The organism is Corynebacterium sp. H130 (assembly GCF_037572395.1).
Classification (GTDB): Bacteria; Actinomycetota; Actinomycetes; order Mycobacteriales; family Mycobacteriaceae; genus Corynebacterium.
This window is the reverse complement of the sequence record NZ_JBBHLA010000002.1, coordinates 114878-171443: the sequence shown is the minus strand read 5'-3', so window position 1 is coordinate 171443 and position 56566 is coordinate 114878. Positions and strand designations below refer to the sequence as shown.

The following is a 56566-nucleotide window of genomic DNA, read 5'->3' as shown; positions in this document are numbered from 1 at the left end:
CATGGCGCACGGACTTGGCTCTCAATATTGGCATCGCCTGTGTAGTAGTCGCGGGATCCTCAGTAGTAGGTGTGCTGCTGGTGGTCGGATTTCTAGTGGTGCCTGCGGTAGGGGCCCGTGCCCTGGCGCGGGGCGCGACAGACATGGCAGTGTGGTCAGTCCTATGTGCACTGTTCGGCAGCGCCCTCGGTTTTTTCGCGATGCTCCAACCCACCTCGCATCCTGTTTCCCCTCAGGCCGCAATCTGTTTGTCTTTGCTCGCAGTCTGCGCGGTCATGCTGGGCGTAGGTGCAATAAGGCGGGGGAGAGCATGATCCCTACCTTGCCACTCATTGAGGTCATCGTACTCGGGGCAGCTACCGCTGCCATCGGGGCGCTTGCCGCACTGCATCGCAAGATCTTCTTTGCCGAGGCCATTACCCATGCGTCCTTCCCAGGTGCTGTGCTTGGCGTGGTGCTAAGCAGTGCGCTGGCTCCCGGGCTGTCGACTCAAGCACGCTCACTGTGGCTGTTTACCGGCAGTTTTGTTATGTGTCTTGCGCTTTCATTGGCGATGAGATGGATAGCTCAGATACCCGGTATTTCTCCTCCCGCAGCAGCAGGAGTGGTGCTGACCTTCGCGTTTTCCAGTGGCTACTTCCTGGCCAAGTGGTTCCAGCCCCTCCCGATTCGGGTGGATACTTTCCTCACCGGGTCCGTGTTAACGGTGAACAAGATAGATGTGCTGTGTGCCTGCAGTTTGTTGTTACTGGTAGTAGCAGTTTTCGGACGATGGTGGTGGCCGCTTGTCTTTCGGGCATTTGACCCGGGGATGCTTGCTCACAAGAGCAGGCTTATCGACGCCACCGTCCTCATTCTCATCTGCGCCGCCGTCACCGTTGCCATCCCAGCTGTAGGGGCAATTGTCCCGATCTCGCTCTTGGCAGCACCTGCAGGTGTTGCCTGGGCCCTCGCTCGCACTCCCGGCAGGTTTCTGTTTGTTTCCGTTACTACTGGAGTAGTGATGGGCAGTGGTGGTCTACTACTCGGTGTGGTGGCTGATCTGTCGACAGGCGGGTGTATCGCACTCCTAGGCGGTCTAAGCTACGTGCTCGCTTTATTATTGAGGAATGCACGTGTCTGAGTTACCGGCGAAAACACAGGATTACCTGAAACTTGTTTGGGATATTTCCGAGCGCACCGGATCGCACGCCACCATGCGTGACATTGCTGCTGCGTTGGATCAACGCGCATCAACTACCTCGGAAGCGATAAAGCGGTTGGTGGAAAAAGACTTGGTGGTTCACGAACCGTACGGTGGCATTGCCTTAACCGAAGCGGGGCGGCGATACGCCCTAGTCATGGTTCGAAGGCATCGGTTGATCGAGACATTCTTGGTGCATTCACTGGGCTACGCTTGGGATGAAATCCATGAGGAAGCGGATGCTCTGGAACACGCAGTGTCAGAGAAGTTTATCGAGCGCATCGATGAAATCCTCGGGTTTCCCACCCACGATCCTCACGGCGATCCCATCCCGTCAGCCTCCGGCGACATTGAGAATGTCGGCTCGCTTCATCTCGGCGAAGTGCCACCGGGAACCCTGGCGACAGTGGTACGCATCCATGACTGCGACGCTGAACTTTTGCGCTACTTGGCGCAAAACGGAATCACTCCGGGCACCGAAGTACGACTGGGCAAGGAAATCTTTGGCGGCATGTCCCTTGTTGTGGTCGGGGATAAGGAAGTTGCCCTAGCGGAAGCAGCCCTGGCGGCAATCAACGTCACCCTTTAAGGACGGCTCCCGGGAAACCTTGCTGGCGCCACGCTTCATAGCACGCGACAGCAGCGGCGTTAGACAGGTTCATTGAACGTCGGCCCGGCAGCATTGGGATTCGCACCAATTGTGTGACGCGAGGATGGTTCAAGGCATAGTCGGTGAGCCCGGTGGGTTCGGTGCCGAAGAGCAAAACATCGCCTGGCTGGTAGGAAACGTCGGCGAAATTGTTGTCGCAATGAGCGGTGAATGCGAAGACGCGGGCTTCGGGGATGGCGCCGAAGGCGTCGTCAAGGCTGTCATGCACCTGCACATCGGCGAGGTCGTGATAGTCCAGGCCCGCGCGACGCAGGTTCTTTTCCTCCAGGTTGAATCCCAACGGGCCAGCCAGGTGTAGACGTGCGCCGGTTCCCGCGCACATCCGAATCGCATTGCCCGTGTTCGGAGGGATGACGGGGCGTTCAAAAATGATGTGCGCGAATGGACTCTGCATGTCTGTTTAGGTTACTCGTGAGAAAATGAAGTGGTGAATTTCAAGTCCGGATGGCTAGCTCTCCTGCTGGTGACCGTGGGGCCCTTCCTCACCATTCGCCTTTATCCAATGATCGCTTCCCGTGGCACGACATCTTCGTAAAAGGGGAGTCGATGAATGGGCTCGTACTTATTCCGCTGTTCTTGATCGCGACGCTCATTGTTGGGACCACTACAACGGTCGCGGCTTCATTGGCCGGCCTGGCTGTGTACTTGGTGCCAAAGAGCCAGGACCATTCCAAGTTTGCCATCGTCAGCGCGGCGGGTTGTTTGGGAACACTCAGCACCTATGTTTCGATCGGATTCCTTGCCATCATCATTGGTTTCGTGACCCAAAAAGGTTCCCTCGTGATGGACATTCTGGGTTTTCTGACGAAAGCAGCCATGGCGGGAAACGTCCTCACCGTGGTGGCGTTGTGGGTGAGTGTCCTGCTTTGGCGTCCATCCATGAAATAATGGCCCCATGACTGCAGCAAAGCTTGATGGAAACCTATACCGCGATGAGATCTTCGCCGACCTGAAGGTGCGCGTCGAAAAGCTGAAGGAGAAGGGGATCACCCCAGGCCTGGCTACCGTGCTGGTGGGCGATGACCCGGCATCTCACTCATACGTGAAGATGAAGCACCGCGACTGCGAACAGATCGGCGTGAAGTCCATCCGCAAGGATCTGCCTGCAGATATCTCCCAGGAAGATCTGCTCAAGGTCATCGACGAGCTGAACAACGATCCGGAATGCACCGGCTACATCGTGCAGCTGCCACTGCCGAAGCACCTCGATGAAAATGCCGTGCTCGCTGCTATCGACCCAGCAAAGGATGCCGATGGCCTGCACCCAGTGAACCTGGGCAAGCTGGTGCTTAACGAGCCTGCTCCGCTGCCGTGCACCCCGAACGGTGCGATTTCCCTGCTCAAGCGATTCGGTGTTGAGCTGAATGGTGCGAAGGTCGTCGTCATCGGTCGTGGTGTGACCGTCGGTCGCCCGATTGGGCTCATGCTGACCCGTCGCTCCGAAAATGCTACCGTCACGCTGTGCCACACGGGCACCAAGGACCTGGTGGCAGAAACTAAGCAGGCAGATGTCATCGTTGCGGCTGCTGGCCAGCCACACATGCTCACGGCGGACATGGTTAAGCCAGGCGCTGCCATTTTGGATGTTGGAGTGTCCCGCAAGGACGGCAAGCTCCTCGGTGACGTTCACCCCGACGTCTGGGAAGTTGCCGGTTTCGTTTCACCTAACCCAGGTGGCGTTGGCCCGCTGACCCGTGCATTCCTGGTGCGAAACGTGGTCGAACGTGCAGAACAACAAGCTGGCTAATCCCCACGACGCGGAGCTGCCACCCTCCGCCATCCCTCGCCGACTCCAATGGCTTGGCATGGCGGGTTTCGGCCTGCTTATCGCATTCGCCGTGGTCCTGTCCATCACCGAGCACTGGCGCCGCTCCACCTTTGTGCTTGGGGTGGCGATGATGGCACTGGCGGTGCTGCGGGTCTACTGCGATTCCCAGGTCTTGGGCGTCTTTGCGGTTCGCTCGCGGCGTTTCGACGCCATCTTCTCCGCCACCCTAGGAACAATCATGCTCTTTCTGGCGCTTTCCGTTGACTCCCTGGGAAGTTAGAGGGCAGCAGCCAAGCGGAAGAATCTCCTAATCAACTGGTCAAGCTGGCGCGTTTCGGTAAGAAAAGCGTCGTGGCCCACGGGCGAGACGATTTTGCCCATGCCAAGCAAATTCCCGAGGTTCCGGGAAAGGTGTTCCTGCTGGTGGTAGGGGTACAGGATGTCCGTGTCCACGCCAATGACAAAAGTGGGGACTTTGATGTCGGCAAGACCTCGGTTGAGGCCGCCGCGCCCTCGGCCGATGTCGTGGCGGTTGAGCGCTTCGGTGAGCGCCACGTAGGACCCTGGGTCAAAGCGTTCCGCCAACTTTTCGGCTTGGTAATCCAAGTAGCTTTCTACTGCGAAGCGCTGGTCAGCAGAGCGGAAGGTTCCGCGCGGGTTTTCGCCCGGTTGGGCGTCGGTACCGAAGCGTTCATCGATTTCCAGCTCGCCGCGGTAAGTCAGATGCGCGAGCTTGCGGGCAACCCCCATGCCTTTAACAGGTGAGGAACCAGTTTCGTAGAAATCTCCGCCCTGCCAGGCAGGATCCTGTTCGATCGAGTTGATCTGCTGCATTTGCATGCCGATCTGCCAGGCGCTGGCTCGAGCGGAAACTGCCAGGACCAGTGCAGAAGCTACGGCTTCGGGGTACAAAGCGCACCATTCGAGCGCGCGGGCCCCTCCCATGGAACCACCGATGACTGCTGCAAAACGGTCGTAGCCCAGCGCTTGCAGGGCGGCATGCTCGGCTGCAACCTGGTCTCGGATCGAGATAGCTGGAAACCGAGAGCCCCAGAATCCGCCGTCGGGATGCGGTGATGACGGTCCGGTGCTGCCTTTGCACCCACCCAACACATTCGTGCACACGACGTGGAAGCGGTCGGTATCGATGGCAAGACCTGGTCCGATGAGTCCCCGCCACCAAGTCGCAGCATCCGCGTCCCCCGTCAGGGCATGCTCGACGAGTACGACATTGTCCTCCTGGCGTTCGCCCCAAGTTTGGTAGGCGATATCGACATCGCGGATTACGCCGCCGGCTTCGGTGGTGAAATCTCCAATGTTGATTGTCGGCATTAGACTGCCTCGAGGCCACGAGCCAGGTCGGCGAGAATATCCTCGATATCCTCGATGCCCACGGAAAGACGAACCGTCGCCTGCGTGATTCCAGCACGGGCAAGGCCGGCTTCGTCAGATTGGGAGTGCGTCGTAGATGCAGGGTGAACGACGAGGGAGCGGACGTCGCCGACGTTGGCCAAGTTGGAGTGCAACTTTAGGGCGTCGATAAAGCGCCATGCTTCCTCGCGGCCCCCCTTGACGTCAAAGGAGAGCACCGAGCCGGCGTGTGCAAAGCCGAGCTTTTCTTTCACGGAGAACCACGGCGAATCAGGCAGGCCGGCGTAGTTGACGGAAGCAACCTTGTCGTGGGAGGAGAGGAATTCTGCGACCTTTTGGGCGTTGCTGTTGTGGCGTTCGACGCGGAGGCTGAGGGTGTCCAGGCCCTGGGCGGTGATCCAGGCGTTGAGGGCGGATGGGGCGGCGCCGGTATCGCGAAGAATTCCAACGCGAGCCTTAAGCCCAAAGGCTGCTGCACCGAGGTCGGCGTAGCGCAGGCCATGGTACGCAGGATCCGGGGTGACAAACGCCGGGAACACTGGCTTACCATTTCGCTGGACGGTCCAGTCGAAGGAACCGCCGTCGATGAGCACGCCACCTAGTCCGGAACCGTTGCCGGTGTAGAACTTGGTCAGCGAGGCGACCACTATATCCGCACCGAGCTCCAGCGGACGGACGGACGCAGCGGTGGCGAGCGTGTTGTCGACGATCAGGGGAACGCCATTGCGGTGCGCGACCTCGGCGACGGCGGGAATATCGAGAACATCGGCGAGCGGATTGCCGAAGGTCTCGCCGTAGAAAGCAACGGTGTTGTCCTGTACCGCAGCTTGCCATGAATCTGGATCATCCGGGTTGTCCACAAAAGTGGTCTCGATCCCCAGTCGTTTGAGCGTCACCTGGAACAGCGTCTCGGTGCCACCGTAAATGCGTGGCGACGTCACGATGTGGCTGCCGGCCTCCGCGAGGTTCAGGAACGCCGCGGTCTCTGCTGCCATTCCGGAAGCGAACAGAACGGCGTGAACTCCGCCTTCCAGGTCTGCTAACCGGGACTCGACGGCAGCCACCGTTGGGTTGGTGAGGCGGGAGTAGACCGGGCCTTGATCAGAGAGGTCGAAGCGCTTGGAGGCATGCTCAGCGGAATCGAAGAGGAAGGAGGAGGTGAGGTAAATCGGCAGGTTGCGGGCGCCGGTGTCGGAGTCCACTGGCTGTGCTGCGTGAATGGCGCGGGTGGAAAAGCCCCACTGGGAAGTGTCGGAATTATCGTACTTTGACATGAGAAGTCCTTTCGCTGATTTGGTTTCACACCAACATAGCGGACAGCTTGGTCTATGTAAACCGCTTTGTCTATTTTTTGCTAAAGTCCCAGGTTGGAAAGGGGGTAAAAATAGACCCCTTAGTTTGTGGTGGGGGTAACTTTTCAAACTGATTGTGAGAGCGGCGCAAATGTAGTTCACTGAAAAATGTATGAACGTTTTGTGATCGAACACATCGAAAATCCCCGGAAAGGCCGCGTCATGAGTACTACGCTGCACGTCCCCGACAAGGTGTCACTGCGCAAATCCTCAGCCAGTGAACTGCCTGTCGCGGTAGAGGATCACCGCCCGCTCACCACGAAAAAGAAAATCATCCTCGGCTTCATCGCGCTGCTCGCAGCCGCTGGTTGGGCCGTCTTGGCATTCCACCGTGGCGAAACGATCAACGCCGTGTGGCTTGTTCTCGCCGCCGTCGGCTCCTACATCATCGCGTACCACTTCTACGCGCGATTCGTAGAAAAGAAGCTGGTCCAGCCCGACGACACCAGGGCCACCCCCGCCGAGCTGCTTAACGACGGCAAAGACTTCATGCCTACAGACCGTCGCGTGCTCTTTGGACACCACTTCGCCGCCATCGCAGGCGCGGGACCACTCGTGGGACCTGTCATGGCAGCGCAAATGGGCTACCTGCCGGGCACTCTTTGGATCGTCCTTGGCGTGATTCTTGCTGGTGCGGTGCAGGACTACCTCGTCCTGTGGGTGTCCACCCGTCGCAACGGTCGCTCTCTTGGCCAGATGGTGAAGGATGAGGTCGGCAAGGTTGGTGGTTTCGCGGGCATCATCGCCGTGATCACCATCATGATCATCATCATCGCGGTCCTGGCCCTCGTTGTGGTGAACGCCTTGGCGGAATCACCATGGGGCGTGTTCTCCATCGCAATGACCATCCCGATCGCCCTGTTCATGGGCATCTACCTGCGCTTCCTGCGCCCAGGTCGTGTGATGGAAGTGTCCATCATTGGTGTATTTCTACTGCTGCTGTCTATTGTTGCCGGCGGCTGGGTAGCGGATACCGAGTGGGGCGTCCAATGGTTCACCCTGTCCAAGATCACTCTCGCCTGGGCACTCATCATCTACGGCATCATCGCAGCAATCCTGCCGGTCTGGCTCCTGCTGGCACCTCGCGACTACCTGTCCACCTTCATGAAGATCGGCGTCATCGGCATGCTCGCGGTCGGTATCCTCATCGACCGCCCAGAGGTGCACATGCCAGCCATCACCGAGTTCGCTCGCAATGGCCAGGGCCCAGTATTTGCCGGTGATCTCTTCCCATTCCTGTTCATCACCATCGCCTGTGGCGCACTCTCCGGTTTCCACGCCCTGATTTCCTCGGGCACCACGCCAAAGCTGGTGGAGAAGGAATCCCAGATGCGCATGATCGGCTACGGTGGCATGCTCATGGAATCCTTCGTCGCCATCATGGCGCTGATCACCGCAGTGGTCATCGACCGACACATGTACTTCGCGATGAACGCCCCAGCAGCCGTTACCGGTGGCAAAGCTGAAACCGCCGCTAACTTTGTCAATGGCCTGGGACTTCCTGGCGCAGGCATCACCGCAGAGCAGCTGACGATGGCAGCGCAAGCCGTCGGTGAGCACAGCATCGTCTCCCGCACCGGTGGCGCGCCGACGCTGGCATTCGGCATGTCGCAAATCCTCACCGACATCTTTGGGCACCCAGAGATGCAGGCCTTCTGGTACCACTTCGCCATCATGTTTGAGGCGCTGTTCATCCTCACCACAGTCGATGCCGGCACCCGCGTGGCACGCTTCATGATGGAAGACACCCTGGCCAACGTCCCTGGCCTCGGCAAGTTCCGCGATCAGTCGTGGACCGTCGGCCACTGGATCTCCACCGTCGCCGTGTGCTCCCTGTGGGGCGCCATCCTGCTCATGGGCGTGACCGACCCACTCGGTGGTATCAACGTCCTCTTCCCGCTGTTCGGCATCGCAAACCAGCTGCTAGCAGCCATCGCGCTCAGCCTGATTCTGGTGATCGTGGTGAAGAAGGGCTTAAAGAAGTGGGCCTGGATCCCTGGCGTGCCACTGGCATGGGACTTGATCGTGACCATGACAGCGTCGTGGCAAAAGATCTTCTCCTCCGACTCCAAAGTCGGCTACTTCGCGCAGCACAACAAGTTCGCAGAAGCGAAAGCGCAAGGCCTCACAGAGTTCGGTAGCGCGAAATCCGTGGAAGCCATCGACGCAGTCATCCGCAACACCATGATTCAAGGCATACTGTCCGTCCTCTTTGCCGTCCTCACCCTCATCGTGGTGCTGTCCGCACTGTGGGTCTGCGCCCGAACCATCGCTGCGCAAGGCCGTGGCGAGGAAACCCCAACCAGTGAAGAGCCGGATCACCCATCCAACTACTTCGCTCCGAGCGGAATGGTGGCTACAGACGTCGAAAAGCAGGTAGCCAAGATGTGGGAGGACCATGCGCGCACTTAAAGCAGTGTGGTGGTGGCTGAGCGAGGTCATGGGCGAGCACGAATACGCAAAGTATGTCGCCCATGTCAAAGCTCATCACCCGGATCGACCCATTCCGAGCGAACGGGAATACTTCAAGCAGCGGTATGCCGAAAAGGATGCAAATCCTGGTGCTCGGTGTTGTTGATGCACAATAGAACTCGTGGATTTATATAAAAAGCTCGCCTCGGGGTCTGTCGCGCTACAGACCCCGCCGTTGGTTTGGTGTGCCTACCACCTGATGGGCCAGCGAGCTGATCCATTCATCCTGATTGCGCTGCCCGGACTATGGACGTTTCTGCTGGGCGCAGCCTGCGTTGGAGTGCTGTGGTGGCAACAGATTTTTGTGTTGCCAGCGCGCATTGTGGGACTGGGGCAAAGCATTGGGATGGCGGGGCAGATCGCTGCCACCGTGGGCTTCATCGTGGAATCAGTTCCGATGAAGCTGGAATACTCCATGTTCCCCATGTTCCTGGGACAGTTCATCGTCCTGGTAGGACTGCTGCTCCGGGAAAAGAAAACTAGCTGAACCGCATTCCGTGCTGCTGCAGAGCATCCAGGTAAGGAAGTCCCAAGCCGGTCGCAGGAGTGAGCACACCTGTTGCCTCAGGTAGTCCCTCCGGCTCCGTGGCCAGCACGACTGCAGCTTCAGACAGCATCATGGCTGTCACCTGGTAACCAGGGTCCCCATCCGCGCTCACGCGAGAGCTGGCGTAGGTGCCGTCCTCCAACTGTCCGTGATGCGTGATGACAAATCCGCCCTTATCGAGGTCCTTTGGTCCCTCGCCTGGCTCCGGCACAATTGCCGACAGTGGCCCGCGCAGCTTGTCCACCATAATCGCCGAGAAAGCCGCCGCGGTTGCCGAAAGAAGTGCCTTCGCCCGCGCCTTTCCGCCTAGCCCCTCACCGGTAGGCATCACTTCGCGATACCGCAGCTTGGGCCCGTACACATACCCGCTCAGGGCATTCGATCGGCGCACTACGCGCGTATTGAACATCGCCATGAAAAACGGCCCAGCCCACTGCTTCAAAAGCGGCACGTACTCCGCGACCATATCCGGCTGCGGCCCCAGATCCGGCTCCGCCTTGTGGTCAGGGGACAGCGAGTAAGGGCTGTGCAGAATCGCCCCGCCCTTAGGCATCCGCTTAGCATCACGACTCACTTCGCGCATCGAGTCAACGGTGCCACCCGAAATACCGCCCACGAGCTTGTCGACGGCCATGACCACCTCAAGCAGTGGCCTACCGCCAACTTTTTGACTTAGGTTAAACATGCCCATGTCGCTGGGAACAGAGTCGAAACCACAAGAGTGGACGATCTTTGCACTCGTCTTGCCATGCCAGCGGTCAATCGTGCGACGGATAAACAGCGCCTCACCGCACAGATCCACATAGTGGGTGCCATTTTCCGCGCAAGCATCCACCACGAAGTCTCCGTAGCGGGTGTAAGGGCCGACAGTAGAAATAATGACCTTGGTGCGCCCAGCCAGCTCATCCATGTCACTCTTCACTGAGGCGTCTGCCTTCGAGAGCTGGAAGGGGAGACGGAGCTCCTGCAGTTTGCCCCAATTGCGACCTGCGAGAGCGATACGCAGGTCGCTGTGGTTGTTGGCCAGGTATTCAGATACGAGTTTTCCCACGAAACTGGTGGCGCCGAAAACGATGATGTCAAATTCGCGATTCATGCCCGCCCAGTGTACCGGCGCTGGCTCGGAGGTGATCTGGGTGTCTAACGCCCCTGATCGCAATGGCTGGGAGCTCATGTATCTTCCGGTTGCGGTGGCGGTGGTGGCTGCGGGGCTAGGCCTCCGCAGGCCTGCGGCCAAGTCTTTGAATGCACCAATGGCGCCAGTTGTTTGGTGACAGCGTTTAGCCGGAAGGGTAATTGCTTCTTCAAAGTGTCGATGATCTTGCTGCAACCTCAGAGAATTTTGCGCCTTCACTAGAGATGCTCTTTGCTGATCATAAACAGATTTTTCACATCAATTTAGGGGGGGGAGCGGGTCAATGTTCCAATGCTCCGATACCGCGATGGGCATACCTGCCCCAGTGCCGGGACAACGGGGTCAAGACCTTCGCCGAGGCTGCGGCCGAATGGAATGTCACGCACGAAGGTGTGGAAGCAAACCTGTTGGTGGACGCCCGCCCGTGTGTGGGGATCCCGCCCTGGCATTCCTAATGCCTGATTGATGGTGTCGCCGGTTACTCCGCGGATCCGGTTGGAGTGTGAGCGGGGTGTACGTGAAATGGCTGTCCAATGGGGTGATTTTGTGGCCACCTAGACCCCGTGGGTTATCTCTGAGGTCAGATATTTGGGATACACCACGAACATGGCAGCCCTGCAATATGGGTGGGAGCATGGTTTTGGCAATCTTATTTTCCTAGACGGCGACCACGTCTTGGAAGATGCTACGTATGTGGTGGTTGTCTTTAAGGTGAAGGAGGGCGCACCTTGCCCCGGGCTCGATGTCTTGGCGAGCACTACGGTGGTATCCCTGTTTGCGACGTTCTCTGGAAAAGGTTCTCCTGTGAGGGGGAGTCGCTTGAACGTGACGACCTGAAGCATGCCGACTGGGTCTGGCTCGTCGTTTCCGCACGTGGACTAGTCCGTGTGATGGCGCTCGATGTATATGACCTCGGAGACTTGGGCAGCTATGACTTCGGAAAATGTGAAGAAGTCGGGATAGCAATCTGCTATCGACTAGTTATCAATAATTAAACTCGGGTTCATTTTCATTAATATATAGTTGAGCGACCGTTCCGTTCTTTCAAAAGGAGGAAACTTGTGAAACAGTCTCGCGTGTTAGTTTTTTTGGCATCACTTTCACTGATGCTGAGTCCGACAGTGGCGGATGCACAGGAAAGTCACAAAGTGGCACCTGAGCAAATTGCTGATTTGATTGGGGTCGAATATCGGCCACAAAATCATGAGGAAGACCGCGCTTCGACCCGTTCGACGGATGCGAGTGATGACCGAAACGTGAAACTGCGGACAACTGCAGGAGATATCGAGCTTTCAATTCCAACGGGAACTCAAAATGCTTCTAAAACCGCAACCAGCATTGGCGATCGGTCGGTGATGTTTGATCAGGGGGACGACACGGTTGCGACGGTAACGGCCTATCCAGATGAAAGCATGCAAATACACTCGGTCATTTTGTCTCCGACTGCACCGCACGAGTTCCGCTACGACATTTCGTTACCTGCTGAGGTTGCAATGTCAAAGAATGAGGATGGTGGCATTGATTTTGTTGACTCGAAGCAGAATTTTGTTGCGGGGATTGCGCCCGCATGGGCTCGAGATGCCGAAGGTAACAGGGTTTCCTCTGAGTACGACGTCGTTGGAGATTCGATCGTGCAAAAGGTAGCTCCGGTATCTGCCGATCAATACCCGGTGGTTGCGGATCCATTTCTTGGTAAGCATCTGTTTAACAACCTTTGGCAAGGTGAATGGAATGGTGACGCGACCTTCAATGGGACAGTTTCTCCCTGGGGAGCAGTAGTAATGACTGGCGGAGGCGGAGTTGGTGGCTACGTTGCCGGGCAAGCAATAATGCGCGATGCAGGGTGGAAAGAATGGGAAGCGGCATTCCCCGATATCAATTCCAAAGCATCTGTTCGCCAACAATATGAATGCCATGTTCTAGCTGGGACCCTCGGTCTGCCATTTACCGACGAATACAACCTTGAGCGGGCACGACCTGACAAGGGAGATTGGGCCTTGACGCCCCACCAACACCATTGCAATTGGGAATAACATTGAAAAAGATATCTACGTCGAACTTGCTTTGGCTTTGCGGGTTGATCGCTGGAGTACTGTCATTTGTTGTGTCGATCATTGCTAATGGCCTCCACTACCGGGCGCATGAGCATGATCCAGGGGCAAAAGCATCCTACACGCCCCAATGGATCCTAACCTGGCACTATTTTTCTTTGGCCTTCATCGTGATTTGCCTAATCGGACTGCTGTGGACCTGGCGGAGGAGGCGTCACCAATCCTAAAGCCACAGTTTTCATCTCAACAGGGGTTTATCAACCTGATGTAGGTCGGTAGTGATTGCAGGAGCTGTGCCGACTTAGATCGGTGAGATTTATCCCTGTCAGTGGCGTTGTGGTCTCAGTCCGGAGCGGTTTCCTAAACCGCTCCGGATATCGAGCTTGGTATCGATCCAGTTCATACTACCTTGTTATCCACTTGTTTTGCCAGTTTCGCCGAAGGCCTCGCTCGGAGCGAAATCTCCAGTTCTGGTGCGGACCTTTTGGTTTTGTGCCGGTCCCCAGCGCTTCATCCAGGCGCGTGCTGATTCAAGATCCCTAAAGATTCCGGGATGAGTGGGGGTTTTTTAATCGTTGCGAACACCGACTCCGAATGCCGATTATAGTTAGAATCCCTCGGCCTCGAATTCGATGGCTGTGCCCCGAACTGTCCAAACAACTCCTCGTCCTCACGAGGGATCATGGCAGCACCATTTTCGGCATGAATCACACCTGGTATAGATACATCAAAAGGGGCAAGTCCGGTGGAATAGGGGCTGGTGTAATGGTGTACGAATCCTTCTTGGTCTAACTGGGGTTATGCCATGAGCTTGGGTAGGAGTAGATACTACGCGGCGATCTCCTTTCCCGCCGAAAGTAAGATGCTTTCCAGACTCCGCCCAGACAATTTTGCGGTTGTGTGTCGAGGAAAGCTCGGGATCGGGCCGATCTGGGATGCTGCGACAGCATTTCGGCATCAGAAGCAAGAAACAAAGCGTACTCTGTTTGAAAGCGAAAAGCCGCTCCCCACCAACGACGTGGTGAGTGGCGGCTATCGGTGCAAATTAGAAGAAATTACTTCTTCAGGGAGTCGATAATCTCGTTGAACTTAGCGGAAGGACGCATAACTGCGGAGACCTTCTCTTCGTTCGGTGCGTAGTAACCGCCGAGCTCAACTGCGGAGCCCTGGTTGTCCAGCAGGTCCTTCTCGATCTCTGCAGAGGCAGCGACGAGGGAAGCTGCGACTGGCTTGAAGATCTCAGCCAGCTCAGCGTCAGCGGACTGTGCAGCCAGCTCTTCTGCCCAGAACTTGGTCAGGAAGAAGTGGGAGCCACGGTTGTCAATCTCGCCGGCCTTGCGGGATGGGGAGAGGTTCTCGTCGAGAAGCTTCTCGGTTGCCTTGTCGAGGGCGTCGGCAAGCACGGCAGCCTTCTCGATGCCAGCGGAGTTTGCGAAGTGGCGCAGGGACTCAGCCAGTGCCAGGAACTCGCCGAGGGAGTCCCAACGCAGGTGGTTCTCGTTAACGAGCTGCTCGACGTGCTTAGGAGCGGATCCGCCAGCGCCGGTCTCGAACAGGCCGCCGCCAGCCATCAGAGGAACGATGGACAGCATCTTTGCGGAGGTACCGAGCTCGAGGATTGGGAAGAGGTCGGTGTTGTAGTCACGCAGCACGTTGCCGGTGACGGAGATGGTGTCCTCGCCCTTGCGGATGCGGTCGATGGAGAACTGGGTTGCCTCGACAGGGGACATGATGCGGATGTCCAGACCTTCCGTGTCGTGGTCCTTCAGGTACTTCTCCACCAGGGTGATCAGGTTGCGGTCGTGCGCACGCTCGGTGTCCAGCCAGAACACTGCTGGCATGCCGGACAGGCGGGAGCGGGTGACAGCGAGCTTGACCCAGTCCTGGATTGGGGCATCCTTGGCCTGGCATGCGCGCCAGATGTCGCCCTCGGAAACCTCGTGCTCCATCAGGACCTCGCCAGCAGCGTTGACGACCTTTACCGTGCCACTGTGTGGCACCTTGAAGGTCTTGTCGTGGGAGCCGTACTCCTCAGCCTTCTGAGCCATCAGGCCAACGTTAGGGACGGTGCCCATGGTTGCAGGGTCGAAAGCGCCGTTCTTCTTGCAGTCGTCGATAACGACCTGGTAGATGCCAGCGTAGGAGGAATCTGGGAGCACTGCGAGGGTGTCCTGCTCCTCACCAGCGGCGTTCCACATGTGGCCGGAGGTGCGGATCATGGCAGGCATGGAAGCGTCGACGATGACGTCGGAAGGAACGTGCAAGTTGGTGATGCCCTTGTCGGAGTTCACCATGGCCACTGCTGGGCCCTCGGCCAGTGCCTTGTCGAAGGCAGCCTTGATCTCAGCGCCGTTGTCCAGGGACTCGAGGCCGGAGTAGATAGCAGCGAGGCCGTTCTCGCCGTTGAGGCCGGCAGCCAGGAGCTGCTCGCCGTATGCGTCGAAGACGTCCTTGAAGAAAGCGCGGACAACGTGGCCGAAGATGATTGGGTCGGAGACCTTCATCATGGTGGCCTTGAGGTGGGTGGAGAAGAGGACGCCCTCTTCCTTCGCGCGCTTGATTTGTGCGAGCAGGAACTCGTCCAGAGCAGCAACGCGCATGACGGTGGAGTCCACAACTTCACCCTCGAGGACCTTCAGGCCGTCCTTGAGGATGGTCTCATCGCCGTTGTCGGCGATGAGCTTGATGGTGAGGGTGTCAGCGGCAGGCATGATGACGGACTGCTCGTTGTGGCGGAAGTCGTCAGCATCCATGGTTGCGACGTTGGTCTTGGAATCAGCGGTCCAAGCGCCCATGCGGTGTGGGTTCTTCTTGGCGAAGTTCTTCACAGCAATAGGAGCGCGACGGTCGGAGTTGCCCTCACGTAGAACAGGGTTCACGGCGGAGCCCTTCACTGCGTCGTAGCGAGCGCGTGCGTCCTTCTCTTCGTCGGTCTCTGGTGCGTCTGGGTAGTCAGGAAGGTCGTAGCCCTGAGCCTGCAGTTCCTTGATGGCAGCCTTCAGCTGTGGCACGGAAGCAGAGATGTTTGGAAGCTTGATGATGTTTGCCTCAGGGGTCTTGGCCAGCTCGCCGAGCTCAGCAAGAGCGTCGTCGACCTTCTGCTCAGCGGTGAGGCGATCTGGGAACTGAGCCAGAATGCGACCAGCGAGGGAAATATCGCGGGTCTCAACCTCGATACCTGCGGTGGATGCGAATGCCTCAACAACTGGCTTCAGCGAGTAGGTCGCGAGCAGTGGGGCCTCGTCAGTGCGGGTGTAAATGATCTTTGCCAATGTAACTCCCTTAAAAAGTGTGCAGTACAGCATTCAAGGATACCCGTTTCTCTCCCCACTGATTAAGGTGAGGGCACCCCTGCACTAGTGCTCTAGCAAATTTCTCCCCTAAAGTTGAAGGGGATTTTCCTGTGAATAGAATTGAGAGCATCATGCTGACAGCTTCTGAAACTCGCCTTGCTCTGCTAGGTGCGTGCGCGCTCGTTATCCATACGTTCGCGACAGCGCTGGCTCTCGTACCGGACATTCACATTGTCGTGCACCTGTTTTCTGCGGTGCTGTACTTGGTCGGTTACTTGGCTTTCGCGGCTGCTTTTCGACGTCGCGCCAAGTGGCAGAGCATCCTTTTCGCACTGTGCATCTCAGTTGGAATCGTAGGTGGAATTCTCCTTGACGCCGTGCGATTCGGGGAGCAGCGCTATACCTCCCTCGACTACGTGCTTCCGGCGTCCTTCGTGTTGTTTGTGTTCGTGTTGTTCTGGCAGCAAAATCTCATTCTCAAGGTTGTTGGCGCACTCTATGCCGGTGGCGCGGCTTTATGGTTTATCGCAACCGTGTGGGAGGAGACGCAGCGGATCTATTCTCCTGCAACTTTCCTCGCTGAGTTCCTGGGAATGAACGCGACAATCATTCTCATCGTGTGGGCGTTTTGGCAAGCAAGTAGACTTCGGCTCCGTGAAAGTTCCGAAGAAGTCTCCTCTTAACTGGAATCGACGTCCGATACCGCGCCAAACTGAAATCTCGCAGCTTCAGCGCACCATCGTCACCATCGCGGTGGCCTTGGGCGGGTTTGGCATCGGAACCACAGAATTTGTTTCGATGGGCCTGCTCCCGCTCATTGCTGATGATTTCTCCATGACGGAAAATCACGCGGGACGCATCATTTCTGCCTATGCGCTCGGCGTGGTTGTCGGCGCTCCGCTCATCACCACGCTCACCGGGTTCATTCCTCGGCGCCGACTGTTGTTGCTGCTCATGGCGTTCTTTGTGGTGGGAAATTTCCTCACCATTTTGGCTCCCAGCTACATAGCGTTGCTTCTAGCCCGCTTCATTTCGGGCTTGCCACACGGGGCCTTCTTCTCGGTTTCGGGTCTTTGCGTGGCATCGATGGCTCCACCCGGGCAGCGTGGGCGCGCGTTGGCGCTGGTCGGCGTGGGATTTTCGGCCGCCACAATCGGTGGTGTGCCGCTAGCCCAGTGGCTCGGGCAAGTAGTTCATTGGAAGGCGGCCTACGGCGTTGTCGTGGTGGCTGGCGTTGCGACGATCGTGGCGCTCTGGCTGTTCATGCCACACATGACAAAGATGCCTGCGACCTCGCCAATGACAGAGCTCGGCGCGCTGGCACGTTCCCAGGTGTGGCTGACGCTCGCGATGGGTGCTGTCGGTTTCGGAGGAATGTTTGCTGTCTACACGTACATCGCCTGGACGATGACCGATCCGAGCCGAGCAGCAATGAACGCTGCGTACATTCCGCTCGTACTCGCAGCCTATGGCGCCGGGGGACTGGTGGGAAACCTGTTTGGCGGTTGGCTTGCTGACCGTAACCTTGAGTTGGGTATCGGCTTTACCCTCGGGTGTATTTTGGCCGTAATGCTGGGCTTTTACTTTGCCTCCGCCCACATCATCGCAGGAACCGTGGTCTTTGGCTTTATCGGTTTCTTCGGCTCGGCATTGGTGCCGCAGCTGCAGATTCGCCTCATGGATGTGGCGGGCAAAGCGCAAACTTTGGCGGCCGCCCTGAACCACTCAGCTCTCAATCTGGCTAACGCGGTCGGGGCAGCGGTCGGTGGAGCGGTCATCGCAGCCGGCTACTCCTACGCCTCGCCTGCTCTCGCAGGTGCAGCCATGGCGGTGTCGGCGATCGTGATTTGGGTGCCTACCGTCTTGCTGCGACGTACACGATAGAATCCTCATTCATGACCTTCACCGTATCCTCGATCAATGTCAACGGCATTCGTGCCGCAGTTAAAGAACGCAGTGAGACAAATCGGGGTTTCCTGCCGTGGTTGGATGACAGCGCAGCTGATGTGGTGTTGCTGCAGGAAGTGCGCGCCACAGATAAACAGACCCGTGACGCTCTTGCGTCTGCACTGGACAAGGGCTGGCACTATGAAGGCGCTGAAGCTGCAGCGAAGGGGCGTGCCGGCGTCGGCATTCTCTCCCGCACCCCGCTAAGCGACGTCAAAGTCGGCATCCCCGGATTCGAGGACTCTGGTCGCTTCATCCAGGCCAAAGTAGGTGCTGTCAACGTCGCGTCTTTGTACTTGCCTTCCGGTTCTGCTGATACCGAAAAGCAGGATGAAAAGTACGAATTCCTGGACTCCTTTGGCGAGGAATTGGTGCAGCTGGCGATGACGAATCCGCTGATGGTCATTGGTGGCGACTGGAACATTTGCCATCGCCGAGAAGACTTGAAGAACTGGAAGTCGAATCAGAAGAAGTCTGGCTTCCTCGCGGATGAGCGTGCGTTCATGGATTCTGTCTTCGGCTGTTTCCCGGACGAAATCTCCCAGGTAGAAGCTCATGGCGCATATCTCGGCGCGGTGAACTACGCTTCCGATCGGCCCCGCCGTCAGCCCGCAGTTCAGCCGTTGTGGTTCGACGTGGCGCGCAGGCTGCAACCAGAGGACGCACCTTACACGTGGTGGACCTATCGAGGCCAAGCCTTTGACACTGGAGCAGGATGGCGCATCGACTACCAGGCTGCCACTGCGGACATGCTTAAGCTGGCGCGTCGCACCTGGGTGGACAAAGCAGCAGCTTATGATCTGCGCTGGTCAGACCACGCTCCGCTCAACGTGGAATACGACACCCCTTAACCCCAACGAGTGCGCCGATTCGGCCACGATTCCACACGATCACCCGGTACACAGGGGCGAATACGGGCAGCTGAAGAAGTTGCCCGAGTCGTCGATAAGCGCGCGTGCGCCCAAACAGCTGTAGGGCGCGCCCGATTGCGCGGTGACCGAGGTACACCCGCTCGTCAGAATCGATGAAATAGGCGTTGCGCTGGATGTATAGTCCTTTGCCAGGTGCGGTGGGCAGATCGGTGGTCATGGTGAGCAGCCGGTCCAGCGACCACACACAGAAGGCGCAGTGTGCGTCGTAGAAGAACATGAGTCGAGGATAGGTGACATGGCCGGATATTTGGTGCCAACGAAGCAAGTGCGAGTGACGGATCTGCAGGCCCGCAAGGGGGAGCGCCCTTGGGCAATGCTGACGTGCTACGACTACTCCACCGCGCGCGCTTTCGCGGACGCAGGAATCGAATGCATGCTGGTGGGGGACTCCGCAGCCAACGTCATGCTGGGGCACGCATCGACAACCTCCATCGCACTCGATGAAATGGCGATGCTCGGTGCTGCGGTCGTGCGTGGCGCGGGCAACGCTCTGGTGGTCATCGACATGCCTTTCGGTACTTATGAAGCTTCCGATGAGCAGGCAGTTCGGAGCGCTACTGAGCTGCTGCGCCGTACCGGCGCTCACGTGGTGAAGTTGGAAGGTGGCGTGCGGATGGCGGATCGTATCCGTGCGCTGAAAGCTGCAGGATTGGCAGTGTGCGCGCATGTTGGCTTCACGCCGCAGTCCGTGAATGGACTCGGCGGTTTTAAGGTCCAGGGCAGGGGAGAAGCCGGCGATGCTGTTCGCGCTGATGTCGCTGCCGTGGTCGAGGCAGGCGCGGACATGGTGGTCTTTGAAATGGTGCCTGCTGAATTGGCTGCTGAAATCACGGCGCAGTGCCCAATTCCAACGATCGGCATTGGGGCCGGTGCCCAGTGTGACGCACAGGTGTTGGTATGGCACGACATGCTCGGCGTCCCGGAGGGGGCGCGCCGCCCGTCCTTCGTGGGTGTTTTTGGCCAAGTAGGTGCCGAGTTGGTGCGCGGTGCTGCTGCCTACAAGGAAGCGGTGGAGACTGGCGCTTTCCCCACCGCTGAGCAGGACTTTAGCTCCTAGGCTCGCCAGTAACTTCCTCGGAGCCGAAGTCGATTCCGATATTGTCGATGAGCCGGGTGGATCCCACGCGTGCTGCAACCAGCAGTCGATTAGCTCCTGCCGGATCGACGTCCCCCAGGTTCGCGCCCTTGAGCTCCAAGTAGTCGAGTTCGATGCTTGGAACGGCGTCGATGACGGCGCGGGCGGCCTTCAAGACCGCATCCGGACCGTCTCCGGCGACGTAGGCGCCCGAGGTGAGCGCAGCTGACAAGGTGAGGGCAAGCTCGCGCTCGTCCTCGCTGAGGTAGGTGTTGCGCGAAGAAAGCGCCAAGCCGTCGGTCTCCCGCACGATCGGTGCGCCGATGACATGCACGTCAAGGTTCAAATCGGTCACCATCTGCTGGATCAGGATGAGCTGCTGATAATCCTTCTCACCAAAGATGGCGTGGCTCGCGTTGGTGATGTGGAACAGCTTGTTCACCACGGTGAGCACGCCAGCGAAGTGTGTTGGGCGAGATGCGCCCTCCAGAATTGACCCCAGGTTGCCAGGGTGAATGACAGTGCGTGGCTGGTTCGGGTACATCTCACGTGGTGTGGGAGCGAAGACGGCGTCAGCTCCCGCAGCCTTGAGCTTTTCGACGTCCGCATCCAAGGTGCGCGGGTAGGCATCGAGGTCTTCGCCAGCTGCGAATTGTAGCGGATTGACGAAGATGCTCACTACGACAATCGCGCCCGGAATGCGCTGAGCTGCCTTAACGAGGGAAATATGGCCCGCGTGGAGGGCTCCCATGGTGGGTACCAAGACGACTGGCCGGGCGGTCTTGCGAATGGCCTTGGTCAGGCGGGAGATCTCTTCAACTGTGGTGTACACGGTTGCTTGGCCGGGTTGGAATGGCGTAGTCATGAGCACAGATTCTAATGGGCTGAAATTTGGACTTGGAAGTGTGGGGCGGGGGTAATGGTGCTGATAAATAACTACTGCTAGCGGTACTTTTTTATCATGCTGGGGGTAGCCGTAGTAGATGTTAAGTAAAAAATAAGAAGACTGTAAGAAATTTGCGTAGTAGATTATCACTCAATCCGCTAAGCACTGATTATGGGCGGGGATACTTAATATCGAAAGGGACAACCACAATGGGCATTGCTCGTTTGCAGCGACGAGGTTTCCGTCGCGCAGCCGGAACCACAGTGGCAATTCTTTCCACTGTGGCACTGTGTGCCACTCCGGCAGTTGCTCAGGACTTCTTCGGTGGGGAAACCGAAGAACTTGGAGCACAGGTTCGCTCTGATGCATCAATGAACGTTGAGTCGCACGCTGACGTCGACGAAAATGCAGAAGGCTATGACAGCTTCATCGTTTCCTACAAGGAAACGGAGCCAGCAAAGGTTGAGATTCCACGCAGCATCATCTACGAAGAGCTGTACAAGGCCGGCATGCAGAAGCTGGAAGAAAAGGACACCGCCACCGACGCGAAGGTCGTCAAGACCGACAAGAAGCTCTCCAAGGCTGAGGCCGAGGAATTCATGAGCGAAGTTCGCGCAACCGGTGCTGTTGAATACATCGAGCCAGACGTGAGCATGCGCATCATGAGCGAGACCAACGACAAGTACTCCGATCGTCAGTGGTCCATGCGTGGCGACAACAGCTCCTACGTGGAAGATGCCTGGGAGCTCGCACCTTCTCGCGGACAGGGCGAAGTTGTTGCAGTCATCGACTCCGGTATCACCGACCACCCAGATCTTCGCGACAACCTTGTTGACGGTTGGGACTTCATCTCCAACTCCGCCACCGCCCGTGACGGCGACGGCCGCGACTCCGACCCACAGGACGAAGGCGACTGGTTCTACCGTGGCGAATGCAACCAGAACCGCGATGTGCCTTCCTCTTGGCACGGCACCCACGTAGCGGGCATCATCGCTGCTACCGCTGATAACTACGAGGGCATTGCTGGCGCTGCTCCAAACGCTCAGATCCAGCCAATTCGCGCTCTCGGCAAGTGTGGTGGCCGTCTGTCTGATATTGCAGACGCTGTCGTGTGGGCTTCCGGCGGACACGTACCTGGTGTCCCGGAGAACAAGACCCCTGCGAAGATCATCAACATGTCCCTCGGTGGCAACGGTCAGTGTTCCCGTTACTACCAGGAAGCAATCGATATTGCTGTATCCAACGGTTCCACCGTCATCGTTGCTGCAGGTAACGAGAACCAGAATGCTGGCAACGTACAGCCTGCTAGCTGCAACAACGTCATCACCGTTGGTGCAACCGGCGACAATGGCGCCCGCGCTGGCTACTCCAACTTCGGTTGGGCCGTAGACGTTTCCGCGCCAGGTGGCGACATGGACCGTGGCGAGGGCATCCTCTCCACCGTGAACAGCGGTCAGACCCGCCCAACCGGCCCAGGCTACGCTTTCTACCAGGGCACCTCCATGGCAACCCCACTGGTTTCCGCTGTTGCAGCTCTCATGCGCACCGTGGATGATTCCCTCACCTCAGATCGCATCGAGGATGTTCTGAAGGACACCACCTACCGTCAGCCAGTGTCCTGCTGGGAAGGCTGTGGCACCGGCATCGTTGATGCTTGGGCTGCTGTGAAGGCAGTCGGAGGCCGTGAGAACGCTCCAAAGCCAACCACCTACGCACCGGTCCCTGCACCGAAGCCAACCACGTCTGCACCGGCACCACGCCCAACGACGTCTGCACCGGCACCACGCCCGACCCCGACGCCAACGCCAAACCCAACTCCGCAGAAGCCTCGTAACCCGTTCTACGACTACTTCCAGGAACTGATCGGTCGCGGATAGAAGCGTTCGCATTAGACTAGTGATCCATGAACACGAGCATGCCGGAAAAGAAGCAACGAGTACTTTCTGGAATTCAGCCCACCGCTGATTCTTATCACCTTGGTAACTACCTGGGTGCGTTGAAGCAGTGGATTGAGCTGCAAGACAAGTACGAGGCGTTCTACTTCATTCCGGACCTGCATGCCATCACCGTGGATCAGGATCCAAAGGAGCTGCGCGCCCGCACTGTAGCCGGTGCCGCGCAGCTCCTTGCGCTTGGTATTGACCCGGAAAAGTCAGCGCTGTTCGTTCAGTCGCATGTTCACGAGCATGCCGAGCTGGGCTGGGTGCTGACCTGCCTGACTGGGTTCGGCGAGGCCTCTCGCATGACGCAGTTCAAGGACAAGTCGGCCAAGCGTGGTGCTGACCGTACTTCGGCGGGCCTGTTCACCTACCCGATGCTGATGGCAGCCGACATCTTGCTCTACCGACCTCACGTTGTTCCGGTGGGTGAGGATCAGCGCCAGCACCTCGAGCTCACGCGCACCTTGGCAGAGCGTTTCAACTCGCGCTTCAAGAAGACTTTCGTGGTCCCTGAGGGAATGATCCCTGAGGGGTCTGCAAAGATCTACGATTTGCAGGAACCGACGTCGAAAATGAGCAAGTCTGGCGAGAACCCTAAGGGCCTCATCAACCTGCTTGATGACCCAAAGGTTTCCGCCAAGCGCATCAAGTCCGCAGTCACCGACAACGATGGCGAAATCCGCTACGACAAGGAAAACAAGCCGGGCGTATCCAACCTGCTGGTGATCCAGTCCGCGTTGACGGGCACGTCCATTGATGACCTGGTCAAGGGCTACGAAGGCCAAGGCTACGGCGCACTGAAGACCGACACCGCCGAGGCTCTGGAGGCCTTCACCACGCCACTGCGCGAGCGTTTCGATATGTACATGTCCGACAAGGGTGAGCTGGAGCGAGTGCTGGCCTCGGGCGCGGACAAGGCACGCGAAGTTGCGGCTCGCACGCTTGCCGACGTCTATAAGAACATTGGATTCTTGGCACCTAAGTCCTAGAACACAGTGACTGGACGGCTCCTCATGAATGAGGGGCCGTTTTTGCGTTTTCTTTCCCTACTTGACGGGTAACAACAGGCAGCAGAAGCGATAACAATTGATGCACTTTTGCTGACACGTCGCCCGATCCTGCCTACTGTGGTGGGGACGAACGTTTAACGAAACATGCATTACAAGGAGCCCGACACATGGTGGCAGTAACCAAGGCAAGCGAGCAGCGCACCGACGAATATGGCATTGAGCGTGCCAAACAGGACGAACCTGGTTTTGTTGATCGGCTGCGCCTCAAATGGAGCTGGTTCGACCACATTATGCGGATGAACGAGCGCTTTGGTTCCGTGGGCGGAAACCAATATGCCGCCGGCATTACCTATTTCTCTGTGCTGTCGATGTTCCCCATCTTGATGCTTGTCTTTGCCGGCCTCGGTTTTGCGTTGGCAAACAATGCTGAATTGCTCGAGCAGGTGCAGGGCCGCATTAGCGAAATGGCATCAGGCGAAATGGGCACCACGCTCAACCAGATCTTGGAGACTGCTATCGAGCAGCGCGGGGCCATTGCGAGCATTGGTACGTTGACTGCGTTGTGGTCGGGCCTTGGCTGGATGAACAACCTTCGTTATGGCGTGTCCAAAATGTGGAAGGTTGATCCTACCCAGGAAGGATTCCTTGCTGCCAAGCTCAAGGATCTGATCGGCCTGATCGGTCTCCTTGTAGCTTTTGTCATCGCTTTCGGCGTCACCGCAGTGGGAGCTTCTGGACTCACCGGCCGAGTCATTGAAAAGCTGGGGCTCTCCCACATCCCGGGGATCTCCTACCTCTCCTTCGCCGTCGCACTGATTGTGGGCTTACTGGCGAACTTCCTCGTTTTCCTATGGCTGATCAAATTCATGCCACGCACAAGCGTCCCAATGCGCTCCGCTGTGCACGCGGCGATGATCGGTGCAGTGGCTTTTGAGATCTTCAAGCAGCTGGCCAACATGTTCTTCTCCAATGGCCTGTCCAACCCGGCGGGTGCGACCTTCGGCCCGATTATCGGCATCATGGTGCTGCTGTACTTCGTTTGGCGCATCCTCCTGTACTGCTCCGCATGGGCTGCGACCACTGAGGAATCCTTGGCTCAAACCGCCGTGGAAGTTCCAGAGCCAGCAGTCATCCGCGTCCGTAATGAAGTGAAGCAGGGAGCTCCGGGAGCTGCATGGGCAGGAATTGGCGCCGCATTCGGAGTGGTTGGTGCTACCGTTGCTTCCAAGATGTTTCGCAGGTAGATAAGGTAAACAAGTGTGAGTCTTTACGATGAGTTTCGCCTGGATCCCAACGACAGCTGCCAGGAACTAGGCATTCAGCTGTCTGCCCAAGAGGTCAGGCTCCTGCAAATGGGGCATGCGGAATCCTCCGCGCTGATTAAGCGAATTCGCATCGCCTTCGGCGTTTTGGCTCACCAAGAAAACCGATTGTTGTACGACAACTCCCTGAAGTCTCTTCGCGAACGTAGCGACTACGAGTTGGAGTATCTTGCCAATTTCGGTTCCTGGCCACTCATCATTCCGCCACAGCAGTCTGCAGCAGGGCAGCGCCCGAATCCTTTCTCCACACCGGGCCCAGCCTCGCAGCCACCAAGGCCGACGAGCGCGCCAGGAAACCCTTTTGGCACCCAGACGCCTCCGATGCAGCAACAGCATTATCCGCAGCAGCAGTTTGCGCCACAGCCATTTGCGCAGCCGTTCCAGCAACAACCAGCTCCAGTTCCTGCTCCGGTTCCTGCTCCTGCAGTGCCGATCAGTGCATACCAGTCGCCCTACCCGTTCCGTGCCACTTCAGGTACCCGCCTGGGAATGACCTTGCTCGATGGCTTCATCGCCTTGGGGCTCACGGGCATCATCACCGAAAACAGTAACCTGGGATTCCTAGGTACCTCCGCAGTCAGTGCAGTCATCGTCCTGGGATACTTCCTAGCATTGGAAGTACTCCTCGGTGGCACCCCGGCGAAGCTGATGTTCGGATACACCGTGCGAGACGTACACACCGGTAACAAGCTCAGCTGGGAACAATCGGCAAAGCGTAATTGGTGGCGCTTGGCCACCTTGGTTCCAGTGATTGGCCAGGTAATATCCTTCATCGGGGCGATTGCTTGTTACAGCACGATTACGGATGCCAACGGCCGAATGGGGTCGCATGACAGATTGGCTGGCGCAGAGGTCGTGAAGAGGAACCAGTAATCTGGGGGCATGCATGAAGACATTGATGTCAGCCCAGAATTTAAGGTTCTGTCCCCGGAGACACTCGCGCAGCTGCCAAAAGTGGTGCTGTGGCATCCGGTAACCGTCGAAAATGCGGCTGCTGAGCTGCGCCGACTCGCCGACGACGCCGTTGTCTACGCTGAACTTCGCCTCGCCACCACTTCGGAAGACGAATTGCACCAGGTGTTGCACCTGCTGGATTCGGCCCCGCTCACCGCCAGGGTGGTGCTGTCCGCTACCTCGCCGAAGGATGTTCCGGAAGCAATCGAGTTAGCAGCGCAGCATCGCGGGGCAGTGGTTGGTTTCGCATTCGAGGGCGAGGCCCGTCCGACCACTGAAACTGCGGTGGCTTTGAAGCAGAATTTCCTGCCTTTCGCAGCCTCTGATGTGCGCGACGCAGTGACTTTCGGTGCTGATCGCATCACTGGCGCGCTGGATCTCTACGAGGATTTCAGCGTGGATGTGGAGGGTATCGCTGCCGGCCCGTTGTCCGCATATGTAAGGGATCGCGAGGTCGCGTTAGAGATGTCTCTCAGCGCCGACGACCTTGATGACATCGGCGACCACCCGCTGCCGTTGCTGCAGCAGCTGGGTTTCACCTGCACCTTTAATCCTCGCCAGGCATCGGTGAACGAGGAATTCGGGCTGCTTGTCGACGGCTTCGATTACGGCCTCGAGGAACTGTTTGATTTCACTGTCAACGCCATCGAAGCCGCATTCGCGCCTATCGAGCTACGCCGGGCGATCATGCAGGAGCAGATCGCGCCGGTCTTCCAGAAGTTCGCTGATCAGGAACTTCTTGCTGATTAGAACTTGCTGAAGCGCTTGGTCAGCGACTCTTCCAGCTCGGTCCAGCCCTTCGCCTCGTCGGTGTACGGGGCGGATGGGATGTAGCTGGAGCGTGCGCCCAGCATGTAGGAGATGTAGTCCTGCAAGCCTGGGTTGGCCAGGAGGAGGGAGTTCAGGGAGTCATCGCCAGCCCAGTCAGCGGCATCGGCGATGAGCTCGTAAGCCTGGCGCATCTGCTCGGTGTCCACTTCGCGTGGGCCCTTGGCGATGTCCGCGGACAGACCGTTGAAGGAGTAGACGTTCACTGGGTGGACGGTAACCTCGGCGGTGCCACCGTTAACCTCGTCCATGACTTCCTGCCAGGTGGAAACCTTAGCTAGGTCGTGCTCGCCATGCTCAACGAGCCAGCGGAGCATGGCCTTCGGGTTGGAGAAGGTGTGGATCTCACCGAAGCGACCCAGGAAGACAGGGGACTTGTCCAGGTAGGTGCGCAGCGTGTAAACCACACGGCCGTCGATGGCGATCTTGATTGGATCGATGCCGGAGGTGCCCCACATGGAAGCATCGTAAGGATCCTGTGCGTCTTCGGCGTCCTTGGCTTCCTGCTCAGCCTTGGCGCGTGCTTCCTCTTCGGCCTTTTCAGCCTCGGCGATCTCGGTCTCAGCAGCCTTTACGGCATCCTCGTCAACCTCAGGCGTGTAGACAACTTCATCGAGGGCATCGACGACGCCATCCCAACGCTTCAGGATGGTGTTGCCGATGGCTGACCACTCACCAAGGCCAGCTTCCTGCGCAAAGTGATCGGAGCCACGTTCGACGTTGCCGAGGATGGAGTAGCTACCGAAGAACTCTTGAACAGAGGTGATGCCTAGGACGTCGCCAAGCCCGCGTGCAACAGCGAAGGCACGTGCGGTGGCGGTGACGTTCTCGTGGGATGGGCGACCAGCGAGGAAATCTGGGGCGCCGACGATGTCGGCGTAGTCGCGGTTACCAGGGCGTACCCGCAAGACTCCGGAGCCTTCGAAGGCCTGCCACTTTGGGTGGTGGGACAGGTCGTGCTTGCTGCCCTTGCGCAGGAAAGCGAGCAGCTCAGCTGGCGAGTTGAAGAAGAAGACGTGATCGCCGGCGCCGAGGAATGCTTGCCATTCAGCGCCGTGCTCTTTCCAGCTTGGAGCCCACAGCGTGTAGAAGTCGCCCTCGGTGAGGGAAATCTTGACGGGGACGATGCCTTGGTTTTCTGCCATAAGTTGTAATAGTAGCCGGAATTAGCCAGTTGGCCTGAAATAACCCTTAAAAGCCATACCCATGTTGGTTTCGCGCAGCGGGTTGCGAGAAACCGGGTCTCCGGCCTCGATGAGATAGCCATTGCCGTCGTACATCGCGACATGGCCGTCCCACACCGCAAGATCGCCGGCTTGCAGCTCGTGACGGCTCACAGGGCGCCCGACGGTCTGCTCCTGCGCGAGGCGTGGCAGCTCCACGCCGGCCTGTCGCCACGCCCACTGGGTGAAGCCCGAGCAATCGAAGCCGACCCCAGGGGTGGTGCCACCCCAGACGTACGGCGTGCCCAGCTGAGTGAGTGCGGCCTGGACGGCAGCGTCGCCCTGACCGCTAGCAACAGGAACTTCGCGAGCCACCTGGCGCACAGGCTCGTCAATTGGGGCGGGAAGCTCCGGGTGCGACTCCGTCCCAACCTTGTTCAGCTGCATTATCGACGGCACCAGCTCGCGCCCCAATTGCAGGATGCGTTCGTGTGCCTTGGACAAGGCGGCCGCTGACAACAGGGCAAGCTCGGCCATTGCTTTCGCGCTCGCGCCGGGCACAGGAACGAACAGGCCAGGTAGGACCTTGATCGCCTTGGTGAGGAAGTCTGCGCCGATAGCAATGAGGTCATTACCGGCAGCGCGTATTAGCGGTGTGGCCACGACGAGAATCTCCCGAATCTTGCCCCAACCGAGCTGCACGACCTCGTACAAGGCCATCACGGTGGTGGGGTTGGCGCCCACGGTCGTGGCCAGCTCGTGGACAGGGGAGTGATTCGGCAAGTTGCCGGGGGCAAGGTCAATGGGCGCGGGAATGAGTTCATCGATGGCCCTGAGCGGGGATGCGAGATCAATCATGCGATGTCCTCCAAGGCACGGCCGAGGTATTGGTCCTGGTGCTCGGCGTGGGCAACGATGCGCTCGGAGTTGGCAGCAACTCTTTCGAGATAGGTTGCCAGGTGTTGGGATTGGGAATTGGTGCGTTGAACCGCGGCAATGAGGGCTGCAGCGAAATCGCTGGAGTCAGTCGTTTCAACAGCGATGGGCGAGATAGATGTGGCTAGGTTGTGGACGTCCTGGACAAGTTGGCGGGCAGATACTGTGTCAAAAAATAAAGTGCTCACACTTACTTAGACGGATCGAACCCCCGAAAAGGATCCATTCTGACCTAAACTTTTTGGTATGGACACCCATATTGTCGATCACCCGCTGGCCGCAGCCCGTCTGACCATCATGCGCGACGCGCGTTCAGACAACGCAACATTCCGCGCCGCCCTCGCCGATCTCGGCGCCATGCTCATCTACGAAGCATCCCGTGACCTGGCAGTCGAGCACTTCGACTGCGCGACGCCAGTCGCCGTCGCGAAGGGCACTCGCCTCCAGGACCCACCAATCATCGTGCCCGTCATTCGCGCCGGGCTCGGCATGGTGGATCCGGCGCTGTCGATGATCCCTGACGCTCAAGTCGGCTTCATCGGACTTGCCCGCAACGAAGAAACCCATGAACCAGTGCCATACCTGGAGGCACTGCCTGAAGACCTCAGCGGACGCACCGTCTTCGTTGTCGACCCAATGCTCGCCACCGGTGGCTCGCTGCTGCACGCCATCCGACTCCTCGCTGAGCGCGGCGCTACTGACATCACGGCCGTGTGCATGGTTTCCGCGCAGGTAGGCGTCGATGCCCTCGCTAATTCCGGCCTGCCGGTTCGCCTGGTCACCGCCACCATTGACCCGGAGCTCAACGACGACGCCTACATCGTTCCGGGCCTCGGCGACGCCGGAGACCGCCTCTACGGTCCCCGAAACATCAACCTGTAGCAGTTAGAGCTTGGCCACAAGCTCTTCGACGGCCGTCGACAAGCGAGCGAGTAGTTCCTCGCTGTCCTCGGCCTCCCAAGGGCGATGCACCTCAAGGTAAAACTTCGCCTTATTCTCCGTTCCTGACACTCGAGCTAGGGCGCGCACGCCCGCGCCGGTGAACAGGATGCCTTCTGAACAATGCAGCTTCGTGGCCTCCACCGGGATGCCTGCCAGGGAATCCGGGGTGTGGCTACGTAGTGCCTCGACAAGGCCGTGTGGATCGGAGGATCGCACGGCGATCTGGGCACCCCGGAAGCGGCCGTAGCGCTTGTACAGCTTGTTGAGCTCGTCAGCGAAGGTGAGTCCCTGGGCCTTGAGTTCGGCAGCCCAGGCGCAAGCAAAGAGGGCGGTGGCAATGCCATCCTTGTCGCCCACCAACTCCGGAGCCGGGGCGGTACCAATCGCTTCCTCGTAGGCAAAAGCCAAAGTGCCCTGGGTGTCGTCCGCAGCGCGCACCAAGTGCTTAAATCCGGTGCAGGTCTCCTGGTACTCCCAGCCCCGGTCTGCTGCGATGTGGGAGAGCAGCCTAGAGCTCACCTCGGAAGCAGCCACGACGGGGTGCTCGACTGCGTCGATACGCGGGGCGAGGCGAACCGCCAGGAGTGGGCCGAGGTCGTCGCCACGCAGCATCACGTGGGTGCCGTCGGCGCGACGGTAGCCAATGGCGCAGCGATCCGCGTCAGGATCCAGCGCGATCATCACATCGGCGTCGTGCTCACGGGCAGTTTCAAGCAACAGGTCCGTGGCGCCCGGCTCCTCAGGATTAGGGAAGCTGACGGTCGGGAAGAGTGGATCCGGGTAATGCTGCGCCGCGACCGGGAAGATCTGGGCGAAGCCCGCAGCCTGGAGAGACTGCGTGAGCGCGCGGCCGCCGACACCATGCATGGCGGTATAGGCAATCTTCAAGGCAGAACGCTCATTGGTCACCCGCAGCAGATCTGCCTGCGGCGGAGCGATCAGATCAACCACATCGTCCACGTATCGGCGAATCTGGTCTGTAGTAGGGCGCACGACAACGCGGGGGACTTCCAATGGGTCGTCGACAAGCCTGATCGCAGCTTCGATGGCGCGCTCGACCGGGGCGTGGATCTGGCGGCCGTCGGAAAGGTAGACCTTGTAGCCGTTGTACGCGGCCGGGTTGTGCGAAGCGGTGATCTGCACGCCAGCGTCCAGGCCGCGGGTACGGATGAGCCACGGCACCAACTGGGTCGGGGCGGGGGCGGGCAGGAGAGTGACCTCGAAGCCAGCGCCCGCGAACACCTCGGCAGCAGCGGCCGCGAAATTAGGGGAGCCGTAGCGAGCGTCATAGCCCACCACCACTCGCAACGGGCCTTCCTGACTGAACAACCCGAGGTGCGGAGTGTGCGGATGAGCGGCTCGTTCGGCGCCAATTGTTTGGGACAGCCACGCGGCAAGACCTGCGGTGATACGCGTGATCTGCATGATGTTCATCTGATCCGGCGCCGGGCCAATCGGGGCGCGCATACCGGCGGTGCCAAAGGAAAGCTCACGAGGCTGGGACATAACCCCAACTTAGTCGCATTAGCTAGACTTCGTAGGCAGGAGGACGCAGAATATGACCACCATCCGCGCGCACATCGATACTTGGCTGGCCGAGAACAGCGATCTCATGCACTCGTGGCGCGAGCATCTGCACCGCAACCCCGAGCTGTCTCACATGGAGTACCGCACCACCGAATTCATTGCCACGGTGCTGCGGGAACACGGCCTCGAACCGAAATTCTTTCCCGGCACCGGCCTCATGGTCGATCTGGGGCCGCAGGACGCCCCACGCATCGCCTTCCGCGGCGACATCGACGCCCTGCCCATCGAAGAACACTCCGGGGTCTCCTACGCGTCCACGCACCCCGGGGTCATGCACGCGTGCGGCCACGACGTTCACACCACCGTCGCCTTAGCGACGGCTGTCGCCCTGGGCTCTTATCCCTTGCGCACCGCCGTCCGCGTGATCTTCCAACCCGCAGAAGAAGTAATGGACGGTGGCGCCCAGGAAGTGATCGCCTGGGGCGGGCTGGAAGGCGTCGATCAGATCTTCGCCCTCCACGCCGAACCTAAGCTGCGAGTCGGCCTGATTGGTGCCCGCGCCGGGGCGATTACCTCGGCAGGGGACATCGTGGAAGTGCGGGTATCCGGTCCTGGCGGACATTCCTCGCGGCCTCACATGACCTCGGATGTGGTGTATGCGCTGTCCCTGCTGGTTACCCAGTTGCCAGGTCTGCTTTCCAGGAGGGTGGATCCGCGGACCGGCACCGTGATGGTGTTTGGTTCGATTAATGCGGGCTACGCTGCCAACGCTATTCCGGAAACGGGCACGGTGTCCGGAACCATTAGGACCGCCGATATCGGGGTCTGGCGCACAATCGAGCCGCTGATTCGCGAGCTCATTGCCCAAATCCTGGCGCCCACCGGCTGCACCTTCGATATTCGTTACACGCGGGGTGTGCCACCGGTGGTCAACGATGACGTTGCCACCTCGATGCTGGTCGCCGCTGCGCAAAGCGTGGATCCGATGAGCGTGGTGGAAGCGCCACAGTCGTCCGGCGGTGAGGATTTCTCCTGGTACCTGGAGCATGTTCCAGGATCCATGGCCCGGTTGGGCTGCTGGAATGGCACGGGTGAGAAGTTCGATCTGCACAGGTCTGATCTCGTGGTGGACCCGCGCTGCATCGCTGTGGGAGTGAGGCTTTTCGGGGCGTTGGCCCAGAATTTTGCACTGGAGAGTTCGGTTTGATCAAAGTGGGCTAAGCTAGCCGGTGCAACTTATCTGTGAACGTGTGGAGGATTTTTAAGTGAGCAAACGAATCGTCATCATCGGTGGCGGCCCTGCTGGCTACGAAGCCGCGCTTGCCGGAGCAAAGTACGGTGCCACCGTCACCCTGGTGGAAGATCAGGGCCTTGGCGGTTCCGCAGTCATCGTCGACTGCGTGCCATCCAAGTCCTTCATCGCAGCAACCGGCATCTTCACTGAGATCGACGGCGCCCGCGAACTCATGCACATCGATGAGATCAACCAGCGCGTCAAGGACCTCGCCCAGGCACAGTCCGCCGACATTCTCGCTCAGATGAAGCGCGCAGGCGTTCAGATCATCAACGGCCGCGGTCGCTTCGTTGACACCGACACCCGCCAGGTCATCCACCAGATCGAGGTAACCAAGGCAGACGGCACCTCCGAGATTCTCGAATCTGACCTCGTACTGATCGCCACCGGCGCGTCGCCACGCGTGCTCAAGGGCGCAGAACCAGACGGAAACCGCATCCTCAACTGGCGCCAGGTCTACGACCTGAAGGAATTGCCAGAACACCTCATCGTGGTCGGCTCCGGTGTGACCGGCGCTGAGTTCGTTTCCGCATACGCTCAGCTCGGCGTGAAGGTCACCATGGTTGCTTCCCGTGACCGCATCCTGCCTCACGACGACGCCGACGCTGCCGACGTCCTCGAGACCGTCCTGGCGGAAAAGGGCGTTCACCTGGAAAAGCATGCCCGCGTTGATTCCGTGGACTACGAAGGCGACGGAGTTGTCGTACGCACCTCTGACGGCCGCAATATCCAGGGCTCCCACGTGCTCATGACCGTCGGTTCCGTACCAAACACCCAGGACCTGGGCCTGAACAACATTGGCGTGGAGATCACCAACTCCGGCCACATCAAGGTTGACCGCGTGTCCCGTACCTCGGTTCCTGGCATTTACGCTGCAGGCGACTGCACCGACCTGTTCCCACTCGCTTCCGTGGCTGCTATGCAGGGCCGCATTGCGATGTACCACGCGCTCGGCGAAGGCGTATCCCCAATCCGCCTGAAGACCGTGGCAACCGCAGTGTTCACCCGCCCAGAGATCGCTGCCGTTGGCATCACCCAGCAGGAAGTGGAAGAAGGCAAGGTCAACGCTCGCACCATCATGCTGCCACTGGCAACGAATGCTCGCGCCAAGATGCGCGACATCCGCCACGGCTTTGTCAAGCTGTTCTGCCGCCAGGCCTCCGGCCAGATCATCGGTGGCGTCGTGGTCGCTCCGACCGCATCCGAGCTGATCCTGCCGATCGCCGTCGCAGTGAACAACCGCCTGACCGTTGCTGACCTGGCAGGCACCTTCGCGGTATACCCATCGCTGTCCGGCTCCATCACCGAGGCCGCCCGCCAGCTGGTTACCCACGACGATTTGGACTAGTCAGCCTCCAGTCTCCAGCGCGTCCCTTCCTTGACGAAAGTCAGGGGAGTGGACGCGTCTTGCGCTTCCAGGGGGTTTTCCAGTCCTGAGCTGCATAGGTCGACTTCTTCGCGAGCGTAGCGTTGGGTCACCACGCCGCCGTCGGAGGTGATGGCGATGAAAGCGTTGAGGATTGGGTCGTAACCGTCGCCTGGGACTTTTACCGAGCCACCGGCTGCCTCTGCCACGGTGTCTCCGGGAACGCCGGGGCATGCGATGAGGAAGGTTTGGGCGTCGGGGACCAATAGTTCCCGTGCCGGAAGTGAAAGGGTTGGCCCGGGTTCCGGCTTGAGCCGGGCTAGGGCGTCGTGAGGCGGGGTAGAGGTGCATCCCGCCAGCGTGAGCGTGGTGGCGGCGAGGAGGGCCCAGCGTCGTGTCATCACCCGTACTACCCTAGCTTGTGAAGCTTGCGAAGTGGACAATCAACAGTCGCGTGACGTACGTTACAATAAATTGAAAGTGACTCCTATCACTCCTATCTGAGAGGTTGATGCATGTCTATCCAGCGCACATCCGCGAGCTTCACCAAGGTGCTCGTGGCCAATCGCGGCGAAATCGCCGTGCGTGCTTTCCGCGCCGCCTACGAGATCGGTGCTGAAACCGTTGCGATCTTCCCGATCGAAGACCGCAACTCTTTCCACCGCGCCTTCGCATCCGAGGCCATCAAGATTGGACAGGAAGGCTCTCCAGTCAAGGCGTACCTGAACATCGATGAGATCATCCGCGCAGCGAAGGAATCTGGCGCGGACGCGATCTACCCTGGCTACGGCTTCCTCTCGGAGAACGCGCAGCTGGCCCGCGAATGTGCGGAAAACGGCATCACCTTCATTGGCCCAACTCCAGAGGTGCTGGATCTGACCGGTGACAAGTCGGCTGCAGTGACGGCGGCGCGCGAAGCTGGCTTGCCGACGCTCGATGAATCCACTCCCTCTGCCGATGTTGAGGTGCTTGCTAAGCAGGCTGAGGGCCAGACTTACCCGCTCTTTGTTAAGGCTGTCGCCGGTGGCGGCGGCCGCGGTATGCGCTTCATCCCATCGCCGGACAAGCTGAAGGAGCTGGCGGCGGAGGCATCCCGTGAGGCTGAGTCCGCCTTTGGCGATCCGCGCGTCTACATTGAGCGTGCAGTGATCAATCCACAGCACATCGAGGTGCAGATCCTTGCCGACAAGCACGGCAACGTCATTCACCTCTTCGAGCGTGACTGCTCCCTCCAGCGCCGCCACCAGAAGGTCGTGGAGATCGCGCCTGCCCAGCACCTGGACCCAGAGCTGCGCGATCGCATTTGCGCAGATGCGGTGAAATTCTGCAAGCACATTGGCTACCAGGGCGCCGGCACGGTCGAATTCCTGGTTGACGAGCAGGGCAATCACGTCTTCATCGAGATGAACCCGCGCATCCAGGTTGAGCACACGGTGACCGAAGAAGTCACCCAGGTTGACTTGGTGAAGTCTCAGATGCAGGTCGCTGCCGGAGCAACTCTGACGGAACTGGGTCTTGAGCAGGAAAATATCCACACTCATGGGGCTGCCCTACAGTGCCGCATCACCACGGAGGATCCCGCCAACGGTTTCCGCCCTGACACCGGCACCATCACCGCCTACCGAAGCCCAGGCGGCGCAGGTGTCCGCCTCGATGGTGCGGCTATGCTCGGCGGTGAAATCACTGCGCACTTCGACTCCATGCTGGTCAAGATGACCTGCCGCGGCGCCGACTTTGCCACCGCAGTTGCTCGCGCCCAGCGCGCCCTCAACGAGTTCCACATCTCCGGCGTGGCCACCAACATCGGCTTTCTCCGCGCCCTCCTTCGTGAGGAAGACTTCACCACCAAGCGCGTCGCTACCTCCTTCATCCAGGACCACCCATGGCTGCTGTCCGCGCCGCCGGCAGACGATGAGGCCGGCCGAATCCTTGACTACCTTGCCGATGTCACCGTGAACCGCCCGCACGGCGAACCAACTGTGACGGTGCGCGCCGTCGATAAGCTGCCGTCGCTGCCAGCTGCCATGCCGACCGGCACCCGCGACGAACTGCTCAAACTGGGCCCGCGCGCCTTCGCTGAGCAGGTTCGCGCGAAGGAAGGGCTGTCCGTCACCGACACCACCTTCCGTGACGCGCACCAGTCGCTGCTGGCCACCCGCGTGCGCACCAAGGCGCTTGTCGACGCCGCTGGCGCCGTTGCACGGCTCACCCCGAACCTGTTCTCCGTGGAAGCATGGGGTGGCGCGACCTACGACGTTGCGATGCGCTTCCTGCATGAGGATCCGTGGGAGCGCCTCGACCAGCTGCGTCGCGCAATGCCGAACGTGCCAATCCAGATGCTGCTGCGCGGCCGTAACACCGTTGGCTACACCCCGTACCCTGAGTCGGTGACCACGGCGTTTGTTGATGAAGCTGCGTCGTCCGGCATTGACATTTTCCGTATCTTTGACGCATTGAACGATGTTGAGCAGATGCGCCCGGCGATCGATGCGGTTCTGGCAACCGACACGGCAGTGGCTGAAGTGGCCATGGCGTACTCCGGCAACCTGCTGGATCCTCGTGAAGGCCTGTACACCCTCGATTACTACCTGCGCCTGGCAGCGCAGATCGTGGAGGCGGGCGCGCACATCATCGCCATCAAGGACATGGCTGGCCTGCTGCGCCCAGCGGCTGCCGCCAAGTTGGTGTCTGCGCTGCGCGAGCGCTTTGACCTGCCAGTTCACGTGCACACTCACGACACTGCCGGTGGCCAGCTGGCCACCTACCTTGCGGCAGCTCATGCGGGTGCTGACATCGTGGACGTGGCGTCCGCGCCACTGTCCGGCACCACTTCACAGCCATCGATGTCCGCGCTCGTCGCGGCGTTCGCCCACACCTCGCGCGACACCGGCCTGTCCCTGCAAGCAGTGTGTGACCTGGAGCCATACTGGGAGGCTGTGCGCCAGATCTATGCGCCTTTCGAGTCTGGTACGCCTGGCCCAACCGGTCGCGTCTACCGCCACGAGATCCCGGGTGGCCAGCTGTCTAACCTGCGTGCGCAGGCCGTGGCCCTGGGGCTTGCGGATCGCTTCGAGCTCATCGAGGATGCCTACGCCGGCGTGAACGAGATCCTTGGCCGCCCAACCAAGGTGACCCCATCGTCCAAGGTGGTCGGCGACCTCGCCCTGCACCTGGTGGGCATGGGCGTATCGCCGTACGAGTTTGCGCAGGATCCGCAACGTTTTGATATTCCAGATTCGGTCATCGGCTTCCTCCGTGGCGAGCTCGGTACCCCTCCGGGCGGTTGGCCACTGCTGCGCGATCGCGCGCTGGAGGGACGAGGCGCTGCTGCGCCGGTGGCCGGGGTTCCGGAAGCTGAGGCAAAGCTGCTGGCCACCCCGGGTGCTTCTCGACGTGGCGCCCTGGATCGCCTCCTCTTCCCGAAGCCAGCCGCTGAGTTTGCAGAGCATCGCCGTCTGTACGGTGACACTTCGATCCTGGAGGACCGCGAGTTCATCTACGGCCTCGAGCGGGGTGTGGAGACCTCAATCCACCTGTCTGATCACCGCGTTCTGCTCGTTCGCCTCGACGCGATCTCCGAGCCAGACGCCAAGGGCATGCGTAAGGTCATGCTCACGGTTAACGGCCAGGTTCGCCCGATGGAGGTGCGCGACCGCAGCGTTGAATCCGTGGTCGCAGCGGCAGAAAAGGCTGACCCAACTGTTGCAGGTCATGTAGCTGCGCCATTCGCTGGTGCAGTGACCGTCAAGGTTGCTGAAGGAGACAAGGTTTCCGCAGGTGATCCAGTGGCTGTGATCGAGGCGATGAAGATGGAAGCGACCATCACCGCTCCTATCGACGGCACCGTCTCCCGAGTGGTCCTCCTGCAGCCAACAAAAGTTGAAGGAAACGATCTGTTGCTTGTGATTGAATAAGTAACTAATGTCAACGGAGTGAAAAAAGTTACCTTTGTGGCGTGTGTTGCTGTTGGGCTTCTCGCTGTGCAACCTGCACACGCCTTCACTCCTCCTCCCGCAACTGAAGTATCTGTCCGACATGCTTCGGGAGCGCACCAAGGATGGAACGGCCAGGTTGGCCCAGCCCTCTCCCTATCCAAGCTCTACCTCGGATATTGGGTACTGCACAACGGATCAGAGGCCGACAAAGCATTAGTTGAACCAATGATCCGTACTTCGGATGACGGGCTAGCAAGCCAGCTAGGCTCGCGATACCCCAACGCGATCGCGGACATAGCCCGCGACTTCGGCCTGCACGAAACCATGCCAGCCGCATACTGGGGAGACACCCGCACCTCAATGGCGGACATCACCTACTTCCTCTACCAAATCGAATCCGACCCGGTAGCGGAACCACTGCGCCAAGGAATGCGCAACGCCGCCCCGATCGCAGCCGACGGCTTCCCGCAGAACTACGGCACCGGAACCCTTCCCGGAGTCCAAGGAACCAAATACGGCTGGTCCGATGACCGCAGGTCATGGACCGCATCCGCAAGCTTTGGGCCAGGCTTCTACGTTGCAGCCCGAACCGCGGGACCCGCCGAACAATTAACCCACGACATTCAAGGGGTTCCGCTGCCAGTAGCGCATGCTCCTGCAATCCCGGGAGTCCCTGGTTCCTCGATGCCTCAGCTGCAGCTGCCAGTGGTTCCTTTGCCGGAGATTCCGGGTAGCTCCTAAAAGGTTTCGCGACAGCGATAATCCCCGTTAGATAATGGGCCTGTAGCACATTTGAAGTGGCCATTATCTAACGGGGATTATCGCTCTCGCGGAGTCGAGTCCCCCTCTAGGGTCCAAAGCTCTTCTGAACTGCCAGCTTCCAGCCGTCGAAAAGCGCGGGGTCCGTAGGGTTTGGCTGGTAGGTGACGTCTTCTCGCCACATGGCGCGGATATCGGCGAGGGATTTGTACACACCGACCGCAAGTCCTGCCGCATACGCAGCGCCGAGGGCGGTGGTCTCCGTGATGGCCGGAACCGTCACGGGAACGCCCAGCTGATCGGCCTGGAACTGCATCAGCAGCGCATTCTCAACCATGCCGCCATCGGCCTTGAGAGCAGTGACGGGAATTCCAGTGTCCTGGTTCATCGCCTCAACAACCTCGCGCGTCTGGTACGCGGTCGCTTCCAGTGCGGCGCGTGCGAAGTGACCCTTGTTGTGGAAGCGCGTCAGTCCAGTGATCACGCCGCGCGCGTCCTGTCGCCAATACGGCGCGAGCAAACCAGAAAACGCGGGCACGATGTAGCAGCCGCCGTTGTCGGGAACGGTGGCAGCGAGCTTTTCGACGTCCTTGGCCGAAGAAATCAATCCCAAATTATCGCGCAGCCACTGCACCAAAGATCCCGTGACAGCGATCGATCCCTCCAACGCGTACACCGTGGGCTCGTTGCCGATCTTGTAGGCGACCGTGGAAATGAGGCCATTGGTCGAGCGCTTGATCTCCGTGCCGGTGTTGAGCAGCAGGAAGTTGCCGGTGCCGTAGGTGTTTTTCACTTCGCCGGGTTCAAGGCAGGCTTGGCCGAAGGTGGCGGCTTGCTGGTCGCCGAGCACGCCGGCGATAGGGACGTTGTTGAATGCGCCCATGCGCTTGATGCGGCCGATGACCTGGGAGTTTGACACAATTTGGGGGAGCATCTTGGTGGGGATGCCCAATAGTTCCGCCAGCCTGTGATCCCATTTGCCGCTCGCCAAATCCATCAGCATCGTGCGCGAGGCATTAGTGATGTCCGTGACGTGTTCGCCACGGGTAAGGTTCCAGATGAGCCAGGAATCGATCGTCCCGAAGAGTAGATCCCCGGACTCAGCACGCTCGCGGGTGCCCGGAACGTTGTCCAGGATCCACTTGATTTTAGGGCCAGAGAAGTAGGTGGAAACGGGCAGGCCTGTCTCGGAGAAGTCAGCAGGATCCAGTTCCGAGCAGATATCCGTGGTGCGGGTGTCTTGCCACACGATCGCGTTGTACACGGGCTGGCCAGTGAGTTTGTCCCAAACGACGGTCGTTTCGCGCTGATTAGTGATGCCCACCGCCGCGATGTCGTCCCCAGAAAACTCGCTGCGCGCCAACACATCAGCCATCACACGCCTGGTGTTCTCCCAAATCTCCAACGGATCATGTTCCACCCAGCCAGCACGGGGGAAGATTTGCTGGTGCTCAAGCTGCGACGAGGCGATGATGTGGCCGTGGTCGTCGAAAAGCATGCAGCGAGTGGACGTGGTGCCTTGATCGATCGCGGCGACGATGCGCCGCTTATGCGGGAGACGTGGAGCCATGGGGACAGTTTAGTCCGCGTCCGTGCGTCCCCAGGCCCTATCAAAGCGGCCAATTTTGAGATCTTCAAGAGGAACAAAAATATGGATGAGAGGTTCGCCGTAGTTCAGGGACAGTTGGAGCAGCAGCGGATCTGGCCTGACGGGGTCGCGCGGATCGCTATTAAGAAAGCTTGCGAACCCTCCCAACCGAGAGCCGCCGTAGAGGCGGTTAGCGGTGAGGAGTTCGTCGTAAGCATCATCCTGATCCCAGAGCTCTCTTTCGGATGCCGGCACCTCGAAGTTTAGGACAGCGACACCTCCAAATTCACATTCCTGAAATCACGTTTAACGAGGGCTTCTTGTTGGATGAAGAAACCCATTACGCCACAATCACCAATCGTCACTGGTTCACAAATGGAATCGAGATAGAACAGAACCGGTGAAGTAGGGGTTGAATCGACGAACGTGCCAACTCCGCCTACTTGCGATGACGACTCGTCATCATCAATATCGTCGAATACCTGGATGAGTGGCTGCGCTTCTTTAGGGGTGAGTTTGTAAGGAAAACACGGGAAATCCAGCATCGAGGACAGCGCTCGATGGTCTTCGACAGGAGTTGCAGTTTCGGTCAGCCAGATCAGCGGATCCTCTTCCCACGGCTGCCAGGCAATCCGTGGTGGCTGCGCAGGTTCGTCGCAGGTGGGGAAATACTCGATGTGGGCGATGCCAGGACCGGAGTCGTAGACCTCCCAAAACGGCAGGAAGAACTGCAATATTCCTTCGGTGGGGAGGACGCCCTCAAACAGTGGTGGCAAAGCGAGTGCTTGGCGGTCGCTCTCCACGTGGGCCAGGTTGAGCTGGGCCACGAAATTGAGCACCTGGCCGCTATCTTCGGTGGGCCACGTGGTGCCCACAGGCCGATAGGGCGCGCCGCCAAGCTTGGAGTCAGTGAGCCCTGCTGGGGTTTCCGAGGCGGTGTAGGGGATGCGGGGGAATTCTAGAAGCATGACCAATCCATCAGGACGTTTCGGAAATCTCGCTGTGCGAGATCAGTAGGGCCGATGAAGAAATGCATTGTTCCGCAGTCGCCGATTGGCTGCATGCACAGGTCATATCGGATTTGCAGAAGTAGTCGGAGTGGCGAGCCCATTGGGCGAGGGTCATCTTGTGGAAACTCGGCCAAGCCACCGACTTGGTGGTCCGAAAAACCCAGGTATTCGCCGCACAGCTCGTACATGTTTTCTTGTATCGGCGACTCAATGTGTATCCCGGGAACCGGTTTCTGGCACGCGGGTTCCATCAGAGTCGTCTCTAAAGCTTGCGGAACCTCCGGATGCTGCAGGATCGAAAGGAGCGTCCAGTGCTCGCTCGGTGCGAGGTGGCCACCCTCGGGATCCTGGCGTGGATGCGGGTCCTCTTGGATCCACCTGATTGAGTCTTCGGGCGCTGCCTTCCAAGCGAATACCGGATCTTCAGACTCTAGAGAAAAGTCCGGAACGTACGACACGTGGGAAGCAGGTCCCCACTCATCGCTCATTTGGACGTAGAAATGCAACAGTCCAGTTGTAGGTAGTGCGCCGTCGAGTAGCGGAGGAACAGCAAGCTCTTTCCTGTCGCGTTCCACCTGCTCCAAATTGAGTTGTGCCACGAAGCTGAAGGGATGTCCGTCCGGATCGGTTGGCCACGAGGTGCCCTTCGGGCGGTAGGGTGCGCCTCCGATCTTGGAATCCGTGAGACCTGCAGGACGGAAGGTAGCGTAGTGTTCCCTGAACGTGGAGTGGTAGGAAAGTCGCGGGAATTCGTTCATTAGTAGCACGCCCAATCCATAGACACGTTGCTGAAGTCGCGTCGCGCAAGGTCAGCAGGAGTAATGAAGAACTGCATCGTACCGGCATCGCCGAGGTTGATACCGGGGTAGTCGGAATCGAGCTGGAAGAGCAGAATCTCCTCGCTGCCCTCCTCACGAGGATCCGATTGCGTGAAGTACGGGTAGCCGCCAATCTGGATTCCGCCAGCGGAGAACAGCTCTTCAGGAGCATCTGGGAGGTCTGGGTCAACGGTCTCGTCCTCGTCCAGGCCCATGGGAAGCTGCTGCACCGTCTCCGTCACTGTTAGCGGGAGCGGGAAACCAGGGCTGGAAAGTGGCGAGAGCTTTGACGTTGGGCGCAAAGTTCCAGCCCCCGGGGTATCTAACGGATAGCGGTCTGGGGACGTAGTTTCTTGGCTCAACTCGGAGCCATCGAACCACTGAACGTTGGCTGAAGGCTCATCCGTGCTCTCAATCCAGCGGACATGGCACTTGGGATCAGAATTGAAAAGACCATAGTCGGTAGCAGCTGGCAGGAAGAACTGCAGCAGGCCGGACTTCGGTAGTCCTTCACAGTCTTGCACCTCTTCCAAACGTAGCTGGGCGAGAAACATCATTCCTTCTGGCCACTCCATGCCTTCCAGCTGGTAGGGGGCTCCGCCCAGCTTGGAACTGGTGATGTCTGCTCGAGGGATATCTCCGGTGTAGTCGGTCGGGGTGGTGAACAAGGTGGCGGTCTTGAGGAACTGTTCGTACATAGTGGGATCCAATCTTCGTTTGAGTGTTAACAACAGGTCCAGTCAGCTAGAACATTGCGGAAGTCTTTTCGTGCCAGGTCGGCGGGGTCAATGAAGAATTGAAAATTGCCACTATCTCCGATCCACTGCATATGGTGGTCTGCCTCGATCTGAAACAGCAGCCTGAGCGGAGATCCTTCAGGCCGGGGATCGTTTTGCACGAAGTTGGCCAAGCCTCCAACCTGATGGTTGCACTCGCCTAGGTAGGACTGTCTTAATTCCCGCTTGCTTTCCTGTTCAGGCGCTTCAATGTGCAAGCCCGGCACTGGCCTTTGGAGCATCGGCTCCAATGCAACAGGTTCCAGTGCCTGCGGAACCTCCGGGTGGCACAGGAGCGACAGCTCGGTGTAAAAGGCTCCGAATTTAAGGTGCTGGGTGCGGGGATCGATTTCCGGATGCGGAATCTCCCGTACCCACACCACTGGAGAGTCGTAGTCCGCCTTCCATGCAAAGAGGGGCTCGTCAGCCGGATATGAATAGTCCAGTAAATAGGCCACGAAACAGCCCGGTCGCCAGCCATCACACAACGGCAGGAAGAACTGGAGCAGTCCAGTTGTTGGCAGTGCCCCCTCCAATAGCGGAGGGATACCAAGAGACTGCCGGTCTCGCTCGACTTGTTCCAAGTTCAACTGCGCCACAAAACTATAGGGCAGCCCATCTGGGGCAATCGGCCAACCGGCGCCCTTCGGCCGATATGGTGCGCCACCCAGCTTGGAATCGGTGAGCCCGGCTGGGCGAAACGTTGGATCGTGGAAACTAAAAGTCGATTTGTACGACAGTCGCGGATATTCAGTCATACCACTTTGATGCGGGCTGCCAGTCATTTGTTCCCGTGCCTAGTAGTAGCAGTTCCAATGCATCTGGACGTTGGAAAAGTCCTTGCGCGCAAGATCGGCAGGGTCAATAAAAAACTGCATTGTTCCGGAATCGCTCAGCTTAACGAGGTCATCATCGCCGTCGAGCTGGAACAACAAACGCATGGCGGATCCCTCCGGGCGCGGATCCTCCTTGGTGAAGTTAGCAACGCCACCAACCTGGTGCAGCACCTTGCCAAGCAACTCGCGATGCCTATTGCCTGGATATGGAACTCGCTCCTTCCAGGTGCGATCGTGCTCAGCCGTAGCCTCAACATGCCAGCCAGTGATCGGATATTGGCAGCCCGGCTGCCATGCCTGCGATTCCAGAGCGAACGGAACTTCCGGGTGCTTGAGTACGCAGTCTTCAGAGTGGAACTGTGATGCTTCCTCGAATTCCGGGGTCCGGCTTTCGTTCGCCCAGTGGATCGGTCCTCTGACCTCGGGCTGGTAGCTAAACAACGGCTCATCCGGGGCGTAGGACAGATCCGGGAGATGGTAGACGTAGCAGTTCGGCTGGCTCTCGATGCCAAAGCCTTCGTCAAAGACGAGGAAGTACTGGAGTAGGCCGTAGGTCGGGAGGAACCCGTCGAGAAGCGGCGGAACCCCCGCGCTGACCCTGTCTTTCTCGACTTGCTCCAGGTTCAGCTGGGCGACGAAACACAGTGGCTGGCCGTTGCTATCGCTGGGCCAACCTGCGCCCTTGGGCCGGTAAGGCGCGCCACCAAGCTTGGAATCGGTGAGCCCCGCGAGTCGGAATTCAGATGAATTCGCGGAGTAGGAAACGCGCGGGATGGATGGAAGCCCAATTTCGTCGGCGATCTGAAGGTAATCCATACCTCATTGGTACTTGAGTTATGAATTATTCGCACGATAGATAGGCAAAAAACCCTCGATCCAGCGGGGCAGGAACTCGCGCGCCGCCGCCACACCGTCCTTGGCTTTCTTCGGCTCCAACATGGGGTCGTTCGGCAGGTCGCGCTCCGGGTCACCAACAACCGCGACTTCCAGCGTCTCCATGTCATAACGCGCGATGGCCACGGCGTTGACGTTCGTCTGCTCGCAAATTGCCCAGGAGTAGGCGGTATCGGATAGCCAGTCTTCACGCGCCTGGCTTATCGACGCCACAGACGACTCTGCCTGGTTCAGGGCGATTTCGTCATCGTCTCTTAGGGGACGGGCGTAGAAACGACCACCGTTGACGTCCATGGGTTCCATTTACTGTCCAATCTGCTTGTATGTGGTTTTGGGCTCGTACCAGGAGTCCGGTCCTACCTTCATGATGAAAAGCAAGATAGCGAGGGGAATTGCTAGCACTGCGAAAATGGTTGCGAGATCGGCGGAACCGATCGCAATCAGCGGGATGGTGGAAAGCCACAGGCCCATGATGCCGACGCGCTTTTGCAGTCCTGAGGTTCGGTTGTGCTTGACCAGCAAGTTCTGGGGAATGTCGGCGAGAATGCGGTCAATGTCGCCTTGGGTGGTGGCTTGAGCTGCGATCTGGGCGCGCCTATCGAATTCGCTCAAACTGAGATGACCGGATTGAGATGCGCCTTTCAGCCTCTCCAATGCACTTTCACGCTCAAAGTCGCCAACCAAGTATTGCTGCCGCTCGATATCCATCATGGTGTCTATTCTGCCTGATTATCCTTAACCGCAGGAGAAATAGAACCGGACTCGGTCGAATCTCCGTGCTTGAAGATCATCGGGCTCGATGAAGAACTGGATAGCGCCACAATCGCCAGGCCAAATGGCCGGTGGGTAGTAATCAACCTGGAAGAGAAGCAGCTCGTCAGGGCCGGTGGAGTCGTAGTCAGTTTGGATCAGGGAAGGATATCCGCCGAGCTGGATTCCGCCGCAGGAGGTGCGACGCGTGAACTTCATTAGCTCTTCTTCGGTCCAACGGCGACTGTGAATGTACTCGAGAATCTCCGCGCGACCATGCTGTTCCGACTCGATGTCTTCATCAATCTGAGGCAGCTGATCTGCACGTTCCGCGGCGACAAGTGGCAACGGGAAACCTGGGTCCTCGAGCACGCAGTCGATGGGGCTTTTCCCTTCGGTGAAGCTGTCACGTTCGGGTACGAGCTGCTGAGAATCAAAGAATAACGCCGGCTCAGCTGGGGAGTCGTAGTTTTCCCAATAACGCACGTGGCATCGCGGTTCCGGGGAAAACATGCCGTATCCGGGCTTATAGCACATGAAAAACTGCAGCAGCCCCGTGCTTGGAAACATCGGAAGAGCTGGGACATCATCCAGGTTGATTTGCGCGAGCAGGTACATCTCGTGTGGCCAGCCTGAGCCGAGTGGGCGATAGGGCGCCCCGCCGAGCTTCGAGGCGGTAAGGCCTGCTCGGGGAATGTTTCCGGACTCGAAGTCAGCCCCGATTTGAAAGGGAACAACTTTTCGGTAGAAACGAGAAAAATCCCGATCCTCGCGAGGAGAACCGGGATCTGTCATCGTAAAACTACTTGATTTCCATCAGGACGTGGCCCTTGGAAACGCCAGCGCCTGCTGCTGCGTCAAGGCCGGTGACAACGCCGGACTTGTGAGCCTTCACTGGGTTTTCCATCTTCATGGCTTCGAGGACAACAACGGTGTCGCCTTCGTTTACTTCCTGGCCTTCTTCAACGTTGACCTTGATGACGGTACCCTGCATTGGAGCTGCAACAGCATCGCCGGAGACGGAAGCTTTTGCGCCACCTGCGCGGCGCTTCTTGGCCTTCTTCTTCGCGCTACCGGCGCCACCACCGATTGCCAGGTCGCCTGGGAGGGCAACCTCAACGCGGCGGCCGTCGATCTCGACGATGACCTTCTGAGCAGGGGTTGCTTCCTCTTCCTCAGCAACGTCAGCTGGGTCGACGTAGGCAGGGATTGGGTTGTCCCACTCTTCTTCGATCCACTTGGTGTAGACGTCGAACTTCTCGCCGTTGCCAACGAACGCTGGGTTCTCAACGATGTGGCGGTGGAATGGGAGAACGGTTGGCATGCCCTCAACAACGTACTCGTCCAGGGCGCGAGCAGCGCGCTGAAGAGCCTCGTCACGGGTCTCGCCGAAGACGATCAGCTTAGCCAGCATGGAGTCGAACTGGCCGCCGATGACGGAGCCCTCAACGATGCCGGAGTCCATACGCACACCTGGGCCGGAAGGCTCGATGTACTTGGTGACCTTGCCTGGAGCAGGCATGAAGTTGTTGCCAGCGTCCTCGCCGTTGATACGGAACTCAAAAGCGTGGCCACGTGGGGTTGGGTCTTCCTTGATGTGGAGTTCCTTGCCCTCAGCGATGCGGAACTGCTCGCGAACCAGGTCGAGGCCGGTGGTGACCTCGGTGACTGGGTGCTCCACCTGCAGACGGGTGTTGACCTCGAGGAAGGAGATCAGTCCGTCGGAACCAACGAGGTACTCAACGGTGCCGGCACCGTAGTAGCCAGCTTCCTTACAGATAGCCTTTGCGGACTCGTGCAGGCGGGTGCGCTGCTCATCGGTGAGGAATGGGGCTGGAGCTTCTTCGACGAGCTTCTGGAAGCGACGCTGCAGGGAGCAGTCACGGGTACCAGCGACAACGACGTTGCCGTGCTGGTCAGCGATGACCTGGCACTCGACGTGGCGTGCCTTGTCCAGGTAGCGCTCAACGAAGCACTCGCCACGACCGAAGGCTGCAACAGCCTCGCGGGTTGCGGATTCGTAGAGGTCAGCGACCTCTTCCATCTTGTAAGCGACCTTCATACCGCGGCCGCCACCACCGAATGCTGCCTTAATTGCGATTGGCAGGCCGTGCTCCTCAGCGAAGGCGACAACCTCGGAAGCGTCCTTGACTGGCTCCTTGGTGCCAGGTGCCATTGGGGCGTTAGCCTTCAGTGCGATGTGGCGGGCGGTGACCTTGTCGCCCAGGTCGCGGATGGACTGTGGGGATGGGCCGATCCAGATCAGGCCAGCGTTGATGACAGCCTCAGCGAAGTCGCCGTTCTCGGACAGGAAGCCGTAACCAGGGTGGATAGCGTCGGCGCCGGACTTCTTTGCGGCATCGAGGATCTTGTCGAAGACCAGGTAAGACTCTGCGGAGTTCTGTCCGCCGAGTGCGAAGGCCTCATCGGCCATCGATACGAAAGGCGCATCCGCGTCTGGCTCTGCGTACACTGCAACGCTCTTAATTCCGGCGTCACGTGCTGCGCGAATAACGCGAATGGCGATCTCACCACGGTTCGCAATCAGAACCTTAGTGATTTTCTTGGTCTCGACGGTCACGTCTAACCCCTCCTGGAGAAATTTTTGTGTACTGAACTACTCACGCCTGACTTTAGTATGTGCCTCGCCCCACAAATTAATGGGGGTGCAGCGCGTGACACTTATTGTTACACAACGAAGGCGCAATCCGAATGGAATTCGCTAAAGCGATACACGCATGCACCCCCAAGCGGGGAGGCTAATGCTGCTAATTAATCCTTAGCAATTGGCATTCGCACCATGTTGCCCCACTCGATCCAGGCGCCGTCGTAGTTCAGAACCTTGTCAAAGCCGAGCAGATACTTCAGTGTGAACCACGTGTGTGCCGAACGCTCTCCTTCATGGCAGTAGGCGATCGTTTCTGCCTTCGGATCGAGGTCCGCGTACAGCTCATCCAATTCCTTCTTGCTGCGGAAGTAGTGGTTTGCCATCACATTGGCGTCACACGGAATGTTCTTTGCACCAGGAATGTGTCCGTGGCGGATCGTGCTGGCAGCGTGATCATTGGGCTGTCCAGCGTATTCCTCGGCGGTTCGCGCGTCGATAAGCACGCCCTTGTCGACGGCGGAGCGCACCGCATCCACGAATGCGCGACCCTCCTCATTCACGGTTGGCACAGGGTAGTTGGCGCTGGGGTACTCGGGAACTGCGAAGGAGGTGTCGCGTTCTTCTGCCATCCAGGCGTCGCGGCCGCCATCGAGTAGTCGTACGTCGGGGTGGCCGAAGAGTTCGAAGAGCCACAGGGTGTAGGAGGCCCACCAGTTGCGCTTGTCGCCGTAGATGACGACGGTGTCGTCGTATGCGATGCCCTTTTCATTCATGAGGTTTGCGAACTGTTCTGGGGTGATGAAGTCGCGGGTGACGGGATCGTTGAGGTCATTGTGCCAGTCGATGCGCACGGCGCCCGGGATGTGGCCGATGTTGTAGAGCAGGGAATCCTCGTCGGATTCGACAACTTTCAGACCCTTGGAACCAAGCTGCGCGGAGAGCCATTGCGGGGAAACGAGGCGCCCGGGATGTGCAAAATCGGAGAACTTGGGGTTCGGATCCAGGGGAAGAGCCATGTGACGGCCACCTTTCTTTCGCTGAATTTCATAGGGGCTGCTTAATCATCCACCTTAGTCACGAACCGAGGCTGAGGGGGTCACACTGTGGGGGCAATTGTGGTCAGTTTGGCTGTGGCGTTGGGCACCTCCAATTCATATGCCCTGCAGGGTGGGTGTGACATAGATAAGATTTTTCTTAAACAGGACTCGATCCGAGCCTGGGTAAACCGCTATGCAATTAGGAGAAACCGCATGAAGAAGGCAATCGTCGTATTCGAGGTCGAAGGTGGCAATGACAAGGGTCCTGACGGACACCGCAAGGACACCATGCCGATCGTGAACGCGATCAAGGAAGCTGGCTGGCACTCCGAGGTCATCTACTTCCACCCGGACAATGCTGAGGAGATCTTTGCCAAGGTCTCCGAGAACTTTGACGCTTACATCTCCCGAGTGAACCCAGGCAACATCCCTGGTGGCGAAAAGGGCTACTTTGACCTGCTTACCAAGCTCTCCGAGGCTGGCCTCGTCGGCATGTCCACCCCGTACGAGATGATGGCTTACGGCGCCAAGGACGCCCTGGTCAAGCTCAACGACACTTCCCTGGTCCCATCCGACACCGCTGCGTACTACGATGTCGAGACCTTCCACAAGACCTTCCCAACCTCCATCTCCTACGGTGAGCGCGTCCTGAAGCAGAACCGTGGCTCCACCGGCGAAGGTATCTGGCGTGTTCAGCTCGAGGACAAGTCCCTCGAGGTAACCCCAGGCACCGCACTGCCACTGGACACCAAGCTGCGCTGCACCGAAGCTGTGGATAACCACACCGAGATCCGTGAGCTGGGCGAGTTCATGGACTTCTGTGACCAGTACATCATCGGTGACAACGGCATGCTCGTGGACATGCGCTTCATGCCACGCATCGTCGAAGGCGAGATCCGCATCCTGCTCGTTGGCCCACACCCAGTCTTCGTGGTTCACAAGAAGCCAGCCGAGGGCGGCGACAACTTCTCCGCAACTCTGTTCTCCGGCGCGAAGTACACCTACGACAAGCCAGAGGCATGGCAGGAACTCATCGACATGTTCTCCGAGGCTCGCCCAGTCATCGCTGAGAAGCTCGGTGGCGACAACATCCCACTGATCTGGACCGCAGACTTCATGCTTGCCGACGGCGAGAACGGCGAGGACACCTACGTCCTCGGCGAAATCAACTGCTCCTGCGTTGGCTTCACCTCCGAGCTCGACATGGGCATCCAGGAGATGGTCGCTAAGGAAGCTATCTCCCGCGTAGAGAAGAAGTTCGCTTAAGTCCTCTAGCTAGCTAGAAAATCCGGGCCTCATTGTTATGAGGTCCGGATTTTTGTTGCTCAAGACTGGCTTCCGGCCAGTTTGAGTGTCATTCGTCGAATCGGATGCGTCGTAAAATCAAGAACCTGCTGAATCGCAGCGTGCGAGAAACGGGGTTTTACGACCAATTGGATTCGAAGAATCGCAGAATCACTGCACCGAAGTTCCGAAAAACCTAAACCTGCAGCAACCCAAAGGAAAGTAGGAATGCTTTAGCGTCGTAAAGCTCGTGTTCAGTGGGGTTACTGCCGGTGATGCGGTGGAATGCTTGCTCGATGTCAGTAAGCGAAGCGGGGGTGTTGCCGGTGCGTACGAGCTCGTCGGCAATGGTGCTGGCGATGGAGTGATTCTGAAGTAGATCAAGTCCGGTCGCTGTCGGACCGAACCTAAATGCGTTGAGGATGGTCGAGGGGGTTTTCATGTTTCACTCCTTTCGAGAATTGAAAAAGGCCGTGGCGTTAATGGGTAATAACCCACTATAAGCCACGGCCCACTGCTAACGCAATGAAAAATACAACTTGCGTTAACCCGTTGTTAACTTAGTGCTTGCTGGACAGCCCTGGGAACAGGTTCCAACCGAAGAAGTGATTGAGCGAATCCTTCGCGATCCACGCGATGGCAACGATGATGATCACGCCGAGCACGGCGTAGACCGTCCAACCCAGCACCTTCATCTGCGTGGAGGCGGGGGTGTCATCAATGACGACGCCAGCTTCGTTGCGGATTGGATCGCCGGTCATGCAGCGCATACCGAGCGCAAACAGGAATGGGATGCCCGCTCCGAACAACAATGCCAGGACAGCGACGTGAAAAATCGAGGTGAGAATAGCCATTTCTTAAGCCTCCTGGGCAGCGCGCTTGAGGGAAGAATCGACGGACTCCGCGTCGGCGTCCCAGTCGTCGTTGACATTTGAAGCGTCGACTGGGTTCATGCGGGCGCGGATCAGGATGACCGCGACCATCGCGATCAGCAGGAACAGGTCCACGAAGGTAGCGATGGTGATGTTTGAAATCTCGGTGACGCCACGGGCAATCCACCATGAGGCGAAGCCCACGAACGCTGCGCACGGCAGGGTGATCATCCAGGCAGCAACCATGCGCAGTGCAACTCCCCAACGGACTTTCGCACCCTTCTTTCCCAGGCCGGTGCCCAGAATGGAGCCGGTGGAAACGTGAGTGGTGGACAGTGCCATGCCTCCCACAGCGGAAGTCAAAATGATGGCAGCGGAGGAGGACTCAGCAGCCATACCCTGAGGGGACTCGATCTCGACCAGGCCCTTGCCTAGGGTGCGAATGACGCGCCAGCCACCGGACAAGGTGCCCGCTGCAATAGCGACGGCACAGGCAACGATTACCCAGGTTGGGATGTGTTGGGTGGCGGAAGCTTCGCCCGCAGCGACCAACGCCAGGAAGATCACGCCCATGGTCTTCTGTGCATCGCCGGCGCCGTGGGCAAGAGAGACCAGGCAAGCAGTCACGATCTGGCCGTGGCGGAAGTGCTCATTCTTGACTCGCTCCGGGATCGTGTTGGTCACCCAGTACACGATGAACGTGCCACAGGCAGAGACCATGGCTGCGATGAACGGGGAGACCAGGGCAGGGACGATGATCTTGCCAAAGATCGAGGTCCAGGCGACGCCACCAGTGCCCATTGCGGCGAAAGCAGCGCCGATTAAGCCGCCGAACAGCGCGTGGGAGGAAGAGGATGGCATGCCGAGGAGCCAGGTGAACAGATTCCAGAAAATGCCGCCGATCAGGCCAGTGAACACCACGATGAGCAGCGCCTGGCCTTCCGAGGCCTGGGTGACATCGTAGGAATTGAGATTGACAATGCCCTTGGCTACTGTCGCTGCCACGTTGACGGAGAGGAAGGCACCGATCAAATTGAGCAGCGCAGAAATCGCGACTGCGGTAAAGGGCTTGAGGGCTTTGGTGGCAATCGATGTTGCCATCGCGTTGGCTGTGTCGTGGAAACCGTTAGTGAAGTCGAACGCCAACGCAGTGATGACCACGATGGCAAGGATGATGAGGGTTGCGCTCACAAGTCTTTGTCCTTTAGCGAAGCGGGCAATCCGCCACAGAGGTTACGGGTGAAGGGTGTCCATTGCCTGTTGAATAGCGGTAACGGTTTTCCGCAAAGCGACGTGCTCCCAGTCATTCAACGTGGGGCAGAAGCGTTTGAGTGCGCCGCCAGCGCCGATGAGGGTGGGGACGGACAGGGCGATGTCGGTAAGACCGTATTCGCCGTGCAGTGTTGTGCAGGCGGGGAGGATGATGCGTTCGTCGAGGATGACGGCGCGGGCCATGGCGATCGCGGACTGCGCGATGCCGGCATTCGTCCAGGCCTTGCTGTTGAACACTTCGTAGGCAGCATCGACTACGGCGCTCGCAAGCTCGTCAGGGTCGAGGTCAAGGCCGAATTCTTCCGGGGTCATGCCGGCGATGGTCAGATGGCTCAGAAGCGGGAAAGCAGAAAGTCCGTGTTCACCCATCATGAACCCCTGAATTGAAAGTGGTGACACGCAAGCTCGATCAGCCACGATTCGACGCAATCGGGCGGTATCGAGCATCGTGCCGGTTCCGAAAATCTTGCCAGCGGGGTAGTCGAACTCGTTTTCCGCCACGTACACCATGGTGTCTAGAGGGTTCGTGATCATGATGATCACCGCGTCCCGGGTGTGGGCCGTGATACCGGTCATCACTTCCCGAATCACCTGCGCGTTGTGTGGGGCCAGCGCTGCACGATCGGGCTTCTCATCGCCCGCGCCTGCCACCATGGATGGCCCGGCAGCCACTATGATGACGTCGGCGTCGGCGCATTCTTCATAGCCACCTGCTCGCACGCTTATCGACGCCATCGAATGCACACCCGTTGCCTGGTGATGATCCAGCGCCTCGCCATGCGCCAGCGCTTTGTCCTTGTCAATCGTCACGATCTCGCCGAACAGGTCCGTCTTCATCGCATCCACGAGCACGTTGGAACCGACGTGTCCGAGGCCGATGATGACCAGTTTGTGTGGTTGCACCATGGCATTGACGCTACTCCGGGTGGCGCTGAGCACAAAAGTGGCCCGCAAAACCTTGTCCTTCGACAGTTTCGCGGGCCACATTGTGAGAAGGAAAACTAGACCTTCTGCTTCTTTACCCAGTTGTACAGGGCGAAAATCGTTGCAGCGAAGATGACCAGGCCGATGAATTGCGCTGGAGTCTCGAAGCTTTCGCCGACGATAGCCAGTGGTTCTTCCTTGCCGGTGCCACCGATGATGCCTGCGAACAGCACACCGAAGAGCGATTCACCGACGATCAGGCCCGTCGCCAGGAGCACGCCCATGCGCTTGGCAGGTTCACCGCCGTGGTTTTCCGCCCACTTGTCGTAGGCGCGGCCGATGAAAGCACCGATCGGGATGATCAGCGTCAGGCTGATCGGCAAGTACATACCCATGCCAACTGCGAGTGGTGGGAGACGGAACTTCGAGGTCGTTTTTGCCAGGATTTCGTCGACAATGATGACGCCGACGCCGATGGCTGCGCCGAGACCGATGAGCGACCAGTCCAGGGAGTCGCCGAAGATGCCCTGCGCAACAGAGGACAGCAGTGCTGCCTGCGGCGCAGCAAGCGCGTTCTCGCCGGCTCCTGGAGCGCCCTGGAAGCCGAAGCCGGTCAGCATGAGCTGCAGCACTGGCGGGATGATCGCAGAGCCGAAAACAACACCGAGGATGAGCGCGACCTGCTGCTTCCATGGGGTAGCGCCAACCAGCTGGCCCGTCTTGAGATCCTGGAGGTTGTCATTGGAAATCGTCGCGATGCCGAAGACAATCGCAGCCGTGAACAGCGTGTAAGCCACAAGCGTGGTTGGATCCTCGCCGTTAGCCAGGAACTTGATCAGCAGGGCAGCGGAGATCACCACGATGATGCCAACGCCGGAGATCGGGCTATTCGACGCGCCAATCAGGCCAGCCATGTAACCACAGATAGCGGCCACAAGGAGGCCAACCAGCAGGATGTAGATGATGCTCAGCAGGATCAGGCCGGTGGTGTGGTGTGCGATCGAGGTGTCCTTGGTGAACAGCCACAGCAGCAGGCCGACTGGAATCATCGAGCCAAGCGTTACGCCAGCGACGACTGGGAACGGAATGTCACGTTCCGTGAGGTCCACGTCATTGCCGTCGTGACGCGCGCGGGAGGAGGCCAGGGAGCTCTTGATACCGGACATGATTGGACCGATGATCTTGATGAGCGTCCACACAGCTGCAATCGCCATGGCGCCCGCGCCGACGAAGCGAACGTCCTGGGAGAAAGTCGCGGAGACAACCTTTGCGATCGACCCGGTCTCAGGCAGCTCACCAGCGGTGAACATAGGCAAGAGGAAACCGTAGGAGATGATCAGGCCCACGATCATTGCGATGCCAACGCCGACACCAACGAGGTGGCCAACACCGATCAAAGCCAAAGACATGGACGTGGCAGCCATCGTTCCACCGGATCCGATGCGGAACGCCGTCGACAATTGGCCCGCTGCCACCTTCAAAGCGGCGAGCAGAGCGTAGCCAGCGGAGGCGAGTGCGCCCCAGAGAATGACCTTCAGGCCCTTCTTGTTTTCTTCCACGGAGCCCTGGTCGTCGCCCACTCGGAGCACCTCAGCAGCCGCGACGCCTTCTGGGTATGGCAGATCAGAGCCAGTGACCAGGGCGCGACGCAGCGGGATGGAGTAGGTGACGCCGAGGATACCGCCGATGGCGCAGACGGCAGCGGTGGTCCAGTAGCCGAAGCCCTGCCACCAGCCGATCATCACGAGGCCTGGAAGGACGAAGATGATGGCGGACAGAGTGCCTGCCGCCGAGGCGATCGTCTGCACGATGTTGTTCTCCTGGATAGTGTGTCCAGAGAATTTGCGCAGAATTGCCATCGAGATGACGGCTGCAGGGATCGAGGTGGCGAAGGTCAGGCCAACCTTGAGTCCCAAATATACGTTTGCGGCGGTGAAGACCAGGGTGATGAGACCACCGATGATCACGCCACGGAGGGTAAGTTCTCTCACCGAAAGTCCGGGTTTATTTTCCATGAAGAGAAAACTTACCGTCTTAAGCTAAATTTTACCTACTAAAGACTCCGTGATGGAGTTGTCGCAGTCGGACAGCAGGGCGCGACAGCGGTCGTATTCCCCTTCTTCGCCGATCTCGCGGGCGGCAAGCGCGAGCTGCGCAATAGCACGCAAAATGCCACGGTTTGGCTCGTGTGACCAAGGGACCGGCCCGAAACCCTTCCAGCCATTTCCGCGCAAAAGATCGAGACCGCGGTGGTAGCCAGTGCGGGCAAACGCGTAGCGCACCAACGGGTCGGTTGCTTGCTCCGCCAGGATGGCCCACGCTTCAGGGTTCGCCGGGCACTGGTAAGGATCGGTCGACTCGAAAGCGGGGACGTGAACAGGAGGGGGCGTCATGAAGTCTTTGATTTCCATGACGCCCCAGTGTAGGTGAATAAGGCTATTGAACTTCAGCCTTCGTAATCTTCACTTCTTCCTTTGGCGGGCCGTCAGGAGAGCCGGTTGCGGTGCCCTTCTTGCCAATTGCCTTGATGACCTGCAGTGAGTCATTATCCATCGTGCCGAACAAGGTGTAGTTAGGTGGCAGTGGGGAATCCTCGTAGTTCAGGAAGAACTGAGAACCATTGGTGTTCGGGCCAGCATTAGCCATGGCAATCGTGCCCGCCTTGTACAACGGCTTCTCGCCAGAACCAACCGGGTACTCATCGGCAAAGCTAAAACCAGGGCCACCGCTGCCAACTCCCGTTGGATCGCCACACTGCAGCACGTAAATGCCCTTGGTAGTGACGCGGTGGCACACGGTGTTGTCGTAGTAGCCCTGCTTGGCCAGGTGAGTGATCGCGCCGACGGTACATGGCGCCTTATCGGCATCAAGATCGAGCTTGATATCGCCCGCAGTGGTGGCGAGCTTCAGCTTCACCGTGCCCTTTGGTGCTTCACCGGAAGGCTTCTTCACTTCTTTGGAAACGGGCTTCCGGTCCGGGTATTCGCAGGCGGATGCGCTCTGCTCAGGCGCATCTTTGCCACAGCCAGTCAGCAGCAATGCGGTAGTGGCCAGGGCACACGTGTAAGCAAGAATTTTCATAAATCACCAAAAATCAGAGACGGATAAACCGAAGGAGTACAGGGCTTTTCTTAGCAATGGTAATGACAACCCTATGACGCTGGAGGGATCACCCTCAATACTGTCAATGAACCAGCCACCCATTGCTTCCAAGGTAAACGCTCCCGCGCACTTCAGAG

At 58.8% G+C, this 56566-nt stretch carries 57 protein-coding genes (2 of these 57 cut by a window edge); 26 read left to right on the top strand and 31 right to left on the bottom strand.

Features of this window, described 5'->3' with window-relative positions; translation table 11 throughout:
- The 3 genes in view from WG939_RS04375 to WG939_RS04365 are tightly spaced (each overlapping or abutting the next) and all read left to right on the top strand, a layout consistent with a single transcriptional unit that may run on beyond the window.
- On the top strand, positions 1-314 hold the final stretch of the coding sequence (locus WG939_RS04375) for a metal ABC transporter permease (RefSeq protein WP_339983045.1). 514 nt of this gene lie to the left of the window's left edge; 314 of the gene's 828 nt are visible here — the last part of the coding sequence; its start codon lies beyond the left edge, outside the window; its stop codon occupies positions 312-314.
- Positions 311-1123 carry a metal ABC transporter permease gene (locus WG939_RS04370; RefSeq protein ID WP_339983043.1) on the top strand — a complete coding sequence of 271 codons (813 nt, stop codon included), beginning with the start codon at positions 311-313 and terminating at the stop codon, positions 1121-1123. The genes WG939_RS04375 and WG939_RS04370 overlap by 4 nt, the downstream gene beginning before the upstream one ends.
- Positions 1110-1772, top strand: coding sequence for a metal-dependent transcriptional regulator (locus WG939_RS04365; protein ID WP_339983041.1), 663 nt, complete (start codon positions 1110-1112; stop codon positions 1770-1772). The genes WG939_RS04370 and WG939_RS04365 overlap by 14 nt, the downstream gene beginning before the upstream one ends.
- On the opposite strand, the gene WG939_RS04360 is transcribed toward WG939_RS04365, so the two are convergent.
- Positions 1762-2247, bottom strand: a complete 486-nt coding sequence (locus WG939_RS04360; protein ID WP_339983039.1) for a tRNA (cytidine(34)-2'-O)-methyltransferase — start codon at positions 2245-2247, stop codon at positions 1762-1764. The two genes, WG939_RS04365 and WG939_RS04360, sit on opposite strands and share 11 nt — an antisense overlap.
- 152 nt (positions 2248-2399) lie before the next feature.
- Between WG939_RS04360 and WG939_RS04355 the strand changes: the two genes are divergently transcribed.
- From WG939_RS04355 to WG939_RS04345, 3 genes are read left to right on the top strand one after another with little or no spacing between them, the layout of a single operon-like run.
- Complete coding sequence (locus WG939_RS04355) at positions 2400-2741, top strand: hypothetical protein (protein ID WP_339983037.1); 342 nt, start codon at positions 2400-2402, stop codon at positions 2739-2741.
- 7 nt (positions 2742-2748) lie between these two features.
- A complete protein-coding gene (locus WG939_RS04350; protein ID WP_339983035.1) occupies positions 2749-3600 on the top strand; it encodes a bifunctional methylenetetrahydrofolate dehydrogenase/methenyltetrahydrofolate cyclohydrolase in 852 nt (283 codons plus the stop codon).
- Positions 3578-3901, top strand: coding sequence for a DUF3017 domain-containing protein (locus WG939_RS04345; protein WP_339983033.1), 324 nt, complete (start codon positions 3578-3580; stop codon positions 3899-3901). Before WG939_RS04350 ends, WG939_RS04345 begins: the two co-directional genes overlap by 23 nt.
- Here the strand turns inward: WG939_RS04345 and metX are convergent.
- Positions 3898-4953 (bottom strand): homoserine O-acetyltransferase MetX, encoded by a 1056-nt coding sequence (gene metX / locus WG939_RS04340; protein WP_339983030.1) that lies wholly within the window; start codon positions 4951-4953, stop codon positions 3898-3900. The genes WG939_RS04345 and metX overlap by 4 nt on opposite strands.
- Entirely contained in the window at positions 4953-6266 is a 1314-nt protein-coding gene (locus WG939_RS04335) for an O-acetylhomoserine/O-acetylserine sulfhydrylase (RefSeq protein WP_339983027.1), read from the bottom strand. Before WG939_RS04335 ends, metX begins: the two co-directional genes overlap by 1 nt.
- Positions 6267-6506: 240 nt before the next feature.
- Here WG939_RS04335 and WG939_RS04330 point away from each other — a divergent pair, with 240 nt between their 5' ends.
- Genes WG939_RS04330 through WG939_RS04320 form a run of 3 tightly spaced genes read left to right on the top strand, consistent with a single transcriptional unit; the run spans position 6507 to position 9303 of the window.
- Positions 6507-8756, top strand: a complete 2250-nt coding sequence (locus tag WG939_RS04330) for a carbon starvation CstA family protein (protein ID WP_339983024.1) — start codon at positions 6507-6509, stop codon at positions 8754-8756.
- The gene (locus tag WG939_RS04325) at positions 8743-8922 is read left to right on the top strand and encodes a YbdD/YjiX family protein (protein WP_339983022.1); all 180 of its coding nucleotides are present in this window, start codon (positions 8743-8745) and stop codon (positions 8920-8922) included. The genes WG939_RS04330 and WG939_RS04325 overlap by 14 nt, the downstream gene beginning before the upstream one ends.
- A 15-nt stretch (positions 8923-8937) precedes the next feature.
- Entirely contained in the window at positions 8938-9303 is a 366-nt protein-coding gene (locus WG939_RS04320; RefSeq protein ID WP_339983020.1) for a hypothetical protein, read from the top strand.
- Here the strand turns inward: WG939_RS04320 and WG939_RS04315 are convergent.
- The gene (locus WG939_RS04315; RefSeq protein WP_339983018.1) at positions 9296-10459 is read right to left on the bottom strand and encodes a saccharopine dehydrogenase family protein; all 1164 of its coding nucleotides are present in this window, start codon (positions 10457-10459) and stop codon (positions 9296-9298) included. The two genes, WG939_RS04320 and WG939_RS04315, sit on opposite strands and share 8 nt — an antisense overlap.
- Here WG939_RS04315 and WG939_RS04310 point away from each other — a divergent pair.
- Entirely contained in the window at positions 10458-10637 is a 180-nt protein-coding gene (locus WG939_RS04310) for a hypothetical protein (RefSeq protein ID WP_339983016.1), read from the top strand. The two genes, WG939_RS04315 and WG939_RS04310, sit on opposite strands and share 2 nt — an antisense overlap.
- A gap of 922 nt (positions 10638-11559) precedes the next feature.
- The gene (locus WG939_RS04305) at positions 11560-12531 is read left to right on the top strand and encodes a DUF2599 domain-containing protein (protein ID WP_339983013.1); all 972 of its coding nucleotides are present in this window, start codon (positions 11560-11562) and stop codon (positions 12529-12531) included.
- 1073 nt (positions 12532-13604) lie between these two features.
- On the opposite strand, the gene WG939_RS04300 is transcribed toward WG939_RS04305, so the two are convergent.
- Positions 13605-15821, bottom strand: a complete 2217-nt coding sequence (locus WG939_RS04300) for an NADP-dependent isocitrate dehydrogenase (protein ID WP_339983010.1) — start codon at positions 15819-15821, stop codon at positions 13605-13607.
- A 131-nt stretch (positions 15822-15952) separates the two neighbouring features.
- Here WG939_RS04300 and WG939_RS04295 point away from each other — a divergent pair, with 131 nt between their 5' ends.
- From WG939_RS04295 to WG939_RS04285, 3 genes are read left to right on the top strand one after another with little or no spacing between them, the layout of a single operon-like run.
- Positions 15953-16525, top strand: a complete 573-nt coding sequence (locus WG939_RS04295; protein WP_339983008.1) for a hypothetical protein — start codon at positions 15953-15955, stop codon at positions 16523-16525.
- Positions 16497-17726: an MFS transporter gene (locus WG939_RS04290; protein WP_339983006.1), complete on the top strand. Its 1230-nt coding sequence runs from the start codon at positions 16497-16499 to the stop codon at positions 17724-17726. The genes WG939_RS04295 and WG939_RS04290 overlap by 29 nt, the downstream gene beginning before the upstream one ends.
- A gap of 11 nt (positions 17727-17737) precedes the next feature.
- The gene (locus WG939_RS04285) at positions 17738-18640 is read left to right on the top strand and encodes an exodeoxyribonuclease III (protein ID WP_339983003.1); all 903 of its coding nucleotides are present in this window, start codon (positions 17738-17740) and stop codon (positions 18638-18640) included.
- Here WG939_RS04285 and WG939_RS04280 read toward each other — a convergent pair.
- Entirely contained in the window at positions 18615-18938 is a 324-nt protein-coding gene (locus WG939_RS04280; protein ID WP_339982999.1) for a hypothetical protein, read from the bottom strand. The two genes, WG939_RS04285 and WG939_RS04280, sit on opposite strands and share 26 nt — an antisense overlap.
- Positions 18939-18956: 18 nt before the next feature.
- On the opposite strand from WG939_RS04280, the gene panB reads away from it, so the two are divergent.
- A complete protein-coding gene (panB, locus tag WG939_RS04275) occupies positions 18957-19778 on the top strand; it encodes a 3-methyl-2-oxobutanoate hydroxymethyltransferase (RefSeq protein ID WP_339982997.1) in 822 nt (273 codons plus the stop codon).
- On the opposite strand, the gene panC is transcribed toward panB, so the two are convergent.
- Positions 19768-20661 carry a pantoate--beta-alanine ligase gene (panC, locus tag WG939_RS04270; protein ID WP_339982994.1) on the bottom strand — a complete coding sequence of 298 codons (894 nt, stop codon included), beginning with the start codon at positions 20659-20661 and terminating at the stop codon, positions 19768-19770. The genes panB and panC overlap by 11 nt on opposite strands.
- A 230-nt stretch (positions 20662-20891) precedes the next feature.
- Between panC and WG939_RS04265 the strand changes: the two genes are divergently transcribed.
- The 5 genes from WG939_RS04265 (at position 20892) to WG939_RS04245 (ending at position 26658) form a co-directional block, all read left to right on the top strand.
- Positions 20892-22559, top strand: coding sequence for a S8 family peptidase (locus WG939_RS04265; RefSeq protein WP_339982992.1), 1668 nt, complete (start codon positions 20892-20894; stop codon positions 22557-22559).
- Between the two features lie 26 nt (positions 22560-22585).
- A complete protein-coding gene (gene trpS, locus WG939_RS04260; protein ID WP_339982990.1) occupies positions 22586-23611 on the top strand; it encodes a tryptophan--tRNA ligase in 1026 nt (341 codons plus the stop codon).
- Positions 23612-23799: 188 nt separating this feature from the next.
- Positions 23800-24876, top strand: a complete 1077-nt coding sequence (locus WG939_RS04255; RefSeq protein WP_339982988.1) for a YhjD/YihY/BrkB family envelope integrity protein — start codon at positions 23800-23802, stop codon at positions 24874-24876.
- A 15-nt stretch (positions 24877-24891) separates the two neighbouring features.
- The gene (locus WG939_RS04250; RefSeq protein WP_339982986.1) at positions 24892-25827 is read left to right on the top strand and encodes an RDD family protein; all 936 of its coding nucleotides are present in this window, start codon (positions 24892-24894) and stop codon (positions 25825-25827) included.
- Between the two features lie 9 nt (positions 25828-25836).
- Entirely contained in the window at positions 25837-26658 is an 822-nt protein-coding gene (locus WG939_RS04245) for a hypothetical protein (protein WP_339982983.1), read from the top strand.
- Here the strand turns inward: WG939_RS04245 and WG939_RS04240 are convergent.
- The 3 genes from WG939_RS04240 to WG939_RS04230 are packed head-to-tail and all read right to left on the bottom strand — an operon-like array spanning position 26655 to position 29023.
- A complete protein-coding gene (locus tag WG939_RS04240) occupies positions 26655-27881 on the bottom strand; it encodes a hypothetical protein (RefSeq protein WP_339982980.1) in 1227 nt (408 codons plus the stop codon). The genes WG939_RS04245 and WG939_RS04240 overlap by 4 nt on opposite strands.
- A gap of 21 nt (positions 27882-27902) precedes the next feature.
- Positions 27903-28757 (bottom strand): C40 family peptidase, encoded by an 855-nt coding sequence (locus WG939_RS04235; protein ID WP_339982978.1) that lies wholly within the window; start codon positions 28755-28757, stop codon positions 27903-27905.
- Positions 28754-29023, bottom strand: a complete 270-nt coding sequence (locus WG939_RS04230; protein ID WP_339982975.1) for a hypothetical protein — start codon at positions 29021-29023, stop codon at positions 28754-28756. Before WG939_RS04230 ends, WG939_RS04235 begins: the two co-directional genes overlap by 4 nt.
- 58 nt (positions 29024-29081) lie before the next feature.
- On the opposite strand from WG939_RS04230, the gene upp reads away from it, so the two are divergent.
- Positions 29082-29717: a uracil phosphoribosyltransferase gene (gene upp, locus WG939_RS04225; protein WP_339982973.1), complete on the top strand. Its 636-nt coding sequence runs from the start codon at positions 29082-29084 to the stop codon at positions 29715-29717.
- A gap of 3 nt (positions 29718-29720) precedes the next feature.
- On the opposite strand, the gene WG939_RS04220 is transcribed toward upp, so the two are convergent.
- Complete coding sequence (locus tag WG939_RS04220) at positions 29721-31283, bottom strand: phospho-sugar mutase (RefSeq protein WP_339982970.1); 1563 nt, start codon at positions 31281-31283, stop codon at positions 29721-29723.
- Positions 31284-31335: 52 nt separating this feature from the next.
- Here WG939_RS04220 and WG939_RS04215 point away from each other — a divergent pair, with 52 nt between their 5' ends.
- A complete protein-coding gene (locus WG939_RS04215; protein ID WP_339982968.1) occupies positions 31336-32511 on the top strand; it encodes an amidohydrolase in 1176 nt (391 codons plus the stop codon).
- A 58-nt stretch (positions 32512-32569) separates the two neighbouring features.
- Positions 32570-33946 carry an NAD(P)H-quinone dehydrogenase gene (locus WG939_RS04210; RefSeq protein ID WP_339982966.1) on the top strand — a complete coding sequence of 459 codons (1377 nt, stop codon included), beginning with the start codon at positions 32570-32572 and terminating at the stop codon, positions 33944-33946.
- On the opposite strand, the gene WG939_RS04205 is transcribed toward WG939_RS04210, so the two are convergent.
- Complete coding sequence (locus WG939_RS04205) at positions 33943-34368, bottom strand: hypothetical protein (RefSeq protein ID WP_339982963.1); 426 nt, start codon at positions 34366-34368, stop codon at positions 33943-33945. The two genes, WG939_RS04210 and WG939_RS04205, sit on opposite strands and share 4 nt — an antisense overlap.
- Positions 34369-34479: 111 nt before the next feature.
- Between WG939_RS04205 and WG939_RS04200 the strand changes: the two genes are divergently transcribed.
- Together WG939_RS04200 and WG939_RS04195 are read left to right on the top strand one after the other, a co-directional pair.
- Positions 34480-37878: a pyruvate carboxylase gene (locus WG939_RS04200; protein WP_339982961.1), complete on the top strand. Its 3399-nt coding sequence runs from the start codon at positions 34480-34482 to the stop codon at positions 37876-37878.
- Positions 37879-37896: 18 nt separating this feature from the next.
- Complete coding sequence (locus WG939_RS04195) at positions 37897-38640, top strand: hypothetical protein (protein WP_339982959.1); 744 nt, start codon at positions 37897-37899, stop codon at positions 38638-38640.
- A gap of 106 nt (positions 38641-38746) precedes the next feature.
- Here WG939_RS04195 and glpK read toward each other — a convergent pair whose 3' ends face one another.
- From glpK to WG939_RS04140, 11 genes are all read right to left on the bottom strand, one after another.
- Positions 38747-40228 (bottom strand): glycerol kinase GlpK, encoded by a 1482-nt coding sequence (gene glpK / locus WG939_RS04190; RefSeq protein ID WP_339982957.1) that lies wholly within the window; start codon positions 40226-40228, stop codon positions 38747-38749.
- A 281-nt stretch (positions 40229-40509) separates the two neighbouring features.
- A complete protein-coding gene (locus WG939_RS04185; RefSeq protein ID WP_339982955.1) occupies positions 40510-41214 on the bottom strand; it encodes a YwqG family protein in 705 nt (234 codons plus the stop codon).
- Entirely contained in the window at positions 41205-42014 is an 810-nt protein-coding gene (locus WG939_RS04180) for a DUF1963 domain-containing protein (protein WP_339982952.1), read from the bottom strand. The genes WG939_RS04185 and WG939_RS04180 overlap by 10 nt, the downstream gene beginning before the upstream one ends.
- Complete coding sequence (locus WG939_RS04175; protein WP_339982950.1) at positions 42014-42772, bottom strand: YwqG family protein; 759 nt, start codon at positions 42770-42772, stop codon at positions 42014-42016. Before WG939_RS04175 ends, WG939_RS04180 begins: the two co-directional genes overlap by 1 nt.
- A 26-nt stretch (positions 42773-42798) precedes the next feature.
- Positions 42799-43608, bottom strand: coding sequence for a YwqG family protein (locus WG939_RS04170; protein WP_339982948.1), 810 nt, complete (start codon positions 43606-43608; stop codon positions 42799-42801).
- 39 nt (positions 43609-43647) lie between these two features.
- Entirely contained in the window at positions 43648-44502 is an 855-nt protein-coding gene (locus WG939_RS04165; RefSeq protein ID WP_339982946.1) for a YwqG family protein, read from the bottom strand.
- A gap of 18 nt (positions 44503-44520) precedes the next feature.
- Positions 44521-44883 (bottom strand): hypothetical protein, encoded by a 363-nt coding sequence (locus tag WG939_RS04160; protein WP_339982944.1) that lies wholly within the window; start codon positions 44881-44883, stop codon positions 44521-44523.
- Complete coding sequence (locus WG939_RS04155; RefSeq protein ID WP_339982942.1) at positions 44884-45291, bottom strand: DUF1707 SHOCT-like domain-containing protein; 408 nt, start codon at positions 45289-45291, stop codon at positions 44884-44886.
- Between the two features lie 24 nt (positions 45292-45315).
- Positions 45316-46125 (bottom strand): YwqG family protein, encoded by an 810-nt coding sequence (locus WG939_RS04150; protein ID WP_339982940.1) that lies wholly within the window; start codon positions 46123-46125, stop codon positions 45316-45318.
- A gap of 7 nt (positions 46126-46132) precedes the next feature.
- Positions 46133-47911 carry an acetyl/propionyl/methylcrotonyl-CoA carboxylase subunit alpha gene (locus tag WG939_RS04145; protein WP_339982938.1) on the bottom strand — a complete coding sequence of 593 codons (1779 nt, stop codon included), beginning with the start codon at positions 47909-47911 and terminating at the stop codon, positions 46133-46135.
- 191 nt (positions 47912-48102) lie between these two features.
- The gene (locus WG939_RS04140) at positions 48103-48954 is read right to left on the bottom strand and encodes a sulfurtransferase (protein ID WP_339982936.1); all 852 of its coding nucleotides are present in this window, start codon (positions 48952-48954) and stop codon (positions 48103-48105) included.
- 234 nt (positions 48955-49188) lie between these two features.
- Here WG939_RS04140 and WG939_RS04135 point away from each other — a divergent pair, with 234 nt between their 5' ends.
- A complete protein-coding gene (locus WG939_RS04135) occupies positions 49189-50241 on the top strand; it encodes a Cj0069 family protein (RefSeq protein WP_339982933.1) in 1053 nt (350 codons plus the stop codon).
- 214 nt (positions 50242-50455) lie between these two features.
- Here WG939_RS04135 and WG939_RS04130 read toward each other — a convergent pair whose 3' ends face one another.
- The 8 genes from WG939_RS04130 to WG939_RS04095 form a co-directional block, all read right to left on the bottom strand.
- Positions 50456-50701: a hypothetical protein gene (locus WG939_RS04130; protein WP_339982931.1), complete on the bottom strand. Its 246-nt coding sequence runs from the start codon at positions 50699-50701 to the stop codon at positions 50456-50458.
- Positions 50702-50819: 118 nt separating this feature from the next.
- Positions 50820-51113, bottom strand: a complete 294-nt coding sequence (locus WG939_RS04125; RefSeq protein WP_339982929.1) for a hypothetical protein — start codon at positions 51111-51113, stop codon at positions 50820-50822.
- A 3-nt stretch (positions 51114-51116) separates the two neighbouring features.
- Positions 51117-52322, bottom strand: a complete 1206-nt coding sequence (locus tag WG939_RS04120; protein WP_339982927.1) for an inorganic phosphate transporter — start codon at positions 52320-52322, stop codon at positions 51117-51119.
- A gap of 42 nt (positions 52323-52364) precedes the next feature.
- Positions 52365-53309, bottom strand: a complete 945-nt coding sequence (locus tag WG939_RS04115) for a lactate/malate family dehydrogenase (protein ID WP_339982925.1) — start codon at positions 53307-53309, stop codon at positions 52365-52367.
- A gap of 95 nt (positions 53310-53404) precedes the next feature.
- Complete coding sequence (locus WG939_RS04110) at positions 53405-55342, bottom strand: OPT family oligopeptide transporter (protein ID WP_339982923.1); 1938 nt, start codon at positions 55340-55342, stop codon at positions 53405-53407.
- A 24-nt stretch (positions 55343-55366) separates the two neighbouring features.
- Entirely contained in the window at positions 55367-55738 is a 372-nt protein-coding gene (locus WG939_RS04105) for a DUF3151 domain-containing protein (RefSeq protein WP_339982920.1), read from the bottom strand.
- Positions 55739-55763: 25 nt separating this feature from the next.
- A complete protein-coding gene (locus tag WG939_RS04100) occupies positions 55764-56408 on the bottom strand; it encodes a peptidylprolyl isomerase (RefSeq protein ID WP_339982918.1) in 645 nt (214 codons plus the stop codon).
- Positions 56409-56411: 3 nt separating this feature from the next.
- A protein-coding gene (locus tag WG939_RS04095) for a Maf family protein (protein ID WP_339982916.1) crosses the window boundary here: on the bottom strand, positions 56412-56566 show its 3' portion. Its footprint extends 421 nt past the window's final position; only the last 155 of its 576 coding nucleotides appear in the window; its start codon lies off the right edge, out of view; it ends in the stop codon at positions 56412-56414.

What these genes read in the sequence shown, in the direction of transcription:
- WG939_RS04370 (WP_339983043.1), top strand. Translation starts at nt 311, where the DNA reads ATGATCCCTACCTTGCCACTCATTGAGGTCATCGTACTCGGGGCAGCT.
- WG939_RS04365 (WP_339983041.1), top strand. Translation starts at nt 1,110, where the DNA reads ATGCACGTGTCTGAGTTACCGGCGAAAACACAGGATTACCTGAAACTT.
- WG939_RS04360 (WP_339983039.1), bottom strand. Translation starts at nt 2,247, where the DNA reads ATGCAGAGTCCATTCGCGCACATCATTTTTGAACGCCCCGTCATCCCT.
- WG939_RS04355 (WP_339983037.1), top strand. Translation starts at nt 2,400, where the DNA reads ATGAATGGGCTCGTACTTATTCCGCTGTTCTTGATCGCGACGCTCATT.
- WG939_RS04350 (WP_339983035.1), top strand. Translation starts at nt 2,749, where the DNA reads ATGACTGCAGCAAAGCTTGATGGAAACCTATACCGCGATGAGATCTTC.
- metX (WP_339983030.1), bottom strand. Translation starts at nt 4,953, where the DNA reads ATGCCGACAATCAACATTGGAGATTTCACCACCGAAGCCGGCGGCGTA.
- WG939_RS04335 (WP_339983027.1), bottom strand. Translation starts at nt 6,266, where the DNA reads ATGTCAAAGTACGATAATTCCGACACTTCCCAGTGGGGCTTTTCCACC.
- WG939_RS04330 (WP_339983024.1), top strand. Translation starts at nt 6,507, where the DNA reads ATGAGTACTACGCTGCACGTCCCCGACAAGGTGTCACTGCGCAAATCC.
- WG939_RS04325 (WP_339983022.1), top strand. Translation starts at nt 8,743, where the DNA reads ATGCGCGCACTTAAAGCAGTGTGGTGGTGGCTGAGCGAGGTCATGGGC.
- WG939_RS04310 (WP_339983016.1), top strand. Translation starts at nt 10,458, where the DNA reads ATGCCCGCCCAGTGTACCGGCGCTGGCTCGGAGGTGATCTGGGTGTCT.
- WG939_RS04315 (WP_339983018.1), bottom strand. Translation starts at nt 10,459, where the DNA reads ATGAATCGCGAATTTGACATCATCGTTTTCGGCGCCACCAGTTTCGTG.
- WG939_RS04285 (WP_339983003.1), top strand. Translation starts at nt 17,738, where the DNA reads ATGACCTTCACCGTATCCTCGATCAATGTCAACGGCATTCGTGCCGCA.
- WG939_RS04280 (WP_339982999.1), bottom strand. Translation starts at nt 18,938, where the DNA reads ATGTTCTTCTACGACGCACACTGCGCCTTCTGTGTGTGGTCGCTGGAC.
- panB (WP_339982997.1), top strand. Translation starts at nt 18,957, where the DNA reads ATGGCCGGATATTTGGTGCCAACGAAGCAAGTGCGAGTGACGGATCTG.
- panC (WP_339982994.1), bottom strand. Translation starts at nt 20,661, where the DNA reads ATGACTACGCCATTCCAACCCGGCCAAGCAACCGTGTACACCACAGTT.
- WG939_RS04265 (WP_339982992.1), top strand. Translation starts at nt 20,892, where the DNA reads ATGGGCATTGCTCGTTTGCAGCGACGAGGTTTCCGTCGCGCAGCCGGA.
- trpS (WP_339982990.1), top strand. Translation starts at nt 22,586, where the DNA reads ATGAACACGAGCATGCCGGAAAAGAAGCAACGAGTACTTTCTGGAATT.
- WG939_RS04255 (WP_339982988.1), top strand. Translation starts at nt 23,800, where the DNA reads ATGGTGGCAGTAACCAAGGCAAGCGAGCAGCGCACCGACGAATATGGC.
- WG939_RS04245 (WP_339982983.1), top strand. Translation starts at nt 25,837, where the DNA reads ATGCATGAAGACATTGATGTCAGCCCAGAATTTAAGGTTCTGTCCCCG.
- WG939_RS04240 (WP_339982980.1), bottom strand. Translation starts at nt 27,881, where the DNA reads ATGGCAGAAAACCAAGGCATCGTCCCCGTCAAGATTTCCCTCACCGAG.
- WG939_RS04235 (WP_339982978.1), bottom strand. Translation starts at nt 28,757, where the DNA reads ATGATTGATCTCGCATCCCCGCTCAGGGCCATCGATGAACTCATTCCC.
- upp (WP_339982973.1), top strand. Translation starts at nt 29,082, where the DNA reads ATGGACACCCATATTGTCGATCACCCGCTGGCCGCAGCCCGTCTGACC.
- WG939_RS04220 (WP_339982970.1), bottom strand. Translation starts at nt 31,283, where the DNA reads ATGTCCCAGCCTCGTGAGCTTTCCTTTGGCACCGCCGGTATGCGCGCC.
- WG939_RS04215 (WP_339982968.1), top strand. Translation starts at nt 31,336, where the DNA reads ATGACCACCATCCGCGCGCACATCGATACTTGGCTGGCCGAGAACAGC.
- WG939_RS04200 (WP_339982961.1), top strand. Translation starts at nt 34,480, where the DNA reads ATGTCTATCCAGCGCACATCCGCGAGCTTCACCAAGGTGCTCGTGGCC.
- glpK (WP_339982957.1), bottom strand. Translation starts at nt 40,228, where the DNA reads ATGGCTCCACGTCTCCCGCATAAGCGGCGCATCGTCGCCGCGATCGAT.
- WG939_RS04185 (WP_339982955.1), bottom strand. Translation starts at nt 41,214, where the DNA reads ATGCTTCTAGAATTCCCCCGCATCCCCTACACCGCCTCGGAAACCCCA.
- WG939_RS04180 (WP_339982952.1), bottom strand. Translation starts at nt 42,014, where the DNA reads ATGAACGAATTCCCGCGACTTTCCTACCACTCCACGTTCAGGGAACAC.
- WG939_RS04175 (WP_339982950.1), bottom strand. Translation starts at nt 42,772, where the DNA reads ATGTACGAACAGTTCCTCAAGACCGCCACCTTGTTCACCACCCCGACC.
- WG939_RS04170 (WP_339982948.1), bottom strand. Translation starts at nt 43,608, where the DNA reads ATGACTGAATATCCGCGACTGTCGTACAAATCGACTTTTAGTTTCCAC.
- WG939_RS04165 (WP_339982946.1), bottom strand. Translation starts at nt 44,502, where the DNA reads ATGGATTACCTTCAGATCGCCGACGAAATTGGGCTTCCATCCATCCCG.
- WG939_RS04160 (WP_339982944.1), bottom strand. Translation starts at nt 44,883, where the DNA reads ATGGAACCCATGGACGTCAACGGTGGTCGTTTCTACGCCCGTCCCCTA.
- WG939_RS04155 (WP_339982942.1), bottom strand. Translation starts at nt 45,291, where the DNA reads ATGATGGATATCGAGCGGCAGCAATACTTGGTTGGCGACTTTGAGCGT.
- WG939_RS04150 (WP_339982940.1), bottom strand. Translation starts at nt 46,125, where the DNA reads ATGACAGATCCCGGTTCTCCTCGCGAGGATCGGGATTTTTCTCGTTTC.
- WG939_RS04140 (WP_339982936.1), bottom strand. Translation starts at nt 48,954, where the DNA reads ATGGCTCTTCCCCTGGATCCGAACCCCAAGTTCTCCGATTTTGCACAT.
- WG939_RS04135 (WP_339982933.1), top strand. Translation starts at nt 49,189, where the DNA reads ATGAAGAAGGCAATCGTCGTATTCGAGGTCGAAGGTGGCAATGACAAG.
- WG939_RS04130 (WP_339982931.1), bottom strand. Translation starts at nt 50,701, where the DNA reads ATGAAAACCCCCTCGACCATCCTCAACGCATTTAGGTTCGGTCCGACA.
- WG939_RS04125 (WP_339982929.1), bottom strand. Translation starts at nt 51,113, where the DNA reads ATGGCTATTCTCACCTCGATTTTTCACGTCGCTGTCCTGGCATTGTTG.
- WG939_RS04115 (WP_339982925.1), bottom strand. Translation starts at nt 53,309, where the DNA reads ATGGTGCAACCACACAAACTGGTCATCATCGGCCTCGGACACGTCGGT.
- WG939_RS04110 (WP_339982923.1), bottom strand. Translation starts at nt 55,342, where the DNA reads ATGGAAAATAAACCCGGACTTTCGGTGAGAGAACTTACCCTCCGTGGC.
- WG939_RS04105 (WP_339982920.1), bottom strand. Translation starts at nt 55,738, where the DNA reads ATGGAAATCAAAGACTTCATGACGCCCCCTCCTGTTCACGTCCCCGCT.
- WG939_RS04100 (WP_339982918.1), bottom strand. Translation starts at nt 56,408, where the DNA reads ATGAAAATTCTTGCTTACACGTGTGCCCTGGCCACTACCGCATTGCTG.